General features: G+C 72.9%; 40 protein-coding genes (2 of these 40 cut by a window edge). 19 read left to right on the top strand and 21 right to left on the bottom strand.

The genetic code is table 11. From position 1 onward, the window contains the following. The 4 genes in view from ACIGA3_RS05415 to ACIGA3_RS05400 are tightly spaced (at most 4 nt apart) and all read right to left on the bottom strand, a layout consistent with a single transcriptional unit that may run on beyond the window. A protein-coding gene (locus ACIGA3_RS05415) for an AAA family ATPase (protein ID WP_399710731.1) crosses the window boundary here: on the bottom strand, window positions 1-32 show its 5' end (the start). Its footprint begins 958 nt before the window's first position; the window shows 32 of its 990 coding nt (coding positions 1-32); the start codon lies at window positions 30-32; its stop codon lies beyond the left edge, outside the window. Continuing rightward, on the bottom strand, window positions 32-1,210 hold the full coding sequence (locus ACIGA3_RS05410) for a DUF4350 domain-containing protein (RefSeq protein WP_399710729.1): 1,179 nt from the start codon (window positions 1,208-1,210) through the stop codon (window positions 32-34). Before ACIGA3_RS05410 ends, ACIGA3_RS05415 begins: the two co-directional genes overlap by 1 nt. Next, on the bottom strand, window positions 1,207-1,947 hold the full coding sequence (locus ACIGA3_RS05405; protein ID WP_399710727.1) for a DUF4129 domain-containing protein: 741 nt from the start codon (window positions 1,945-1,947) through the stop codon (window positions 1,207-1,209). Before ACIGA3_RS05405 ends, ACIGA3_RS05410 begins: the two co-directional genes overlap by 4 nt. A 4-nt stretch (window positions 1,948-1,951) precedes the next feature. Beyond that, window positions 1,952-3,274, bottom strand: coding sequence for a hypothetical protein (locus ACIGA3_RS05400; RefSeq protein ID WP_399710725.1), 1,323 nt, complete (start codon window positions 3,272-3,274; stop codon window positions 1,952-1,954). A 140-nt stretch (window positions 3,275-3,414) separates the two neighbouring features. On the opposite strand from ACIGA3_RS05400, the gene mtnA reads away from it, so the two are divergent. The 7 genes from mtnA (at window position 3,415) to ACIGA3_RS05365 (ending at window position 12,345) form a co-directional block, all read left to right on the top strand. Next, window positions 3,415-4,560 (top strand): S-methyl-5-thioribose-1-phosphate isomerase, encoded by a 1,146-nt coding sequence (mtnA, locus tag ACIGA3_RS05395; protein WP_399710723.1) that lies wholly within the window; start codon window positions 3,415-3,417, stop codon window positions 4,558-4,560. Between the two features lie 151 nt (window positions 4,561-4,711). After that, entirely contained in the window at window positions 4,712-5,401 is a 690-nt protein-coding gene (mtrA, locus tag ACIGA3_RS05390; RefSeq protein ID WP_202449105.1) for a two-component system response regulator MtrA, read from the top strand. Between the two features lies 1 nt (window position 5,402). Further along, a complete protein-coding gene (gene mtrB, locus ACIGA3_RS05385) occupies window positions 5,403-7,484 on the top strand; it encodes an MtrAB system histidine kinase MtrB (protein ID WP_399710720.1) in 2,082 nt (693 codons plus the stop codon). Beyond that, on the top strand, window positions 7,474-9,372 hold the full coding sequence (locus ACIGA3_RS05380; RefSeq protein ID WP_399710718.1) for an LpqB family beta-propeller domain-containing protein: 1,899 nt from the start codon (window positions 7,474-7,476) through the stop codon (window positions 9,370-9,372). The genes mtrB and ACIGA3_RS05380 overlap by 11 nt, the downstream gene beginning before the upstream one ends. Window positions 9,373-9,512: 140 nt before the next feature. Next, window positions 9,513-10,376 (top strand): ComF family protein, encoded by an 864-nt coding sequence (locus tag ACIGA3_RS05375; RefSeq protein ID WP_399710717.1) that lies wholly within the window; start codon window positions 9,513-9,515, stop codon window positions 10,374-10,376. A gap of 326 nt (window positions 10,377-10,702) precedes the next feature. Beyond that, the gene (hpf, locus tag ACIGA3_RS05370) at window positions 10,703-11,395 is read left to right on the top strand and encodes a ribosome hibernation-promoting factor, HPF/YfiA family (RefSeq protein ID WP_399710818.1); all 693 of its coding nucleotides are present in this window, start codon (window positions 10,703-10,705) and stop codon (window positions 11,393-11,395) included. 203 nt (window positions 11,396-11,598) lie between these two features. Beyond that, the gene (locus ACIGA3_RS05365) at window positions 11,599-12,345 is read left to right on the top strand and encodes a response regulator (RefSeq protein WP_399710715.1); all 747 of its coding nucleotides are present in this window, start codon (window positions 11,599-11,601) and stop codon (window positions 12,343-12,345) included. A 28-nt stretch (window positions 12,346-12,373) separates the two neighbouring features. Here ACIGA3_RS05365 and ACIGA3_RS05360 read toward each other — a convergent pair whose 3' ends face one another. Then, a complete protein-coding gene (locus ACIGA3_RS05360; RefSeq protein ID WP_399710713.1) occupies window positions 12,374-13,564 on the bottom strand; it encodes a winged helix-turn-helix domain-containing protein in 1,191 nt (396 codons plus the stop codon). After that, window positions 13,561-14,199, bottom strand: a complete 639-nt coding sequence (locus tag ACIGA3_RS05355; RefSeq protein ID WP_399710711.1) for a GNAT family N-acetyltransferase — start codon at window positions 14,197-14,199, stop codon at window positions 13,561-13,563. The genes ACIGA3_RS05360 and ACIGA3_RS05355 overlap by 4 nt, the downstream gene beginning before the upstream one ends. Before the next feature lie 253 nt (window positions 14,200-14,452). Here ACIGA3_RS05355 and secA point away from each other — a divergent pair, with 253 nt between their 5' ends. Beyond that, entirely contained in the window at window positions 14,453-17,296 is a 2,844-nt protein-coding gene (gene secA, locus ACIGA3_RS05350) for a preprotein translocase subunit SecA (RefSeq protein ID WP_399710710.1), read from the top strand. A 116-nt stretch (window positions 17,297-17,412) separates the two neighbouring features. Here the strand turns inward: secA and ACIGA3_RS05345 are convergent, their stop codons facing one another. Continuing rightward, window positions 17,413-17,868: an Rv3235 family protein gene (locus ACIGA3_RS05345; RefSeq protein WP_399710708.1), complete on the bottom strand. Its 456-nt coding sequence runs from the start codon at window positions 17,866-17,868 to the stop codon at window positions 17,413-17,415. A 344-nt stretch (window positions 17,869-18,212) separates the two neighbouring features. On the opposite strand from ACIGA3_RS05345, the gene ACIGA3_RS05340 reads away from it, so the two are divergent. The 4 genes from ACIGA3_RS05340 to ACIGA3_RS05325 all read left to right on the top strand — a co-directional run bounded on the left by ACIGA3_RS05340 (window position 18,213) and on the right by ACIGA3_RS05325 (window position 26,424). Then, a complete protein-coding gene (locus tag ACIGA3_RS05340; protein ID WP_399710706.1) occupies window positions 18,213-18,707 on the top strand; it encodes a DUF6912 family protein in 495 nt (164 codons plus the stop codon). A 58-nt stretch (window positions 18,708-18,765) separates the two neighbouring features. Beyond that, window positions 18,766-19,434 carry an HAD family hydrolase gene (locus ACIGA3_RS05335; protein WP_399710705.1) on the top strand — a complete coding sequence of 223 codons (669 nt, stop codon included), beginning with the start codon at window positions 18,766-18,768 and terminating at the stop codon, window positions 19,432-19,434. A gap of 457 nt (window positions 19,435-19,891) precedes the next feature. Continuing rightward, window positions 19,892-24,832, top strand: a complete 4,941-nt coding sequence (locus tag ACIGA3_RS05330) for an NAD-glutamate dehydrogenase (RefSeq protein WP_399710703.1) — start codon at window positions 19,892-19,894, stop codon at window positions 24,830-24,832. Between the two features lie 194 nt (window positions 24,833-25,026). Continuing rightward, the gene (locus ACIGA3_RS05325; RefSeq protein ID WP_399710816.1) at window positions 25,027-26,424 is read left to right on the top strand and encodes a hypothetical protein; all 1,398 of its coding nucleotides are present in this window, start codon (window positions 25,027-25,029) and stop codon (window positions 26,422-26,424) included. Window positions 26,425-26,431: 7 nt separating this feature from the next. On the opposite strand, the gene ACIGA3_RS05320 is transcribed toward ACIGA3_RS05325, so the two are convergent. From ACIGA3_RS05320 to ACIGA3_RS05305, 4 genes are all read right to left on the bottom strand, one after another. Next, on the bottom strand, window positions 26,432-28,096 hold the full coding sequence (locus ACIGA3_RS05320) for a glycosyltransferase family 2 protein (RefSeq protein WP_399710701.1): 1,665 nt from the start codon (window positions 28,094-28,096) through the stop codon (window positions 26,432-26,434). Then, the gene (locus tag ACIGA3_RS05315) at window positions 28,093-30,291 is read right to left on the bottom strand and encodes a CDP-glycerol glycerophosphotransferase family protein (protein WP_399710700.1); all 2,199 of its coding nucleotides are present in this window, start codon (window positions 30,289-30,291) and stop codon (window positions 28,093-28,095) included. Before ACIGA3_RS05315 ends, ACIGA3_RS05320 begins: the two co-directional genes overlap by 4 nt. A 104-nt stretch (window positions 30,292-30,395) precedes the next feature. Then, window positions 30,396-31,229 (bottom strand): ABC transporter ATP-binding protein, encoded by an 834-nt coding sequence (locus ACIGA3_RS05310; protein ID WP_399710698.1) that lies wholly within the window; start codon window positions 31,227-31,229, stop codon window positions 30,396-30,398. Further along, window positions 31,222-32,130 (bottom strand): ABC transporter permease, encoded by a 909-nt coding sequence (locus tag ACIGA3_RS05305; RefSeq protein ID WP_399710697.1) that lies wholly within the window; start codon window positions 32,128-32,130, stop codon window positions 31,222-31,224. The genes ACIGA3_RS05310 and ACIGA3_RS05305 overlap by 8 nt, the downstream gene beginning before the upstream one ends. Window positions 32,131-32,308: 178 nt before the next feature. Here ACIGA3_RS05305 and ACIGA3_RS05300 point away from each other — a divergent pair, with 178 nt between their 5' ends. After that, complete coding sequence (locus ACIGA3_RS05300; protein WP_399710695.1) at window positions 32,309-32,932, top strand: TetR/AcrR family transcriptional regulator; 624 nt, start codon at window positions 32,309-32,311, stop codon at window positions 32,930-32,932. A gap of 4 nt (window positions 32,933-32,936) precedes the next feature. Here the strand turns inward: ACIGA3_RS05300 and ACIGA3_RS05295 are convergent, their stop codons facing one another. Together ACIGA3_RS05295 and ACIGA3_RS05290 are read right to left on the bottom strand one after the other, a co-directional pair. Further along, window positions 32,937-34,529 (bottom strand): glycosyltransferase, encoded by a 1,593-nt coding sequence (locus ACIGA3_RS05295; protein WP_399710693.1) that lies wholly within the window; start codon window positions 34,527-34,529, stop codon window positions 32,937-32,939. 25 nt (window positions 34,530-34,554) lie between these two features. Continuing rightward, window positions 34,555-35,820, bottom strand: a complete 1,266-nt coding sequence (locus ACIGA3_RS05290; RefSeq protein WP_399710691.1) for a glycosyltransferase 87 family protein — start codon at window positions 35,818-35,820, stop codon at window positions 34,555-34,557. Between the two features lie 91 nt (window positions 35,821-35,911). Between ACIGA3_RS05290 and ACIGA3_RS05285 the strand changes: the two genes are divergently transcribed. Beyond that, window positions 35,912-37,543, top strand: a complete 1,632-nt coding sequence (locus ACIGA3_RS05285; RefSeq protein ID WP_399710689.1) for a hypothetical protein — start codon at window positions 35,912-35,914, stop codon at window positions 37,541-37,543. Here ACIGA3_RS05285 and ACIGA3_RS05280 read toward each other — a convergent pair. Next, on the bottom strand, window positions 37,485-38,000 hold the full coding sequence (locus tag ACIGA3_RS05280; RefSeq protein WP_399710687.1) for a MarR family winged helix-turn-helix transcriptional regulator: 516 nt from the start codon (window positions 37,998-38,000) through the stop codon (window positions 37,485-37,487). The genes ACIGA3_RS05285 and ACIGA3_RS05280 overlap by 59 nt on opposite strands. Before the next feature lie 128 nt (window positions 38,001-38,128). Here ACIGA3_RS05280 and ACIGA3_RS05275 point away from each other — a divergent pair, with 128 nt between their 5' ends. After that, complete coding sequence (locus ACIGA3_RS05275; RefSeq protein WP_135793587.1) at window positions 38,129-38,542, top strand: organic hydroperoxide resistance protein; 414 nt, start codon at window positions 38,129-38,131, stop codon at window positions 38,540-38,542. Window positions 38,543-38,552: 10 nt separating this feature from the next. Here ACIGA3_RS05275 and ACIGA3_RS05270 read toward each other — a convergent pair whose 3' ends face one another. The 7 genes from ACIGA3_RS05270 to ACIGA3_RS05240 all read right to left on the bottom strand — a co-directional run bounded on the left by ACIGA3_RS05270 (window position 38,553) and on the right by ACIGA3_RS05240 (window position 52,474). Further along, complete coding sequence (locus ACIGA3_RS05270) at window positions 38,553-40,769, bottom strand: CDP-glycerol glycerophosphotransferase family protein (protein ID WP_399710686.1); 2,217 nt, start codon at window positions 40,767-40,769, stop codon at window positions 38,553-38,555. Between the two features lie 6 nt (window positions 40,770-40,775). Continuing rightward, on the bottom strand, window positions 40,776-42,977 hold the full coding sequence (locus tag ACIGA3_RS05265) for a CDP-glycerol glycerophosphotransferase family protein (RefSeq protein WP_399710684.1): 2,202 nt from the start codon (window positions 42,975-42,977) through the stop codon (window positions 40,776-40,778). A gap of 125 nt (window positions 42,978-43,102) precedes the next feature. Further along, window positions 43,103-45,307, bottom strand: a complete 2,205-nt coding sequence (locus ACIGA3_RS05260; RefSeq protein WP_399710682.1) for a CDP-glycerol glycerophosphotransferase family protein — start codon at window positions 45,305-45,307, stop codon at window positions 43,103-43,105. Window positions 45,308-45,447: 140 nt separating this feature from the next. Beyond that, window positions 45,448-46,365 carry a carbohydrate ABC transporter permease gene (locus ACIGA3_RS05255; protein ID WP_399710681.1) on the bottom strand — a complete coding sequence of 306 codons (918 nt, stop codon included), beginning with the start codon at window positions 46,363-46,365 and terminating at the stop codon, window positions 45,448-45,450. Continuing rightward, complete coding sequence (locus tag ACIGA3_RS05250; protein WP_399710679.1) at window positions 46,362-47,705, bottom strand: carbohydrate ABC transporter permease; 1,344 nt, start codon at window positions 47,703-47,705, stop codon at window positions 46,362-46,364. Before ACIGA3_RS05250 ends, ACIGA3_RS05255 begins: the two co-directional genes overlap by 4 nt. Window positions 47,706-47,712: 7 nt before the next feature. Beyond that, complete coding sequence (locus ACIGA3_RS05245) at window positions 47,713-49,089, bottom strand: ABC transporter substrate-binding protein (RefSeq protein WP_399710677.1); 1,377 nt, start codon at window positions 49,087-49,089, stop codon at window positions 47,713-47,715. A gap of 199 nt (window positions 49,090-49,288) precedes the next feature. Next, complete coding sequence (locus tag ACIGA3_RS05240; RefSeq protein WP_399710675.1) at window positions 49,289-52,474, bottom strand: FHA domain-containing protein; 3,186 nt, start codon at window positions 52,472-52,474, stop codon at window positions 49,289-49,291. Between the two features lie 362 nt (window positions 52,475-52,836). On the opposite strand from ACIGA3_RS05240, the gene ACIGA3_RS05235 reads away from it, so the two are divergent. The 4 genes from ACIGA3_RS05235 to ACIGA3_RS05220 form a co-directional block, all read left to right on the top strand. Next, window positions 52,837-54,531: a serine/threonine-protein kinase gene (locus ACIGA3_RS05235; protein WP_399710673.1), complete on the top strand. Its 1,695-nt coding sequence runs from the start codon at window positions 52,837-52,839 to the stop codon at window positions 54,529-54,531. A gap of 131 nt (window positions 54,532-54,662) precedes the next feature. Continuing rightward, the gene (locus ACIGA3_RS05230) at window positions 54,663-55,877 is read left to right on the top strand and encodes a serine/threonine-protein kinase (RefSeq protein ID WP_399710671.1); all 1,215 of its coding nucleotides are present in this window, start codon (window positions 54,663-54,665) and stop codon (window positions 55,875-55,877) included. Window positions 55,878-56,187: 310 nt separating this feature from the next. Continuing rightward, window positions 56,188-57,294 (top strand): peptide chain release factor 2, encoded by a 1,107-nt coding sequence (gene prfB / locus ACIGA3_RS05225; RefSeq protein WP_399710669.1) that lies wholly within the window; start codon window positions 56,188-56,190, stop codon window positions 57,292-57,294. A 345-nt stretch (window positions 57,295-57,639) separates the two neighbouring features. After that, on the top strand, window positions 57,640-57,671 hold the start of the coding sequence (locus tag ACIGA3_RS05220; protein WP_399710668.1) for a hypothetical protein. It continues 763 nt past the right edge of the window; the window shows 32 of its 795 coding nt (coding positions 1-32); it begins with the start codon at window positions 57,640-57,642; its stop codon lies off the right edge, out of view.

Genomic DNA, 57,671 nt, shown 5'->3' with positions numbered 1-57,671 from the left:
GTATTCCCGGCGCTGTCAGTGGTCGGGGCCATCATGAACGGCGTACCTCTCTTTCGAGGGCGTCGAGTCGGTCGGTGAGTGCGATGAGGGCCGCGTCGTCGCGGGGCGGGGCTCCGAAGAGGAGGGAGTGCAGGGCCTGTTCGCCGCTGTCGGGGAGACGGGCGGACAGGGCGGGGAGCAGGGCTTCCGGGGTGTGTGCCTGGGCGGCGGGAATGCCGACGAGCGGGGCCAGGCGGGTGCGGGTCGTGGAGCGCAGGCCGGTGGAGGCGCGGTCGCGGGCGTCGACCTTGCGGTAGAGGCGGGCGCGGCCCTCGGTCGTCTCGGAGGCGCGGATGGCGACGGGCAGCCTCTCCGGCACGAGTGGGCCGAACCGGCGGCCGCGCCAGAAGGCGGCGGCGAGCGCTGCGGCGAACAGTTGGAGGGTGGCCCAGAGCCAGCCCGAGGGGAGCAGATCAAAGAGGCTTTTACGGCCGCCGTTTTCGGTGGCGGATGAGTCGGCGAGCGAGGGGAGGTACCAGACCAGATGAGGCCGGGAGCCGAGGAGTTGCAGGGCGAGCGAGGCGTTGCCCTGCTTGTCGAGACGGCTGTTGAGGAGGATGTCGGGCGCGCCCAGCACGACGGTGTCGCCCCCGCCCGAGGCCGCCGGGACGCGGAGCAGGGTGGCGCGCCGCTCGCTGGGGTAGCAGGACTCGGCATCGCGGACGGTGGTGCTGTAGCGGATGCCGCCGGTCTCGGCGCTGCCCGCCCGCCGGGCCTCGGGGAGCGCGCAGTCGGGATCGAGCGCGGCGTCGACGCTGTTGACCGGGCTCGCGCTGACACCGGGGGCGAGGCGTCCGACGGACCAGCTGCTCGGGGCGACGAGCACGGTGCGGCCGCCGGAGGACGCCGCGGCCGTGGCGATCCGGGTCTGCTGGCGATGGGTCAGCAGGTCCGGTACGGCCACCAGGAGAGTGGTGTCCGGGCCGGTGGCCGCGCGCGCGGCGTCGAGTGTGGTGACCACGCGGGTGGTGACCCCGCGGTCGGCGAGGAGTTCGGCGACGGCGCGGCTGCCGCTGGGATCGGCGGAACGTGGGTCCAGGTCGCCGTGCTTGGTCTGGGAGCGGACGACAGCGATGGCGACGGCGCCGATCAGCAGCAGGACGACGGCGAGGGCGATGCCCCGCGTGCGGGTCCACAGCTGACGGGCGGTGAGCGCGGACGACGTCGTCATCCGGTCTTCCCGTCACGGGCGGCGTCGGCGGCGCTGTTCACCGGGGTGGGGCGGGCGCGTTCGAGGTCGCTGTCGAGTTGGGCGATGCCTTGGTACGTCTGCTGGTCGGCGGTGCGGCCGCCGTATGTGACGTCGTCGAAGTGGCGGGCGGCGGCGCGCAGCCCGTCCGCGTGTCCGGGGAGGGTGCGGCCCGCCTCGGCGGCGGCTTCGTCGGCGGTGCGGCCGGGGCGGACGTCGAGCAGGGCCCGCTCCTCCAGTGCGCGGACGATGGCCCGCATGCGTTCCTGGACCGCCTGGTTCCAGTGGCCCTGGGCGGCGTGCGCCTCGGCGGCGGACCGGTGTTCGGAGGCGGTGCGCGGACGCTCGTCGAACAACGGGGCGGCCGAGACGGGGCTGCGGCGTGGGGAGCCCAGCCGCCACCACAGGGCGGCCAGCACGGCGATGACGCACAGGACCACGACGAGGAGACCGAGCGAGCCGCCCGGTGCCGCCGAGGCGGCCTTGGCGAGGAGTCTGCCGAGCCACTCCCAGAACGTGTTGAGGGCGCGTTGGAGCAGGCTGGGGTCGTTCTCGTGGTACATCCGCTTGGCCAGTTCGCGGCGGGCCGCCTCGCGCGCGGGATCACGCGGGACGGTCACGGGCGGCTCGTCGCCGGAGCTGCCCAGCGCGAAGGCCCTGAGGCGGGCGGCGCCGGGCAACCCCGACGCCGCCGTGAGAACTCCCCCCGTCATGCTCACCGCATCAGCTCCCCGGCGCCGTGCCGGGGGCGTGGCCCTGGACGCCGGCGGCACGGGCCAGTTCGAGGTCGAGGGCCTCGCGGCGGATGCGCTGGTCGATGTAGAGGAGCACGGTGACACCGGCCTTGACCGGCAGGGTGAGCGTGCCGCCGATCACCGAGCCGATGCCGGTGATGAGCAGGAACGACCAGCCGGTCGGCTGGCCGCCGGTGCCGATCAGGGAGGTCATGTTCTCGCCGTTCACGGCGAACGCGATGATGGTGAAGGGGATCACCGTCATCCAGGAGACCAGGTTGGCGATGATCCCGGCGAGGAACTGCGCGCCGAGCACACGCCACCAGGAGCCCTGGACCAGCTTGGCCGAGCGGCTCATCGACTTCCAGATGCCCTGCCGCTCCAGCATCAGCGCGGGCGAGGCGAGGGAGAAGCGGATCGTCAGCCAGATCACGACGACGACGGCCGCCAGGATGCCCAGGATGATCAGGGCGACGGCAGGTCCGTCGAAGCCCGCGACGGCCCCCAGGACGAGACCCGGCAGCAGGCCGGCGGCAAGGACGACGCAGGTGATGAGGGCCAGCAGCATGAGGAGGCCGAGCAGCTTGAGGAGCTGGCCGCGGGATTCGCGCCACGCCTCGCCGATGCTCACCGGCCTGCCGAGGACGGCGCGGCTGGTCACGGTCGTCAGCAGCGCGGTGGCCACGATGGTGCCGACCACGGAGACCAGGCCGACGAGCAGCGCACCGGCGGTGACCGAGCCGACGGAGCGCAGCGCCTCGCTCGGGGACACATTGGGATCGCTGAGCGTGCCGGCCGTGTCCTTCAGGATGACGCCCTGGAGGAGGAGCGCGCACAGCTCGATGACGACCGACACCGTCAGCGAGATACCGAGGACGGTGCGCCAGTAGGCGCGCATGGTGGAGATGGCGCCGTCGAGTATCTCGCCGATGCCGAGCGGGCGCAGCGGGATCACGCCGGGCTTGGCGGCGGGCGGGGGACCGCCCCAGCCGTTGCCCCAGGCCGCGGGGCCGCCGGGAGCACCGGGTCCGCCCCAGCCCGCGCCCGGTGGTGGGGGCGGAGGCGCCTGGCCCGGGGCGGGCGCGCCGGTGGGCGCCGACCACTGTCCGGGAGGTGGCTGACCCTCGGCCCACTTCGCGTCGGGGCTCTGCGGAGCGTCGCCCGGCTGTGCGGCCGGCTCGGCGGGAGCGGCCGGCTCGGCGGGAGCGGGCGGGTCGGTGGGTGTGGGCTCGGCGGCGCCGGCCGCGCCGGTCTTCCGTTCCTCGGACGACGGGTCGGGTCCGGGCGAAGCCCAGCCCGGCGAGTCACTCATCGAAGCTCCTTCACGGTGCCCGTCCGCGGTCGCGGCGGCAGGTTGGCAGCCATCGTGCCATGGCCGGGTCACGGTGTGACCTGGTGCGGTGGGCGCCGTACTCCATCAATTCTCCGCCGGATACGGGGCAGACTCACCGCATGGCTGATCAGCAGGCGCAACCTGGCGAGGACAAGCGGCCGACCGGGATACCGGTGATCCGATGGGAGGAACCGCCCGAAGGACCCGTACTCATCCTTCTCGACCAGACGAGGCTTCCGTCCGAGGAGGTCGAACTGGTGTGCACGGACGCGTCGGCGCTGGTGGAGGCGATCCGTTCGCTCGCCGTGCGCGGGGCGCCGGTGCTCGGCGTCGCGGGCGCGTACGGAGTCGCCCTGGCCGCCGCGCGGGGCTTCGATGTGGACGAGGCCGCCGACGCGCTGGAGAGCGCCCGGCCCACCGCGGTAAACCTGGCCGTCGGTGTCCGCCGGGCCCTGGCCGCGTACCGGGAGGCGCTGGCCGCGACCGGCGACCCCACGGCGGCGGCGACGACCGCGCTCGCGGCGGCGCGGGCCCTGCACCAGGAGGACGCGGAGGCGAGCGCGCGGATGGCCGCGCACGGACTGGCGCTGCTGGACGAGCTGATGCCGGGCGGCGGCCACCGGGTCCTGACCCACTGCAACACCGGTTCGCTGGTGTCGGGCGGGGAGGGGACCGCGTTCGCGGTGGCGCTGGCCGCGCACCGGGTGGGGCGGCTGCGGCGGCTCTGGGTGGACGAGACGCGCCCGCTGTTGCAGGGGGCGCGGCTGACGGCGTACGAGGCGGCGCGCAGCGGGATGGCGTACACGCTGCTCACCGACAGCGCGGCCGGTTCGCTGTTCGCGGCCGGAGAGGTGGACGCGGTGCTGATCGGCGCGGACCGGATCGCGGCCGACGGCTCGGTGGCGAACAAGGTGGGTAGCTATCCGCTGGCGGTGCTGGCGCGCTACCACCATGTGCCGTTCATCGTGGTGGCGCCGGTGACCACGGTGGACCTGGAGACCCCGGACGGCGCGTCGATCGAGGTCGAGCAGCGTCCGGGCTTCGAGGTGACCGAGATCGTCACGCCCCAGGCGTCGGCGGTGGGCGGAGGCGGCGGGGTACCGCTGGCTCCGCTGGGCACGCAGGCGTACAACCCGGCGTTCGACGTGACACCGCCCGAACTGGTGACGGCGATCATCACCGAGGAGGGCACCGTCTCCCCGGTGACCCCCGGGGCCCTGGCGGCTCTGTGCGCGAGGGCCCGGACCGCGTCGGTCACCGGCTGACACCCGTACGGCTGCCGGGGCCGCCGCGCCCGATCGGCCCCGGCAGCCGTCCCGCTGTGGACCCGGGGCAGACAGTGACCGCTCGGTACGACTATCGTCACAGGCCAGTGACGTGCCTCACCTGCGGCTCTGTCGTCGTTATGAGAATGGGATGATGTCGTTTATGAAGGGACGAGTCCTTGTCGTCGACGACGACACCGCACTGGCCGAGATGCTCGGCATCGTGCTGCGTGGTGAAGGTTTTGAGCCGTCTTTCGTAGCCGACGGGGACAAGGCGCTGGCCGCTTTCCGGGAGGCCAAGCCCGATCTGGTGCTGCTGGACCTGATGCTGCCCGGCCGGGACGGCATCGAGGTGTGCCGCCTGATCAGGGCGGAGTCCGGTGTGCCCATCGTGATGCTCACCGCCAAGAGCGACACCGTGGATGTCGTGGTGGGCCTGGAGTCGGGCGCGGACGACTACATCGTGAAGCCGTTCAAGCCGAAGGAGCTGGTGGCCCGTATCCGGGCGCGGCTGCGGAGGTCGGAGGAGCCGGCGCCGGAGCAGCTCACCATCGGTGACCTGGTGATCGACGTGGCCGGGCACTCCGTGAAGCGGAACGGGCAGTCGATCGCGCTGACCCCGCTGGAGTTCGATCTGCTCGTCGCGCTCGCGCGCAAGCCGTGGCAGGTGTTCACCCGTGAGGTGCTGCTGGAGCAGGTCTGGGGCTACCGGCACGCTGCCGACACCCGGCTGGTCAATGTGCATGTGCAGCGCCTGCGTTCCAAGGTCGAGAAGGACCCGGAGCGGCCGGAGATCGTGGTGACCGTCCGAGGTGTCGGCTACAAGGCCGGACCGAGCTGACGTGTCCGGGGACAGCGCCGCTTCGGCTCCCGGCCGGCCCGGCGCCGGTCCGGGACGCGCGTCCGGCCGCGGTGCGGGCAGTCCGCGCCGGGGCCGCCTCTTCACCGCCGCCCTGCTGAGTGGCGGCGTCCAGGGCAGCCCGGTGGTCCGGCTGTTCATCCGCTGGGTGCGCCGTCCGCTGCTGCCCGTCATGCGGCTGTGGCGGCGCAACATCCAGCTGCGGGTCGTCGCCACGACCCTGCTGATGTCGCTGGGCGTCGTCCTGCTGCTGGGCTTCGTCGTCATCGGCCAGGTGCGCAACGGCCTGCTGGACGCGAAGGTGAAGGCGTCGCAGAGCCAGGCCACCGGCGGTTTCGCCGTGGCCCGGCAGAGCGCCGACGAGACCGCGGCCGCCACCCACGGCACGACGGGCGTCAACGGTTCCGACGGCCAGCAGTCCCAGAACGTCATCCAGTGGATGAGCGACCTCGTGGAGTCGCTCTCCAGCGGCGGCTCGGGCGCCTTCGACGTGGTCACGCTGCCCGTCGGCGACGACAGCGGCGGGGGCCGCAGCCCGCGCGGTTCCGGGTACGTCAGCCCGGCCGACAGCGTGCCCGCGAGCCTGCGCGACCGGGTCAACAGCAGCACCAGCACCGCCGCCGCCCAGAGCTACACCCGCATCGTCTACAGCAACCGCAAGGAATCCCAGCCCGCGCTGGTCATCGGCAAGCAGGTCAACGACCCCAACGGCCACCCCTACGAGCTGTACTACCTCTTCCCGCTCACGCAGGAGGAGAAGTCGCTGAGCCTGGTCAAGGGCACCCTGGCGACCGCCGGCCTCTTTGTCGTCGTACTTCTCGGGGCCATCGCCTGGCTCGTGGTGCGGCAGGTCGTCACGCCGGTGCGGATGGCGGCCGGGATCGCCGAGCGGCTGTCCGCCGGGCGGCTCCAGGAGCGGATGAAGGTCACCGGAGAGGACGACATCGCGCGCCTGGGCGAAGCCTTCAACAAGATGGCGCAGAACCTTCAGCTGAAGATCCAGCAGCTGGAGGACCTGTCGCGGATGCAGCGGCGGTTCGTCTCCGACGTCTCGCACGAGCTGCGTACCCCGCTGACCACCGTACGGATGGCCGCGGACGTCATCCACGACGCCCGCGTGGACTTCGACCCGATGACCGCGCGGTCCGCGGAACTGCTCGCGGACCAGCTGGACCGGTTCGAGTCGCTGCTCGCGGACCTGCTGGAGATCAGCCGGTTCGACGCGGGCGCGGCCGCGCTGGAGGCCGAGCCGATCGATCTGAGAGAGGTCGTACGGCGGGTCGTCGGCGGTGCCGAGCCGCTCGCCGAGCGCAAGGGCAGCCGTATCCGCGTGGTCGGCGACCTGCAGCCCGTCGTTGCCGAGGCGGACTTCCGGCGGGTGGAGCGTGTGCTGCGCAACCTCGTCGTCAACGCCGTCGAGCACGGCGACGGCAAGGACGTGGTGGTCAAGCTCGCCAGCGCTGGCGGCGCCGTCGCCGTCGCGGTGCGGGACTACGGAGTCGGGCTCAAGCCTGGCGAGGCCACCCGGGTCTTCAGCCGCTTCTGGCGGGCCGACCCGGCACGCGCGCGTACCACCGGCGGCACCGGACTGGGGCTGTCGATCGCGCTGGAGGACGCGCGGCTGCACGGCGGCTGGCTCCAGGCGTGGGGCGAGCCGGGCGGCGGTTCGCAGTTCCGGCTGACCCTGCCGCGTACCGCCGACGAGCCGCTGCGGGGCTCGCCGATACCGCTGGAGCCCAAGGACTCGCGTCGCAACCGGGGCCTGGACGACGGCGGGACACCGCGTGGGGGAGCGGAGAAACTGGCGACGGTCCCGATGCAGCCGAACGGTGGCAACGCGTCCCCGCTTCCGCCGCGTCAGGGCGCCGCCGCGCCGGCGGCCGACCCGACGGCGCTCCCCGGCAACGGGAACGGCGGCGCGCGTGTCGTGCCCCGGCCCGCGAACGGTGGATGGCGGCCCGACGACAGGACCGGCACTCAGGTGCCCGACCCGCATGCGGCGGGTCGCCCGGAACCGGCCGGGCAGGACTCGACCGAGGCAGGGGAGGCGTTCCGTGGTCGCTGACCGCGAGGGGGGCGCCCGGCGCACGCCGGGGCGCGCGGTGACATACGCGGTCTGTGGGGCCGTACTGCTGGGCGGCTGCGCCTCGATGCCCGACAGCGGGGATCTGCGCAATGTGGAGTCCATGCCGCGCCAGGACACGGGGGTACGGGTCTTCGCCGTGCCGCCCGCCGAGGACGCTTCCCCCAGCGAGATCATGCAGGGCTATCTGGAGGCGCTGACCAGCGACGATCCGCACTACGACACGGCGCGCAAGTACCTCACCGCCCAGGCGGCGCGCGCCTGGCGGCCGGAGGGATCGGCCACCGTGCTGGCCGACGGGCCCGGCATCATGGCCGAGACCCCGCCGACCGGCCGGGAGCCGAACACGGGACGCTCCTACGTCCTGGCGGGCAGCCGGGTGGCCACGGTGGACGCGCAGCAGGCGTACGCCCCGGCGCACGGCGACTTCCGGGCCAAGGTGCATCTGACGCAGGACGCCAAGAGCGGGCAGTGGCGGATCGACGCGCCACCCGAGGGCGTCGTGATGGGTAAGTCGGATTTTCAGCGCAACTACACGTCCGTCGACAAGTACTACTTCGCCACCCACACCAGGGCCGGTACGACGGGGGACCCCGTGGCGGTCGCCGACCCGGTGTTCGTGCGCAGCAAGGTCGACCCGATGACCCAGCTGGTGCGGTCGCTGCTGAGCGGGCCCACCAATTGGCTCGGACCGGTGGTCAGGTCCAGCTTCCCGACCGGTGCGGCACTGCGGAACGGCACGACCGGGCTGGCCCCGGACGACGAGAACCGGCTGACCGTGCCGCTGAACGCCAAGGCGGCCCGGGTCGGTCCGGCCCGGTGCACGGAGATGGCGACCCAGCTGCTGTTCACCCTGCGGAACCTGGCGCCGACCCTGGAGTCGGTCGACCTGCGCGGGCCCGGCGGGGACCAGCTGTGCGACCTCACCGAGAGCCGCGCGGACTCGGTCGCCTGGCACGCCTCGGCCCAGAGCCCGGACTACCTCTACTTCCTGGACGGCAAGCACCGTCTGATCCGGCTGCCCGCCGCGGGCGCGGGCACCGGCGGCACCCCGGTGCCGGGTGTGTTCGGCGAGGGCGCCAAGCAGTTCGGGTCGGTCGCCGTCTCGCGTGACGAGCGGACGGCGGCCGGAGTCGGTGCGGACGGCAAGTCGCTCTACGTGGCCCCGCTGGCCACCGACGCGCCGCTGGAGCAGCCCGTGCTGACCAGCCAGGGCCCCACCGAGGACACCCGGCTGACCCGGCCCGGCTGGGACGCCCGGGGCGACCTGTGGGTGGCCGACCTGAACCCGGCCCGGCCCCGGCTGTACGTCGTCCCGCAGGGCACCGGCAAGCCGGTGGCGGTGACGCTGCCGGAGCTGCCCGGCCCGATCCGGGACGTGCGGGTGGCCGCGGACGGGGCTCGGGTCGCGCTGGTCGTGGAGGTCAAGGGCGGCAAGCAGTCCCTGCTCATCGGCAGGATCGAGGGTGGCGACAGCGTGAGCGCCGACAGCGACGGGACCGGTGGGGCCGGTGGGGCCGGTGGGAACGACGGAAACGGCTCGGCCGAGGCCCCCGCCGTCGTCGCCCCGCGTCCGGCGGCGCCCGACATGGAGCTGGTCACCGCGATGTCCTGGGCCGGTGACAGCCGCCTCGTCGTGGTCGGCCGCGAGCAGGGTGGCGTGCACCAGATGCGCTACGTGCAGGTGGACGGCTCGGTGCTGGAGGGCCCGGCGCCGGCCGCGCTCTCCCGGGTGAAGGCGATCGCCTCGGCCGAGGACGACCGGGTGCCGCTGGTGGCCTACTCGGAGGACGGGATCGTCCGGCTGCCGTCCGGCGCGCAGTGGCAGAAGGTGGACAAGGACGGTACGGCGCCGGTCTATCCGGGGTAGTTGTCGCCCTGCTTGACCTGCGGTTTCCCGGCAGCGCTCACCCGTGCGGGTGAGCGCTGCCGGGCATGTGCCGGGGTTGTCCACAGGGGCGTTGTCCACAGGGGTGGCCGGGTCGCCCGGGCCTGGGCACAGTGGTGGACATGCGGGGATGGTGGCAGGACCTCACCGACCTTGCGCTGCCGACCGAGTGCGGCGGTTGCGGGTCACCACCGGCGGTGCTCTGCGCACGGTGCCGGACGTTGCTGGAGCGTGCGGAGCCGCGCCGGGTGCGGCCGGTGCCCGAGCCGCCGGGGCTTCCGGTGGTGCACGCCGCCGCTCCTTACGCACGGGAGGTACGGGCACTCCTCCTCGCGCACAAGGAACGGGGCGCGCTGGCGCTCACCGGGGCCCTGGGCGCGGCTCTGGCGGGAGCCGTGCGCGCCGGGTTCGGACCACAACCGGGCCGGGTCATGGCGGAGTCGGACGCCGGGCCGGTGATCCTCGTGCCCGTGCCCTCCGCCCGCTGGGCCGTGCGGCGGCGCGGGCACGACCCGGTGCGGCGGATGGCGCTCGTGGCGGCCGGGCGGCTGCGGCGTACCGGCACCCCGGCGCGGGTGGCCGCCGTGCTGCGGCAGCGGCGGCCGGTGGTGGACCAGGCGGGGCTGGACGCGCGGCGGCGCCGGGAGAACCTGGCGGGCGCGCTGGAGGTGCGGGCGGGCGGCGCACGCCTGCTCGCCGGCGGCCGGGTCGTGCTCGTCGACGACCTGATCACCACCGGCGCGAGCCTGGCCGAGGCGGCGCGCGCCCTGCGCGCGACGGCCGGAACCCGGTGCGAGGAGGACATGGCTGTGTATCGCGCCGCAACTCGGGAAGGTAGGGAGGAACGATGGATCGGGCCGCGATCACGGACGAGATCACAGAGAGGAAAGTCGGTGCATGGGGCACCGGAAAAGGAGCCGGTGAACATCGCCGGAGAAGCCGTCCGGGCAGCGGTGATCGCCGCACCCCGTGATTCCTTCGAATAAACAGGGAACCGACCAAGAACGTGCGTCGTTGCAGGTAGCGAGGGGAGTAATTCACCTGAACGGAGGTACGCCTCAGTAGAGGGTGACGACATCCGTCCGGGCGAGATATGTTCGGTTGTGAGGAAAGGCCCAGGCCACACCTCTCATATCCGATTGCCGCGCTGTGGGTTTTGCACAATCACCCGCGCGTGACGGGATGGAGATCTCGCCCATGGGGGAGGAGGAGGTGGGAGTCACCGAGTCCGAGGTTCCGGGACTCACCGGGACCTGGTGCGAAAGGGAGACGCTCCGCCGCAGGCGTGAGCGATCCGGGAACGGAGTTCTGCGTGGACATCGTCGTCAAGGGCCGCAAGACCGAAGTACCTGAGCGGTTCCGCAAGCACGTGGCCGAGAAGCTGAAGCTGGAGAAGATCCAGAAGCTCGACGGCAAGGTGATCAGCCTCGACGTCGAGGTGTCCAAGGAGCCCAACCCCCGACAGGCCGACCGCTGTGACCGAGTGGAGATCACCCTCCGCTCCCGCGGTCCGGTGATCCGGGCGGAGGCAGCGGCCAGCGACCCGTACGCGGCCCTCGACATGGCCGCGGAGAAGCTGGACGCCCGGCTGCGCAAGCAGCACGACAAGCGAGTCGTGCGCCGGGGCGCACGACGCACCCCGGCCGCGGAAGTACCCGACGTCGTCCCCGGTGTGGCGACGCTCTACCCCGATGGTGAGCCCGTCCCGACCGCCGAGTCCGACGGAGTGCCCACCCGGAAGATCGGCTCGCTTGAGGTCAAGGGCGACGGCCCGCTGGTCGTCCGCGAGAAGACCCACGTCGCCTCCCCGATGAGCCTTGACCAGGCCCTCTACGAGATGGAACTGGTCGGCCACGACTTCTACTTGTTCGTCGACTCCGAGACCAAGGAGCCGAGCGTCGTCTACCGGCGACACGCCTACGACTACGGCGTCATCCATCTGAACACGGACCCGATGGTGGCTCAGGCGCAGCCGCCCGCGGCGGGTGACACGCTGGGCGGCTGACCTGCCCGGCGGGAGCGGAGACGGTGCCCCTGGGACGCGCGTGCGCCCCCAGGGGCACCGGTGTGCGACCACTTCGCCCCCTGTGCGTCACCGTTCGGGCGCCGGAGCATGAAATCATGACCGCACCGGCCCAACCGGTGGGCCGCTGCCTTGGGTTGGCGATGGCACGGAATCACGGGCCACGGCCTTCAGGGGGAGGAACGATGGCGGACACCTTCGGACCGATGCGTGACGCGGGCGCCGACGACGGCGTCATCGGCGCGGACCCGGACCTGGACTCTCCACGCGACGAGCCGATCCGGGTGCTGGTGGTGGACGACCACGCGCTCTTCCGCCGCGGCCTGGAGATCGTGCTCGCCGCCGAGGAGGACATCCAGGTAGTCGGCGAGGCGGGCGACGGCGCCGAGGCGGTGGACAAGGCGGCCGATCTGCTGCCCGACATCGTGCTGATGGACGTCCGGATGCCCAGACGGGGCGGGATCGAGGCGTGCACCTCCATCAAGGAGGTCGCCCCCAGCGCGAAGATCATCATGCTGACGATCAGCGACGAGGAGGCCGACCTCTACGACGCCATCAAGGCGGGCGCGACCGGTTACCTCCTCAAGGAGATCTCCACGGACGAGGTGGCCACCGCCATCCGCGCCGTCGCGGACGGGCAGTCGCAGATCAGCCCCTCCATGGCGTCCAAGCTCCTCACCGAGTTCAAGTCGATGATCCAGCGCACCGACGAGCGGCGGCTCGTGCCCGCGCCCCGGCTGACCGACCGGGAGCTGGAGGTGCTCAAGCTCGTCGCCACGGGGATGAACAACCGGGACATCGCCAAGGAGTTGTTCATCTCCGAGAACACCGTGAAGAACCACGTCCGCAACATCCTGGAGAAGCTGCAACTGCACTCCCGGATGGAGGCGGTCGTCTACGCGATGCGCGAGAAGATCCTGGAGATCCGCTAGCGGCATCCCAACGCCCGCCCCGCCGCGGCTAGGAGAGGGCGCGGGCGAGTTCCAGCGCCAGCGGAGCGCGGAGTTCGGGGGAGTCCACACGCTCCACGCGCACGTCCGTGCAGCCGACCCATGACGCCGCCTCCACCAGGGCCTGCGCCACGCCCGGCACCGCCTTCGGGCCGTCCAGCGTGACCTGCCTGGCCACCAGGGTGCGGCCCTCGCGCGCGGGGTCGACCCGGCCGATCAGCCGCCCGCCGGACAGCACCGGCATGGCGAAGTAGCCGTACACCCGCTTCGGCTTGGGGACGTACGCCTCCAGGCGGTGGGTGAAGCCGAAGATCCGCTCCGTGCGCGCGCGTTCCCAGATCAGTGAATCGAACGGGGAGAGCAGCGTGGTGCGGTGCCGTCCGCGCGCGGGCGCCGCCAGCGCGGCCGGGTCCGCCCACGCGGGCCTGCCCCAGCCCTCTACCTCGACCGGCACCAGACCCGAGTCGGCGATCACCGCGTCGACCTGCTCGCCCCGGAGGCGGTGGTAGTCGGCGATGTCCGCGCGAGTGCCCACGCCCAGGGCCTCACCGGCCAGCCGGACCAGCCGGCGCAGGCACTCGGCGTCGTCCAGGTCGTCGTGCAGCAGCTCCTTCGGGATGGCGCGCTCGGCGAGGTCGTACACCCGCTTCCAGCTCCGGCGCTCGACGCAGACCACCTCGCCGTACATCAGCGCGCGCTCCACGGCGACCTTGGTGCCGGACCAGTCCCACCAGTCGCTGGTCCGCTTCGCGCCGCCCAACTCCGTCGCGGTGAGCGGGCCTTCGGTGCGCAGCTGCTTGATCACCTGGTCGTAGGCGCCCTCGGGCAGCTGGTGGTTCCAGTGCGGGCGGTCGCGGTAGGCGCGGCGGCGGAACGCGAAGTGCGGCCACTCCTCGACGGGGAGGATGCACGCGGCGTGCGACCAGTACTCGAAGGCGTGGGGCGCGCCGGAGGACGGGGTGTGCCAGTAGGCCGACTCCACGTCCTTGCGGCCGACCGCGCCCAGGCGCGCGTACGGGATCAGCTCATGGGACCGGGCCAGTACGGAGATGGTGTCGAGCTGGACCGCGCCGAGTGCCCGGAGCACCCCGCGCGCCCCGGAGCGGCGGTCGGGCGCGCCGAGGAAGCCCTGGGCCCGCAGGGCGAGGCGGCGGGCGTCGTCCGCGGTGAGGGTGAGAGCGGGGCGCGGCAGGGTCGTCATGACGGGGACGATAGAGGGTGCCACTGACAGTCCCCGCCGGCCTGCGCTTTCGCCTCCGACGGCCGGGCCGGGGCGGGCAGATACGGCGCCGACGACGGCAGCCCGAGGTCCGAGGGGAGCAGTGACCCCACCCAGGAGTCGCGTCGTACACCCCTGCTGCCCACGCCCGCGCGCAGGACGCCCTCGACGGTGAAGCCGACCCGTTCGGCCACCGCGCGGGAGGCGTCGTTGCCGACCTCGGCGCGCCACTCCAGCCGGTCCACCGAGAGCGCCGTGAAGGCCCAGCGGGCGACGGCCGAGGCGGCCTCGGTGATGTACCCCCGGCCGCGGTGCTCCCTGGCGGCCCAGTAGCCGATCTCGCCGTGGCCGGGCCCGTGCGTCACGACGCTGAGCATGCCCGCCAGTTCTCCCGAGGGCGGGAACGCGGCGAGGGTGTACATCGAGTCGTCCGCCCAGCCGTCCGGGGCGGTGCGGCCGATGAACGTCTCGGCGTGCTCGCGCAGGTAGGGCGACGGGAAGGAGGAGATCCAGCGCTGGATGGCGGGGTCCTGGGCCGCCGCGAGCACCGCCTCGGTGTCGTCCGGGCGGACGGGGCGCAGCAGGAGGCGTTCGGTGGTCAGGGCGACGGGGTCCATCCGGCGAGTCTGCTCAGGGAGGGACTTGTCGCGCCAGCGCTTTCGCCCTGTGTGAGCGGCGTATCACCATTCGCGCGATTCATCGGTCCGGCGCGGCACCATCCGTGGTTCCCGGACGTTGTCCGGGGTGGAAGGAGCACTGCGCCGCCGGGCCTCCCGACGGGGCGGGGTCCTCGCATACGATGGCCGTTGCTCCATCAAGTCACATGGAAACCGACCGTCCCAGGCCCGACCGGCAAGGAGACCACCCCCCGTGTCCGTCCTCTCGAAGATCATGCGTGCAGGCGAAGGCAAGATCCTGCGCAAGCTGCACCGCATCGCGGACCAGGTCAACTCCATCGAAGAGGACTTCGCCGACCTCTCCGACGCCGAGCTGCGGGCCCTCACCGAGGAGTACAAGCAGCGGTACGCGGACGGCGAGACCCTGGACGACCTGCTCCCCGAGGCGTTCGCCACGGTCCGCGAGGCCGCCAAGCGCGTCCTCGGCCAGCGTCACTACGACGTGCAGATCATGGGCGGCGCCGCGCTCCACCTCGGTTACGTGGCCGAGATGAAGACCGGTGAGGGCAAGACCCTCGTCGGCACCCTGCCCGCGTATCTGAACGCCCTCTCCGGTGACGGCGTCCACCTGATCACGGTCAACGACTACCTGGCCGAGCGCGACTCCGAGATGATGGGCCGCGTCCACAAGTTCCTCGGCCTGGAAGTCGGCTGCATCCTGGCCAACATGACGCCGGCCGAGCGCCGCGAGCAGTACGCGTGCGACATCACCTACGGCACGAACAACGAGTTCGGCTTCGACTACCTCCGCGACAACATGGCGTGGTCGCAGGACGAGCTGGTGCAGCGCGGCCACAACTTCGCCATCGTCGACGAGGTGGACTCCATCCTCGTCGACGAGGCCCGTACGCCGCTGATCATCTCCGGCCCCGCCGACCAGGCCACCAAGTGGTACGGCGACTTCTCCAAGCTGGTCACGCGCCTCAAGCGCGGCGAGGCGGGCAACCCCCTCAAGGGCATCGAGGAAACCGGTGACTACGAGGTCGACGAGAAGAAGCGCACCGTCGCCATCCACGAGACCGGTGTCTCCAAGGTCGAGGACTGGCTGGGCATCGAGAACCTCTACGAGTCGGTGAACACCCCGCTGGTCGGCTACCTGAACAACGCCATCAAGGCCAAGGAGTTGTTCAAGAAGGACAAGGACTACGTCGTCATGGACGGCGAAGTCATGATCGTCGATGAGCACACCGGCCGTATCCTCGCCGGCCGCCGTTACAACGAGGGCATGCACCAGGCGATCGAGGCGAAGGAAGGGGTGGACATCAAGGACGAGAACCAGACGCTCGCCACGATCACCCTCCAGAACTTCTTCCGCCTCTACAAGCGTCACGACCACAACGGCAAGGAAGTGCCCGGTCTCTCCGGCATGACCGGTACGGCGATGACCGAGGCCGCCGAGTTCCACCAGATCTACAAGCTCGGCGTCGTCCCGATCCCGACCAACCGGCCGATGGTCCGCAAGGACCAGTCGGACCTGATCTACCGCACCGAGGTGGCCAAGTTCGAGGCGGTCGTCGACGACATCGCCGAGAAGCACGAGAAGGGCCAGCCGATCCTGGTCGGCACCACCTCGGTGGAGAAGTCGGAGTACCTCTCCCAGCAGCTCAGCAAGCGCGGTATCCAGCACGAGGTGCTGAACGCCAAGCACCACGAGCGTGAGGCGTCGATCGTCGCGCAGGCGGGCCGCAAGGGCGCCGTGACGGTGGCCACCAACATGGCCGGCCGCGGTACGGACATCAAGCTCGGCGGCAACCCCGAGGACCTCGCCGAGGCGGAGCTGCGTCAGCACGGCCTCGACCCCGAGGAGCACATCGAGGAGTGGGCGGCCGCGCTGCCCGCCGCGCTGGGCAGGGCCGAGCAGGCGGTGAAGGCAGAGAAGGAGGAGGTCGAGATCAGCGGCGGCCTCTACGTCCTGGGCACCGAGCGGCACGAGTCGCGCCGTATCGACAACCAGCTGCGCGGCCGCTCCGGCCGTCAGGGCGACCCCGGCGAGTCCCGGTTCTACCTCTCGCTCGGTGACGACCTGATGCGCCTGTTCAAGGCGCAGATGGTCGAGCGCGTGATGGCGATGGCCAACGTCCCCGACGACGTGCCGATCGAGAACAAGATGGTCACCCGCGCGATCGCGTCCGCGCAGTCGCAGGTCGAGACCCAGAACTTCGAGACGCGCAAGAACGTCCTGAAGTACGACGAGGTGCTCAACCGGCAGCGCGAGGTCATCTACGGCGAGCGCCGCCGCGTCCTGGAGGGCGAGGACCTGCAGGAGCAGATCCAGCACTTCATGAACGACACGATCGACGAGTACATCGCCGCCGAGACCGCCGACGGCTTCCCCGAGGACTGGGACCTGGACCGCCTGTGGGGCGCCTTCCGGCAGCTCTACCCGGTGAAGGTCACCATCGAGGAGCTGGAGGACGCCGCGGGCGACCGGGCCGGTCTGACCGCGGAGTTCATCTCCGAGTCCATCAAGGACGACATCTACGACCAGTACGCGGCGCGCGAGGCGCAGCTCGGCTCCGAGATCATGCGTGAGCTGGAGCGCCGGGTCGTGCTGTCGGTGCTGGACCGCAAGTGGCGCGAGCACCTCTACGAGATGGACTACCTCCAGGAGGGCATCGGCCTGCGCGCGATGGCGCAGAAGGACCCGCTGGTGGAGTACCAGCGCGAGGGCTTCGACATGTTCACCGCCATGATGGAGGGCATCAAGGAGGAGTCCGTCGGCTATCTGTTCAACCTGGAGGTCCAGGTCGAGCAGCAGGTCGAGGAGGTCCCGGTCGAGGCCCGTCCGGCCGGCGAGGGCGCGCAGGACATCGTGCCCGCGCAGGTTCCCGCCGGGGCGCGTCCGGAGATCCGGGCCAAGGGCCTGGATGTGCCGCAGCGCCGGGAGCTCCACTTCTCCGCGCCCACCGTCGACGGCGAGGGCGGCATCGTCGAGCGCGACCTCGAGGACGAGGAGCCGGCCCGCTACGAGTCCGACGGCCTGACCCGCGCGGAGCGCCGCCGCCAGGCCAAGGGCGGACGACGCCGTAAGAAGTAGCGCCCGCACGGCGTGAGCAGTGGCTCGGGGCCGGACCTCCCTCGCGGGGGGCCGGCCCCGAGCCGTGTCCGGGGTGCTCAGACCCCCGCCGGCCCGAGGCGCCCCCCAGGCGCCCTTCAGAGCCCCGTGGGGCGGCGGGTCGGTGGAGTGGCCAGCTCGACCGCCGTGCAGCGCCAGCGGAGGTCGTGGGCCTGTTCCAGGCGGAAGGCCAGGGCGCGCAGGTGCTCGCCGGCGGCGATGCGGGCGAAGACCTCCAGGGCGCCGTCGCGGGGTACGAACCAGCCCAGGTCCCGGACGGTCGGGCGGCTGCCCCGGGTGCGCAGGGGGGTGCGTTCGGCGAGGCGTACGAGGTCGTCGTAGGCGGGGCCCGCGGTGTGGCGGAGCATCCAGTGGACCGGGCGCTGGCCGCTCAGTACGGCCAGCAGGCGGTCCGCGAACAGGTCCGTGGGCCGGGGGTGCGCCGTGGCGGTGCGGCCCCTGACCGGGGTGCGGGTCGGTGCGGTGCCCGGACGGCGGGTGTCGTGGCGGGTCGGTGGGCGGTGATGAGGCCGGGACTGCGGCGTGCGGCTCATGACCTTGTTCATGGAAGTCCCCGTTCGGCCGGCCCGGCGGATACCGGGCGGTAACTCAAGTCGGTGGGGACCTTGTACGGGGGCGGGGGCCGGCCCGGCAAGGACGTCCGGCCGGTGTCGCGGGCCACGCGGGCTTCACTTATCCGGGTGACGGCGGGCCCCGGAAACCTTGTGGCCGCGTGAGCGGCAGGGTGAGTCCGGTGCGCCGGGTGGACGCCGTACGGGGGTCGGGCGGGGACTCGAAAGGGGACGGCCGCACGTATTCTGGAGGCCCTCCGGGAGGTCCCTCGCAGGTCTCCCCAGGGGGCCACACCGGTGTCCCTGACCAGGAAAGAGCGGCCCGCATGCGCGTCTACGTACCCCTGACCCTCCCCGGTCTCGCCGAGGCCCATGAGACGGGCGTGCTGGCAGCGGAGCCGTTCGCCGCCTACGCCGTGACGCCCGCGCTGCGCGAGTGGTGCGGCACCGACGACCTCGAGGAGCTGGAGTACGCGGCGCTCGGCGAGGCCGCGCACGCCTCGCTGCGGCTGCTGGCCGGCGACTCCGGCGCGGCCCCGCGCCGGATCGTCGTCGCGGTCGACGTCGCGGACGGCGCCGTCACCCCGGACGCGGACGGCCTCGGCGAGGTGACCGTCGCCGCGTCGGCGCGGCTCGCCAAGGCCGCGGCGGTGCACGCCGACGCCGACGACGCCGAGGCGGACGTGACGGCTGCGGCGCGGGCGATCGAGGCCGCCGACGGCGGGGACGACGCGGCCGGTGCCACCGTGGACGGCGCCGAGGACCACGAGCTGCTGTGGTTCGCCACGCAGGAGATCCCCGCCCTGCTCGCACCCCGCTGACCTGCGCCGTTCTCCTCGCCCACGGTGATTGTCAGTGGGGGCGGGTACGGTTTTCGGCATGGGGAAGCAGCGAAGCGCGCACATCGTCTGGGACTGGAACGGCACCCTGTTCCACGACAACGACGCGATCATCGGGGCGACCAACGCGGCCTTCGCCGAGCTGGGCCTGGAGCCGATCACGCTCGAGCGCTACCGCGCGCTGTACTGCGTCCCGGTGCCGAGGTTCTACGAGCGCCTGATCGGCCGGCTGCCCAGTGACCTCGAGTGGGAGGTCATGGACGGTGCCTTCCACCGGCACTACACCGAGCACCGCACCCGCTGCGGGCTCACCGAGGGCGCGGCCGAGCTGCTGGCCGACTGGGGAACGGCCGGGCACAGCCAGTCACTGCTGAGCATGTACGGGCACGAGGACCTGGTGCCGCTGGTGCGCGGCTTCGGCATCGAATCGCACTTCCTGCGCGTCGACGGGCGCACCGGCCCCTCGGGCGGCAGCAAGGCCGAGCACATGGTCCGCCACCTGGAGGCGCTGAACACCCTGGTCGACCCCGAGCGGACCGTGGTCATCGGCGACGCGGCCGACGACGCGCTGGCCGCCCACCACGTCGGCGCGCGCGCCGTGCTCTACACGGGCGGCTCGCACGGCCCCGACAGCCTGCGCGGCACCGGCGCCCCGGTGGTGGACAGCCTGGCCGAGGCGGTCGCCGAGGCGCGCCGAATAGCGGCGTAGCCGCAGTACGGCACCGAGCCCCCCGGCGCCGCTGTGCAGAACGTCAAACTTCACCCCCCGGTTTTGTACACATACGGCTCATGACGGGGCCCCCGTCGGGAGCGATAGCCTTGTGGCGTGATCAGCGCGATAGCTCGCGGGGACGAGACTGTCCCTGCCCTGCGCCCGGACCGCACGGACGACCTCCGTGACCGGGCGGCAGTCGCTGGTCCTCTCGGGCGGGACGGGGGCGCCGCAGCCCCCCGGACACCGGGGACGGCCTCCGGCACGACGGTGCGGAGTGCAGCGTCGCCTCCGACAAGTCTGTCGACAATGGCCGAAATCCCTCCGCCCATCTCACCTCGCGGCATAGCGTCGGAACGGACCGGACACCTCGGGCCGTGGCGTCATGCCGGAGGGGAAGAGACCGTACTTCCTTCTACGTCACGCAACGGCGCGCGACAGGAGCCAGAGGACAATGCAGACCAAGCTGGACGAAGCCAAGGCCGAGCTGCTCGATCGGGCCGCCCGGGTAGCTGAGAACAGCCCGGCCGGGGGGCATCTACCGACCGGGACCACGAGCGAGGGCACCCCCGGCACCCCGGACAGCGAAGCCCTGCTCGCGTTCCTCCAGCGCTACTACCTGCACACCGCACCGGAAGACCTCGCCGACCGCGACCCGGTCGACGTCTTCGGTGCCGCGGTCTCCCACTACCGCCTCGCCGAGACGCGCCCCCAGGGCACGGCCAACGTGCGGGTGCACACCCCCTCCGTGGAGGAGAACGGGTGGACGTGCAGCCACACCGTGGTGGAGGTCGTCACCGACGACATGCCCTTCCTGGTCGACTCGGTGACCAATGAGCTGACCCGCCAGGGACGCGGCATCCACGTCGTGATCCACCCGCAGGTCGTCGTCCGCCGGGACCTGACCGGCAAGCTGATCGAGGTCCTGCCCACCGGTCCGCACGGCGAGCTCCCGCACGACGCGCACGTCGAGTCCTGGATCCATGTCGAGATCGACCGCGAGACCGACCGCGCCGACCTCAAGCAGATCTCCGCCGACCTGCTGCGCGTCCTGTCCGACGCGCGCGAGGCCGTCGAGGACTGGGAGAAGATGCGCGAGGCGGCCGTCCGGATCGCGGACGGCCTGCGGGACGAGCCCCGGCCGGCCGACCTGCCCGCCGCCGAGGTGGACGAGGCCCGCGAGCTGCTGCGCTGGCTCTCCGCCGACCACTTCACCTTCCTCGGCTACCGCGAGTACGAGCTGCGCGGTGACGACTCCCTGAGCGCCAAGGCCGGCACCGGCCTCGGCATACTGCGCTCCGACCCGCACCACTCCGAGGACGACGAGCACCCGGTCAGCCCCTCCTTCGAGCGGCTCCCGGCCGACGCCCGCGCCAAGGCCCGCGAGCACAAGCTGCTGGTGCTGACCAAGGCCAACAGCCGGTCCACCGTGCACCGGCCGTCGTACCTGGACTACATCGGCGTCAAGAAGTTCGACGCGGACGGCAATGTCGTCGGCGAGCGCCGCTTCCTCGGGCTGTTCTCCTCCGCCGCCTACACCGAGTCGGTGCGCCGGGTCCCGGTGATCCGCCGCAAGGTCGCCGAGGTGCTGGAGCGCGCCGGGTTCTCGCCCAACAGCCACGACGGCCGCGACCTGCTCCAGATCCTGGAGACCTACCCGCGCGACGAGCTGTTCCAGACGCCGCCCGCCGAGCTCCAGTCGATCGCCACCAGCGTCCTCTACCTCCAGGAGCGCCGCCGGCTCCGGCTCTACCTGCGCCAGGACGAATACGGCCGCTACTACTCGGCCCTCGTCTACCTGCCGCGCGACCGGTACACCACCGGGGTCCGGCTGCGGATCATCGACATCCTCAAGGAGGAACTGGGCGGCATCAGCGTCGACTTCACCGCCTGGAACACCGAGTCGATCCTGTCCCGGCTGCACTTCGTCGTCCGCGTCCAGCCCGGCACCGAGCTGCCCCAGCTGTCCGACGCCGACAAGGAGCGCATCGAGGCCCGTCTGGTCGAGGCCACCCGCTCCTGGTCCGACGGCTTCGCCGAGGCGCTCAACGCCGAGTGCGGCGAGGAGCGCGCCGCCGAGCTGCTGCGCCGCTACAACAACGCCTTCACCGAGGGCTACAAGGCCGACCACTCCCCGCGCTCCGCCGTCTCCGACCTGGTCCACCTGGAGCGGCTCAGCAACGACAAGGGCAACGACTTCTCGCTCAGCCTGTACGAGCCGGTGGGCGCCGCCCCCGGCGAGCGCCGCTTCAAGATCTACCGCAAGGGCGACGCGGTCTCCCTCTCCGCCGTGCTGCCGGTCCTCAACCGGCTCGGCGTCGAGGTCGTCGACGAGCGCCCCTACGAGCTGCGCCGCACCGACCGCAGCGCCGCCTGGATCTACGACTTCGGCCTGCGTCTGCCCCAGACGGCCGGCGGCGACCACCTCGGCGAGGACGGCCGGGAGCGGTTCCAGGAGGCGTTCGCCGCGACCTGGACCGGCCAGGCGGAGAACGACGGCTTCAACGCCCTCGTGCTGAGCGCCGGTCTGACCTGGCGCCAGGCGACGGTACTGCGCGCCTACGCCAAGTACCTGCGCCAGGCGGGCTCCACCTTCAGCCAGGACTACATGGAGGACACCCTCCGCAACAACGTCCACACCACCCGGCTGCTGGTCTCCCTGTTCGAGGCCCGGATGTCCCCGGACCGGCAGAAGGCCGGCCTGGAGATCACCGACGCCCTGCTGGAGGAGCTGGACGCCGCGCTGGACCAGGTGGCGAGCCTGGACGAGGACCGCATCCTGCGCTCCTTCCTGACCGTCATCAAGGCCACCCTGCGCACCAACTTCTTCCAGGAGGCCCGCGAGGGCGGCCCGCACGCGTACGTGTCGATGAAGTTCGACCCGCAGGCCATCCCGGACCTGCCCGCGCCGCGCCCGGCGTACGAGATCTGGGTGTACTCGCCGCGGGTCGAGGGCGTGCACCTGCGCTTCGGCAAGGTCGCGCGCGGGGGCTTGCGTTGGTCGGACCGGCGCGAGGACTTCCGTACCGAGATCCTCGGCCTGGTCAAGGCGCAGATGGTGAAGAACACCGTCATCGTGCCGGTCGGCGCCAAGGGCGGCTTCGTCGCCAAGCAGCTGCCCGACCCGAGCGTGGACCGCGACGCGTGGCTCGCCGAGGGCATCGAGAGCTACAAGACGTTCATCTCGGCGCTGCTCGACATCACCGACAACATGATCGCGGGCGAGGTCGTCCCGCCGCAGGACGTGGTGCGGCACGACGGCGACGACACCTACCTGGTGGTCGCGGCCGACAAGGGCACGGCGACGTTCTCCGACATCGCCAACGAGGTCGCCCAGTCCTACGACTTCTGGCTCGGGGACGCCTTCGCCTCCGGCGGCAGCGCGGGCTACGACCACAAGGGCATGGGCATCACCGCGCGCGGCGCCTGGGAGTCCGTGAAGCGGCACTTCCGCGAGCTGGACCTGGACACCCAGTCCGAGGACTTCACGGTCGTCGGCATCGGTGACATGTCCGGTGACGTGTTCGGCAACGGCATGCTGCTCTCCGAGCACATCCGTCTGGTCGCCGCCTTCGACCACCGGCACATCTTCATCGACCCGGTCCCGGACGCGGCCACCTCCTACGCCGAGCGCCGCCGCCTGTTCGAGCTGCCCCGCTCCAGCTGGGCCGACTACGACACCTCGCTGCTGTCGGCGGGCGGCGGGATCTTCCCGCGCAGCGCCAAGTCGATCCCGCTCAACAGCCACATCCGCGAGGCGCTGGGCATCGAGGAGAAGATCTCCAAGATGACCCCGGCCGACCTGATGAAGACGATCCTGAAGGCGCCGGTCGACCTGCTGTGGAACGGCGGCATCGGCACCTACGTCAAGTCCTCGGCGGAGAGCGACGCGGACGTCGGTGACAAGGCCAACGACGCCATCCGCGTCGACGGCGCCGACCTGCGCGTCAAGGTCGTCGGCGAGGGCGGCAACCTGGGCCTGACCCAGCTCGGCCGGATCGAGTTCGCGCTCCAGGGCGGCCGGATCAACACCGACGCCATCGACAACAGCGCCGGTGTGGACACCTCCGACCACGAGGTGAACATCAAGATCCTGCTGAACAGCCTGGTCACCGATGGCGACATGACCGTCAAGCAGCGCAACAAGCTGCTGGCGGAGATGACCGACGAGGTCGGCGCGCTCGTCCTGCGCAACAACTACGCGCAGAACACCGCGCTGGCCAACGCGCTCGCCCAGTCCAAGGACATGCTGCACGCGCAGGCCCGGTTCATCCGGCACCTGGTCCGCGAGGGCCACCTCAACCGGGCGCTGGAGTTCCTGCCCACCGACCGCCAGATCCGTGAGCGGCTCGGCCAGGGCCAGGGCCTCACCAGCCCGGAGACCGCGGTGCTGCTGGCGTACACGAAGATCACGGTCGCCGAGGAGCTGCTGCACACCTCGCTGCCGGACGACCCCTACCTGCGCGGTCTGCTGCACGCCTACTTCCCGAGCGCGCTGCGCGAGCGGTTCGCGGAGGTCGTCGACAGCCACCCGCTGCGCCGTGAGATCACCACGACCGTGCTGGTCAACGACACGGTGAACACGGGCGGTACCACGTATCTGCACCGGCTGCGCGAGGAGACCGGCGCCTCGCTGGAGGAGATCGTCCGCGCCCAGACCGCGGCCCGCGCGATCTTCTGCTCCTCCCCGGTGTGGGACGCGGTGGAGGCGCTGGACAACAAGGCCGACGCGGCCGTCCAGACCCGTATCCGGCTGCACTCGCGGCGGCTGGTCGAGCGCGGCACCCGCTGGCTGCTGAACAACCGGCCGCAGCCGCTCCAGCTCGCCGAGACCGTGGAGTTCTACGCGGACCGGGTCGAGCAGGTCTGGCAGCAGATGCCGAAGCTGCTGCGCGGCGCGGACCTGGAGTGGTACCAGCACGTCTACGACGAGCTGACCGACGCCGGTGTCCCGGCCGAACTCGCCACCCGCGTGGCCGGGTTCTCCTCCGCCTTCCCGGCGCTGGACATCGTCTCGGTGGCCGACCGCATGGGCAAGGAGCCGCTGGACGTGGCCGAGGTGTACTACGACCTCGGTGACCGGCTGCACATCACCCAGCTGATGGACCGCATCATCGAGCTGCCCCGCGCGGACCGCTGGCAGTCGATGGCCCGCGCCTCCATCCGCGAGGACCTGTACGCGGCCCACGCCGCCCTCACCGCGGACGTGCTCGCGGCGGGCAACGGCACCTCCACGCCGGAGCAGCGGTTCAAGGCGTGGGAGGAGAAGAACGCGCCCATCCTGAGCCGGGCGCGCGCCACGCTGGAGGAGATCCGGAGCTCGGACGCGTTCGACCTCGCGAACCTGTCGGTGGCGATGCGCACGATGCGGACGCTGCTGCGCACGCACGCGTGATCCCGAGCGGCACCGCCTGAGCCGAGGGCGCCCCGGACCGGAGAACCCGGTCGGGGCGCCCTCGCCGCTTTCCGGGTGATCTGTCCGTTTCGGATAGGGTCTGGCCCGTGACAGCGAACCTCACCGGGTCCCGCGCGGGGCGCGGCCGGCCGTCACTGGTGGCCGCCGCCCTCGCCGCGCTCGTCCTGCTGCTGATGCTGCTGGCCGTCGTCCGGCTGCCCTGGGCCGGTGACCTCGGCATGCACGCGGCGACCGTGCAGCGGCTGCGGCACAGCCTGCTCGACCCCGGCAACCCGCTGGTCGACGCGGACACGCCGAGCCCGTACTACTCGCCGTGGATGCTGGTGCTGGGCTGCGTGGCCCGGCTCACCGGGCTGTCGGTGTTCACGGTGCTGCGGATCGGCGCGCTGGTCGGGCTGGGGCTGCTGTTCAGCGGGGTGTGGCGGTATGTGCGCACGCTCAGCGCGCACCGGGCGGCGCCCGCGCTGGCGATCCTGTGCCTGGTCTTCCTGTGGGGTCCGGACCTGCTCAACTGGAGCGGCTTCCTCGGCCTGAACTCCCTCGCGCTGACGGTGGCGTACCCCAGCGTGTTCGCGCTCGGGCTGTCCTTCCACTTCTGGGCGTGGCTCACGACCGCGCTGCGCACGGAAGGAAGCTGGGCCCGGTGGCTCGGCCTCGGGGCGCTGTGGGCGCTGATCCTGCTGTGCCACCAGTTCACCGGTGTGGTGGCCACCCTCGGCGCGCTCGCCACGGTGCTCGCCGCCCGCCCCGGCCGCCGGGTCCTCCTCGGAGCGGCCGCCGCGCTCGTCTTGGGCGTCGTCCTGCTGGGGCTGTGGCCGTACTACGACTTCTTCGCGCTGTTCTCCGCCGGTACCGGGCTTGAGGCGATCCACCGCTCGCTCTACTCCGACCTGCTCGGCCGGTTCGGGCTGGCGCTGCTCGGCGTGGTCGCGCTGGCGCTGCGCTGGCGGCGCGACCACCGCGACCCGCTGGTGCTGTTCTTCGCCCTGGGCGCGCTGCTGTTCGCGGCCGGCGGCCTCACCGGGCACTACTCCTGGGGCCGCGCCCTGCCCGCCGCGCTGATCCCGGCCCAGCTCGCGGCCGCGCTGGAGACCGTGTCGGCCGGACGGCGGGCGGTCCGGCTCGGCTGGGCCTGTGTGCTGGCGGCCGCCCTGGCCGTAGGCGCCTGGGGCCAGGCGGGCATGCTCGGCTACGTCCTCCCGCGCGACGCGCTGCCCGCCCCGCTCGCCGCCAAGTACCGCCCGCCGTGGGCCGGTTACCACTGGATCACGCCCTGGGTCGGCTACGGGGACGTGGTGATGGCCCGTACGGTGCCCTCCCGGCAGATCCCGGCGTACGGGCCGTACACCGTGGCGCCCGGCTACCCGGACGTGTTCCTGCCGGACCAGGGCGGCCGGGACGCGGCGGTGGAGCGGTACTTCGCGGCGGACACCTCCTCCGACGCCCGGCGGGCCATAGCGCGCCGGTACGGGGTGCGCTGGGTGATCGGCCCGGCCGCCGACGCCGAGCCGTGGCTGCGCCCGGTGACGTCCGGTCCGGCCGGACAGGTGCTCTACGAGGTGCGCGGCTGAGCGGGGTTCACTTCAGCGCGCTCGTCACCAGCCGGAACGCGTTGCGCAGCCGGGGCCGGTCCACCTTGCGCACCACCGGCCGCAGTACCCGGGCCGTGATCCCCACCGGCTGCCAGCGGATCTGGAGCCGGCCGGGGTTGCGGCCCTCGGGCTCGACCGTGAGCCGGTGCGAGACGGCGCCCGAGGGGTGGTCCACCCGTGCGGTCAGGGCCGGGAAGAACAGCGGGGCCAGCAGCAGCCCGGAGTGGGCGAGACCCTGCTGCTGGAGCCGGACCTGCGGATGCCGTACCCCGTCGAAGCCCTGGAGGGGGAGCCTGGCCCGGGTCAGGTCCAGGTGGACGCGGCCCTCGAAGACGCCGGGCCGTACCGGGTCCAGCCGGAACGGCACCGTGAGCCGCCGGCGGCCCGGGGAGAGCAGCAGCGCGGCCCGCTGCGGGCCCACCGGGAGCCGCAGTCCCGGGTCGTAGGTGCGCACCGTCAGGGTCAGCGCGGCGCCCGGGCCGGCCCGCAGATCGGTGATCTCGTGCCGGAAGTAGGCGGTGGAGAAGGGGCGGGTCTCCAGCTCCAGGTCGGCCAGGTCCAGTTCGCGGCGCCCCCGCTCGGTGGCGGGCACCGTGTCGCCCCAGTAGGCCGCGCCGGAGCCGTCGGCGGTGACCTCGCGGGGCGCCACCGGGTGGCCCAGGCCGCGGGCGGCGAGCCGGAGCCCGTCGAGGTCGCCCTCGCGCAGCAGCTCCAGCACCACCCGCTCCGGGCGGGGCAGCCGGGCGTAGGCGCCCTCGGCGAGGGTGTCGAGGTAGGGGTTCATGATCTCGGCGAACTCGGCCAGCCAGGTGTCGTCCCGGTAGGGCAGGTCGCCCGCGTACATCCGGAAGTCGTGCTTGAGGAACTTGAAGTCCTTGTCCTCCCGCAGCTCCGCCTGCCCGCTCTCCACCAGGAAGGCGTCGATGAGGCGCTGCACGTGCACCCGGTCGGCGACGTTGGAGATCTTGTGCCGCTGGTTGGAGATGGAGGCGCTGGACGCGGCCGCGTACGGCTCGATGTACCAGGTGTAGACCGGGTCCGGGATGATCGTGAACGCCCGCGCGAGACCGTACGCCTGTGCCGAGAAGAGCTGGTCCTCGTAGTGGATGCCCTCGGGGAAGCGCAGGTGGTGGCGGTCGAGGAAGGCGCGGGCGTACATCTTGCTGGTCGACAGGTGCTCGAAGAGCAGCCGGGGGTCGGCCGCGACGCCCTGAAGCGTGCGGCGCTCGCGGACCAGGTGCGGCATCCAGGTGGTGCGGCGGCCGTTGTCCACCCGGACCCGGCGCACCGCGCCCATGGTGAAGTCGACCTCGCGCTCGCGGTGCGCGGCCAGCAGCAGTTCCACGGCGCGCGGCGGGAGTTCGTCGTCGCTGTCGAGGAACATCAGGTACGGGGCGCGGGCGATGTCGATGGCCCGGTTGCGCGGGGCGCTGCACCCGCCGCTGTTCTCCGGCAGCCGCAGGCAGCGCACCCGGCTGTCCTCGGCGGCCAGCCGCCGGGCCACCTCGGGGGTGTCGTCGGTGGAGTGGTCGTCGCTGATGACGATCTCGATGTTCTCGTGGGTCTGCGCGCGCACGGAGGCGACCGCGCGGGGCAGCCGGGCCGCGTCGTTGTAGACGATGACGGTGACCGTGACGTCGGGGGTCGTCATCCTTGGAGCTCCTCGGGCGTCGGGGCGGGGATACGTTCCTCCAGCGGAAGCACGGGCGGCAGCGCCTCCTCGGGTTCGCCGAGGAACACCCGCCGCACGACCCGTTCGGCGGCCCGGCCGTCGTCGAACTCGCAGAAGCGGCGCCGGAACGCGGTCCGCGCCTTCGTCGCGGTCTCGTCCCGCCAGGCGCCCGAGGTGAGGATCTCGGTCAGCTCCTCCTGGGTGCGGGCGACCCGCCCGGGGGCCTCGGCCATCAGGTCGAAGTAGACGCCGCGCGTGGTGCGGTAGGTCTCCCAGTCGTCGGCGTGCACGACGATCGGGCGGTCCAGGTTGGCGTAGTCGAACATGATCGACGAGTAGTCCGTGACCAGCACGTCGGCGGCCAGGCAGAGTTCCTCGACCGGGTCGTAGGCGGAGACGTCGATGAGGCGGCCGGAGCGGCGCAGGCCGGTCAGCGGGGAGGCGGCGCCACCGCCGTAGAAGTAGTGGGCGCGCACCAGCAGCACCGTGTCCTCGCCCAGCCGGTCGGCGAGGGTGGCGAGGTCCAGACGCGGGGTGAACCCGGCCTCGTAGTCGCGGTGGGTCGGGGCGTAGAGGACGGCGGTGCGGCCGGGGGCGATGCCGAGGCGCTCGCGGGCGGCGCGGACGTCGGCGGCCGTGGCGGTGTAGAAGACGTCGTTGCGCGGATAGCCGTGGTCCAGGGAGGTGTAGCGGGCCGGGTAGGCGCGCTCCCACATACGGGTGGTGTGGCTGTTGGCGCTGACGCTGTAGTCCCACTTGTCGATCCGGGACAGCAGCGCGGCGAAGTCCAGCCCCTGTGCGGCGGCCGGGTGCTCCCGCTGGTCCAGGCCCATGCGCTTGAGCGGGGTGCCGTGGTGGGTCTGGAGGTGGACGGCGCCGGGGCGCTTGACCACCGCGTTGGGGAAGTTGACGTTGTTGACCAGGTACTTGGCGGTGGCCAGCGTCTCCCAGTAGCGGCGGGTACCGGGGATCACGTGGTCGGTGCCGTGCGGCAGCAGGGCCGCGTTCTCCCTGTTCACCACCCACACCGGGTGGATGTGCGGGGCGAGTTCGGCGAGCTTGGCGGCGATGGCGGCCGGATTGCAGGCGACGCCCCGGTCCCAGTAGGCCGCGAACACGGCCAGGTCCGGGTCGAGCGGGCGGGTGAGCGCCCTGCGGTACTGCTGCTCGCGCAGCCGCACCCCGAGCCGGCGCTTACGGGCGCGGACCGCCTTCCGGGCCGAGCGCCGGGTGCGGTTGGCGGTCTGCAGCGCCCGGTACCGGGTGTACGCGCCCTCCTCCAGCAGGGCGTGCCGTACGCCCTCCAGGCCCGCCGGGCGCTGATGGCCCTCGGGGCGCCAGCGGACGGCGGCGGCGGAGGCGCGGCGGAAGAACTCGCGGGCCACCGGCTCGGGCAGGTCCTCGCGGGCGAAGACCCGCACCAGGTCGCGCACCATCAGCCCGTACAGCACGGTACGCACCGCGCGGCGGCCCTCGGTGAGCGCGAGCAGCCGCTCGTAGCGGTCGATGAGGGCGTAGCGGTCCTCCGGGGTGCGCGGGGGCAGGCTCTCCGGGCGCAGTCTGCGGTCGTCGTACGCCGTCTGGTCGAGGCAGGCCACGCGGTCGGCGCGCAGCAGGGCGGCCTGGGCGGTGAAGTTCTCGTCGTCGCCGGCGAACTCCTCCTCGTGCGCCCGCCAGAACGCGGCGCGCAGCGCGCGGGTGCCGAGCAGCGGGGTGAGGCGGAGCAGGTTCGGGGAGTCGTCCAGGGTGACGTCGGCGCGGCCCGCCCCGGCGAGCAGGCGGCCGTCGCGGGAGGGGACGGCGGTGGTGCGCCAGGTGGTGGTGACGTGGTCCAGCAGGACGACGTCGGCGCGCTCGTCCAGTTCGGCGGTGCGCTCGGCGAGTAGCCGGGGGGCTCCTGCGGGCAGGCCGTCCTTGGCGTGCACGAAGTGCAGCCAGCGGCCGGAGGCCCGCGCGGCCCCCGCAGAGCGGGCCGCCGCGTCCCCGGTGCCCTCGGGCAGCGGCACGGTGACCGTCTCCGGGGCGTGGCCCTCGGCCGTCTCCCGTGCCCAGTCACCGACCGCCGCGACGATCACCTCGGTGTCCGGGAGCGGATGGGCGTCCAGGGAGTCGAGCAGTTCGGTCAGATGCCCCTGGGTGTTGGGTCCGTAGACGATGACGCTGAGTTGGGGCATCTGAAGGGGCTCCTTCGGCTCGTCGTCCCGGCGGTCACCTTTCATAACATACTGTCATTACACGACTGAAAGGGATATCCACGCGTGAAGTGGAAGCCCCTTGCCTACTTCTTCTTCGCCTTGTCGCCCGTGAACGCCTCGTACTCCTTCAGCACGTCCTCGGTGGCGCCGTCCATGCGCAGCTCGCCGCGCTCCAGCCACAGCACCCGCTCGCAGGTGTCGCGGATGGAGTTGTTGTTGTGGCTGACCAGGAAGACGGTGCCCGCGTGCTTGCGCAGCTCGCGGATGCGGGCCTCGGAGCGCTTCTGGAAGGAGCGGTCGCCGGTCGCCAGCGCCTCGTCGATCAGCAGCACGTCGTGGTCCTTGGCGGCGGCGATGGAGAAGCGGAGCCGGGCCGCCATGCCCGAGGAGTACGTGCGCATCGGCAGGGTGATGAAGTCGCCCTTCTCGTTGATGCCGGAGAAGTCGACGATGTCCTGGTAGCGCTCCTTGACCTGCTCGCGGGACATCCCCATGGCGAGACCGCCGAGGTGGACGTTGCGCTCGCCGGTCAGGTCGCTCATCAGGGCCGCGTTCACGCCCAGCAGGGAGGGCTGGCCGTCGGTGTAGATGTGGCCGTTCTCCACCGGGAGCAGTCCGGCCACCGCCTTGAGCAGGGTGGACTTGCCGGAGCCGTTGGTGCCGATCAGGCCGATGGCCTCGCCGCGGTGGGCGACGAAGGACACCTTCTTCACGGCGTGCACCCGGCGCACCCCGGCCGCCTTCTCCGCCTTGCCGCGGCGCATGATGCGGTTGAGGGCGGCGGTGGCCGAGCCCCGGCCCGCGCCGGTGCCGTTGACCCGGTAGACGATGTCGACGCGGTCGGCGACGACGGTGGGGACCTGCTCGGCGCCGGTGTCGCGCGGGGTCCGAACGGGGGAGATGGTCTGCTCAGCCACGGCCGTAGGTCTCCTCAGCCTTCCAGAAGTAGATGAAGCCGCCGATCCCGGTGGCGACGGCCCAGCCGGCCGCCGCGAGCCACACGTGCGGGGGCAGCTTGTCGGCGCCGAAGCTGTCGATCAGCGCGAACCGCATGAGGTCGATGTACAGCGCGGCCGGGTTGTACTCCAGCAGGACCGAGAGCACCCGCGGCTGGTCCTTGGTGTGCTGGTCGATGCTCCACATCACGCCGGACACGTACATCCACGTGCGCAGCAGGAACGGCATCAGCTGGGCGATGTCCGGGGTCTTGGCGCCCATCCGGGCCAGCACCATCGACAGGCCCGCGTTGAACACGAACTGGAGGAACAGCGCGGGCAGCGCCAGCAGCCAGGACGCGGAGACCGGCACGCCCACGCAGAGGATGATGCCGACCAGCGCGAGCATCGAGAACAGCAGCTGCTGCAGCTGCTGGAGGCAGAACGAGATGGGCAGCGCGGCGCGCGGGAAGTGCAGTGCCCGCACCAGTCCGAGGTTGCCGGAGATGGCCCGGGTGCCCGCCATGATCGAGCTCTGCGTGAACGTCCACACGAACACGCCCGTCACCAGGAACGGGACGAAGTCGGTGACACCGCGCTTGGTGCCCAGCAGCACGCCGAAGATGAAGTAGTAGACCGCCGCGTTCAGCAGCGGGGTCATCACCTGCCAGAGCTGGCCGAGCTTCGCCTGGCTGTACTGGGCGGTCAGCTTGGCGGTGGCGAAGGCGGTGATGAAGTGCCGCCGGTCCCACAGCTGCCGGACGTACGCCGGTACGGAGGGGCGGGCGCCGCTGACGGTCAGGCCGTGCCGGGCGGCCAGCGCCGCGAGGTCGCCGTCGGCCGGGGCCTTCATCGGGGGCGGTGCGTCGAGGACCTGGCTCACATCCGCTGCTTTCGGTCGGAGGGTGGGGGAAGCGCGGTCCGGCCGATGCCCGCCGTTTCCGCACGCTTCCCCGTGCGTTCACTCACGTCGGGACGGGACCGTATCGTCGCAACGGGAGAGTAGGCCCATCCGGCGACGGAACGCAACCGTTGCGTCGTCCCGCCCTATGCTGGTGCGCATGACGACCAACGCCGACGAACCCCCGGCGCGCCCGCGTCGGGCCCCGGCCGGGGCCGCCGTGCTCCGGGAGGACGTGACCGAGGCCATCCGCGCGGCCGTCTTCGAGGAACTGGCCGCCGTGGGGTACGCGCGGATGTCCATCGAAGGCATCGCGCGGCGGGCCGGCGTCGGCAAGACGGCGGTGTACCGGCGGTGGCGCTCCAAGCTGAACCTGGTGCTGGACGTCGTCTCCGCGATGGCGGTCCTCGGCCTGCCGGTCCCGGACACCGGCTCCCTGGAGGGCGACCTCCGGCTGCTGTACGAGGTGATGTCGCGCGCCCTGCGCCACCCGGTCGCCTCGCAGATCATCCCCGACCTCCAGGCGGAGGCCGCCCGCAACCCGGAGATGGCCGAGACCCTCCAGAAGGCCGTGCGCGACGGGCAGGACGGGGTCGCGTCCAGGATCGTGGCGGCGGCGCAAGAGCGGGGCGAGGTGAGCGCGGACCTCGACCTGGACCTCGCCCTCGACCTGATCTCCGGTCCCCTCTACTGGCGCGCGGTGATCATCCGCAGCCCGAAGCTCCCCAAGGGCTACCTGGCGAACCTGGCGAAGGCCACGGCGGCCGCCCTGAAGGCGCTGTAAAGCCTCAGCTCAGCAGCCGGCGCAGTCGCCCCCGCGCCACCCGGGCCGCCCCCGCCGGTCCCGTTGCCACGCGCAGGGACAGGGCGCCGGAGTGGGTGGCGTAGGGGTGGGCCAGCAGAACGAGGTGGCGGGAGCTGGGGAGGGCCCGTCTGCGCAGGTGGGGGCTGTCCGTGCGGGCGTGGGCCGTGATGTCCCGCCGGGCGCCGTCCTTGAAGTGGACGGTGAGGAACAGGTCCCAGACACCCGGGCCCAGCGCGTTCAGGTCGACGGCCGCCTCGGCGGTCCAGGTGCCGGGGGACGCGGGGACCAGGGGCACGGTGATGCGCCGGACCGGGCGGCCGGTCCCGCGGTCGTGCCACTGGGCCGTCACCGCCAGCGGGCCGGCCTCGGCGAGGCGGCCGTACAGCTCGTGCAGGCGCAGCCGGAGCCGGGAGACGCGGGCGTGGGGGAGCAGTTCGGCGTCCATGGCGCAGGGCAGCGCCTCGGTGGGGCAGGTCAGCAGCGGGGTCAGGGCCACGCCGGGATGCGCGTCCGACCAGACGGGGGTGCCCTCGGGAGTGCGGGCGTAGGGGGGCAGCAGGCGGGCCGGGCGGGCGGCCAGCTCGCGCAGCCGGGGCAGGTCGCGCGGCTCGGGCGACTCCAGCACGAACCGGCCCAGCAGCGTGCCGGGCGCGGCGGGGTCCCGCTCCCAGTCCCCGGCGTCGTACCCGGCGAGGTACTCACGGGTGTGCGCCCACCAGGCGCGCCGGTACTCCGCGTCCCGCAGGCCCAGCTCGCGCAGGTACATACGCAGTTCATGGTCGAGGAACTTCGCCCTGGCCGCCCGCGCCAGCTCCGCCTCACCGGCGCCGAGCAGGATCTCGTACGCCTGCGCGCACGCCCGGGTGCGGGAGTGCCAGTTGTCGACGCGCTCCCGGTCCAGCGAGAGCGACAGCTGCTCGGCGGCCCGGCGCACGTGCCACAGGTAGACGCGGTCCGGGACGAGCGCGAGGCGCGGGGCGGCGGCCAGGACGCGGGCGGTGAAGACGAAGTCCTCGTAGAGGAAGCGGCCTTCAGGGAAGCGGATGCCATGAGCCCGGAGAAAGTCGGTGCGGTACAGCTTGTTGACGCACAGGGTGTCGTGGACGAGGTGCGTGCGGTCGGCGGGGTGCTCGATCAGCGCCTCTCGCGCGTACAGGGACGGCTGCCAGGGGTGTTCGCGGCCCGAGGGCAGCTCCCGGCGCACGCACAGCCCGGCCGCCACCTCGGCGCCCGTCTCCGTCGCCGCCCGCAGCAGCGCGTCCACCGCGCCGGGCGGCAGCAGGTCGTCGCTGTCCAGGAACATGACGTACGGCAGGGTCACCGCGTCGATGCCGGTGTTGCGCGGGGTGCCGCAGCCGCCGCTGTTGACGGCGTGGCGGATCACCCGCAGCCGGGGCTCGGTGGCCGCGAGCCGGTCAAGGAGGGCGGCGCTGCCGTCCGTGGAGCAGTCGTCCACGGCGATCACCTCGCCCACGACGGGGCCCTGGTCCAGCGCCGAGCGCACGGCGTCGGTCACATGGGCGGCGTCGTCGTAGCCGATGACGACGACGGAGACCTGGGGCGGGACTTCAGGCATGGGGTCCATGGTCGGTGGCGGGCCGTCAGGAACGGGTCAAGGCGTGGTCCTGGACCCGGCCGGCGTCCGGGAGGGCGCGGGTCGCGGGCACCCTGGCCGGGGACCGGGTGGACCGCCACAGCCGGACGAAGGACAGCACGGCGGCGGCCAGCAGCAGCCCGTTGCGGGCCAGGGTGAGCAGGCAGCCCGGCCAGGTCCCGGCGATGACCTCGCCGTAGGCCATCGGGAAGATCACGGTGCTCAGCCCGGTCGAGACGAGGATCAGCACGGCCACCGGGCGCTGGCCGGTGTGCCGCGAGGTCAGGCAGACGGCGGCCAGCCCCAGCAGCCAGATCAGGTACTGCGGGCTGATGACCCGGCTGGTGACGGTGAACAGCAGCACCGCGGTGAGCGCCGCGTCGTACGGCGTCGCCGGGGAGAAGTGCCGGGCCCGCAGCCGCCACACCACCAGCAGCGCGAACGCGACCGCCGTCAGCGCGAGCGAGGCGGTGGCGACCGTGTGCACCTGCGGGCCGACCAGCTCCATGGAGCCGTACTGGTAGCGGACCCGCCCCGGCCAGCCCGCGTGCCGGGCCAGGTTGAGCGCCGTGCCGCCGAGCGACTCGATCTGCACACCCCGGCCGCCCTGTTCCCGCAGGAAGCCGAACGGGTTGGCGAACAGCAGCGCCAGCACCGTCAGGGACGCGCATCCGGCCGCCGTCGCCCACGACCACGCCGAGCGTGTCGCCCGTCCGCGTGACACGCCGAGCAGCACCAGCGCGGGCCACACCTTCACCACCGCGCCCAGCGCCCCGAACACCCCAGCCGCGCGCGGTGACCGGCCGAGCGCCAGCAGGGCGGCGACCCCGAGCGCGGTGACCTGGACGTCGTAGCGGGCCAGCGGCAGATGCAGCAGCAGCGGCAGGCCGCCCACCCACAGCGCGGCCCCGCGCAGACTGCGCCCGGTGCGCCGCCCGGCGAAGGCCAGCGCGACCGCGACGGCCGCGTCCGCCACCAGCGTCAGCAGCACGAACGCTTCGAAGTACGACAGCCCCGGCAGCAGCCCCGGCGCCAGCAGCACCAGCCCCGCGCCCGGCGGGTACTGCCACAGCGTGTCGTGCGCCGGGAACGTGCCGTGCGAGAGGACGCCGTACCAGTGGAAGTACAGCCGCCACACCTCGCGCGACACCGAGCCGCCGCCCAGCACGTGCGCCGAGCCGAAGGCGAGGAGCCCCAGCATCAGCGCGCGGGTGGCCAGCCAGCCGGCGACGAGGGCGAGGACCGGACCGGAGGTGACACGGAGACGGTTCATCGCGTGGGAGCCTAATCCGCGCGGATGGTGTATCCATGCTGATACGCCGTCAATGATCGGAAAAGACTGGCTAATCGCGAAAGATCGGGCCGTGGTGAACGTCGGGCCTCTGGTGGAAGCGCAGTCGCCCGGGGCGGCTGGAACAACGGCGGTCGTGCCGGGCGGCGCGGGCGCGGAGCGGACCGGGCGGGTGCCCTGGCGCGTGAGGTGGGGCGCGCCCGTGTGCCTGCCCGCGCTGGTGATGCTCGCGCTCGGGCTGTGGGGGGTGGACCGGGGCGGAATATGGCGCGACGAGGCCGTCACCTTCCAGGTCGCCCGCCGCTCGGTGCCGCAGATCTGGCAGCTCCTGCACGGCGTCGACGCGGTGCACGGCCTGTACTACCTGCTGATGCACGCCGTCCTCGCGGTTCACCCGGACGAGGTAGTGCTCCGGCTGCCCTCGGTGTGCGCGGCGGCCGTCACCGCGGCCCTCGTCGGCGAGCTGGGCGTCCGCCTCGCCGGTCCGCGGGTCGGCCTGTGGGCCGGACTGCTGTACGCCGTCTCACCGATGGCCGGCCACTACGCCCAGGAGGGCCGCTCGTACGCGCTCGTCGCCGCGGGCGCCACCGGCGCGACCCTGCTCTTCGTACGAGGCGTGCGCACCGGCGCCTGGCGGGCCTACGGCGCCGTCCTCGCGGTCACGTGCTGGCTGCACGAGTTCGCCGTGCTGCTGCTCCTCGCCCACGCGGCCAGCCTCGCGCTCGCCCGTGTCGGCGCGCGAGTCTGGCGGGGCTGGGGGAGCGCGGCCGGGGTCGTGGCGCTCGCGCTGCTGCCGATGATCCTGGTCTCGCACGCCCAGTCCGCCCAGCTGGCCTGGCTGCGCCCGCCGACCTGGGCCACCGCACAGGGCCTGCTGCGCTGGTTCCTCGGACCGGGCGACGGCGTGTACTGGACCTGCCTCGCGCTCGCGGTACTGGGCCTGGCCGGACTGGCGGCGCCACCGGGGCGGCTGACCTGCGCGCGGGTGGGCCTGCCGCTCGCCGTGGTGCCGCCCGCCGCCCTGATGCTGGCCTCCCAGCTCTCCCCGCTCTACGTCGACCGCTACGTCCTCTACGCCCTCTCCGGCGCCCCCCTGCTGGTCGCCGCCGGGGCCGACACGGTGGCGCGGGCCGGTGCCCGGCTGCGGCTGCGGGTGCCCCGGCCGCCGGTGCTCGCCCTGACCGGGGCCGCGCTCGCCGCGCTGGCGCTCTGCCTCCAGCTCCCGCTGATGAGCGACGACCGCGATCCGGCCCACCGCCCGGACGACCTGGCCGCCGTGGCACGGGTCGCGGCGCGCGAGGTGCGGCCCGGCGAGCCGGTGCTGTTCCTGCCGGCCCAGGCCCGCAACGCCGCCCTCACCTACCCGAGCGCCTTCGCCGGCGTACGCGATGTGGCCCTCGTCGAGCCGGGCCCCGAGGCCGGGACGCTGTACGGGCGGGAGGCCGACGCGGCGGGACTGCGGCGGCGGCTGGCCGGGCTGAACCGGGTGTGGGTGGTGGCCGACCGGGATCTGCTGGCCGGCCGCTGGAGCCCGAGCGGCCCCGCCGAGCGGGCCAAGATGACCGTACTGGCCCAGGAGTTCATGCCCGCCGAGGAGTCGGCCGACGGATACGCGGGCGTACGGCTCTACGTCCGCCGGGTCGCCCTCAGTGCTCTTCCGGGCCTTGTTCCAGTTCCCGGACCGCCGCGTCCAGCGCCCCGGTGAGCCGGTCGAGGCGCTCGCGCAGCTCGCCGATCTCGGCCGGGTCCGCGCCGGTCGCGGCCGCGATGCGCCGGGGCACCTCCAGCGCCCGTTCGCGCAAGCTCACGCCCTCGCCGGTGAGCGTCACCCGTACCGAACGCTCGTCGCTCGCGCTGCGCTCCCGGCGCACCAGACCGGCGCTCTCCAGCCGCTTGAGCAGGGGGGACAGCGTGCCGGAGTCGAGCCGCAGATGCTCGCCGAGCTGCTTCACCGGCATGCCGCCGCGCTCCCAGAGCACCAGCATCACCAAGTACTGCGGATAGGTGAGCCCGAGGTCCTTGAGCAGCACGCGGTAGACGCCGTTGAAGGCGCGGGAGGCGGCGTTCAGGGAGAAGCAGATCTGCCGGTCCAGGCGGAGCCAGTCCGGTTCGGCGGCGAGGTCGGTGGCGGGATCGGCCGACGGGGTGGGCGAGGCGCTCATGACACCCAGGATAGCCAGACGGCCGCGATTTGGTTGTGCGCAATTTAGTTGTGTGCTCTACTCGGGATCGAGGGCGGCGGTCCTCCCCGGTCCGCCGCCACCGACTTCCCGAGAGGACCGGTCTCCCCATGGACGCGCTCTACACCGCCGTCGCCACCGCCACCCACGGCCGCGAGGGCCGCGCCGTCTCCTCCGACGGCCGCATCGACCTTCCCCTCGCCATGCCCGTGGAGCTGGGCGGCGACGGCCAGGGCAGCAACCCCGAGCAGCTCTTCGCCGCCGGCTACGCCGCCTGCTTCGGCAGCGCCCTCGGTCTGGTCGGCCGCCAGGCCAAGGTGGACGTCTCCGACGCCGCCGTCACCGCCGAGGTCGGCATCGGCAAGGAGGGCGAGGGCTTCGGCCTCAAGGTGACGCTGCGCGTCGAGCTGCCCGACACCGTGGACGAGGAGACCGGCCGCAAGCTGGTCGAGACCGCCCACCAGGTCTGCCCGTACTCCAACGCCACCCGCGGCAACGTCGAGGTCACCCTCGTCGTCGAGTGACCCCGCCGCCTCACGAGGACCGGGTGAGCTGATCGGCTCCCACGGACGGGCCGGGGATGCGCGCCGTACCGGTGGCGGGCATCGCCTCGCCGAGCAGCAGGGTGCGCACCACCCGCTCGGCGGCCCGGCCGTCCTCGAACTCGCAGAACCGCGCCCGGAAGTCGGCCCGCAGCGCCGCCGACTCCCCGTCCCGCCACGCCCCGGACCCGAACAGCCACGTCAACTCGCGCTGTGAGTAGGTGACATGGCCCGGCGGGCGGGCGGTGATGTCCAGATAGGCGCCCCGGCTCGCCCGGAACGTGTCCCAGTCGTCGGCGTGGACGACGATGGGCCGGTCCAGGACGGCGTAGTCGAACATGATCGACGAATAGTCCGTGACCAGCGCGTCCGAGGCCAGCATCACCTCCGCCGCGTCCGGCTCGTCCGTCGCGTCGACCACCACCCCGCGCCGGGCCAGCTCCGCCAGCCCCGACCCGCGCGCCGGGCCGGTCGCCAGCGACGGATGCAGCCGCACCACCAGCGTGTGCCCCTCGCCCAGGTCGGCCGCGAACGCCGCCAGGTCGATTCGGTCCACATGGCCGCCCCGGACGTAGTCACGCCGGGTCGGGGCGTAGAGCACCACCGTGTGGTCCTCGGGGATGCCGTGCCTGCGGCGGAACTCCCGGCCCCGCGAGGCGCCCGCGCCCACCAGCACGTCGTTGCGCGGGCTGCCGGTGCGCGCCGAGGTGAAGTGGCAGGGGAAGGCCCGCTCCCACACCAGCTCCGCGTGCCGGTTGCCGACCAGGCCGTAGTCCCAGCGGTCCGCCCGGCGCAGCATCCGGGGCACGTCGAAACCGAGCCGGGCGCCGGGCTTGTCCAGCAGATCGGCGCCCAGGTACTTCAGCGGGGTGCCCTGGTGGGTCTGGATGTGCGTGGCGCCGGGCCGCTTGACCAGCGCGCCGGGCCAGTTGACGTCGTTGACGAAGTACGAGGCCCGCGCCGTCACCTCCAGATAGCGCCGCGAGCCCAGCAGGACATGGTCGGTGTCCGGCGGCAGGGTCGCCGCCGTCTCCTCGTCCCGCACCACCCACACCCCGCGCAGGTGCGGCGCGATCACCCCGGCCGCCCGGTACACCGCCGCCGGGTCGCCGAGCATCCCCCGGTGCGAGGACGCCGAGTACACCACCAGGTCCGGGTCGAGCGGGCGGCGCGACTGCACCGCCGACCAGCCGCGCCGGGCCCGCGCCCCCGCCGCCGTACGCACCCGCGCCGCGCGCCGCCCGGCCTCGCGGCGCGCCTGCGCCGCCCGGCGCCGCAGCAGATACGCCCCGTACCCGCCCTCCAGCAGGGCCGTCTCGCCCTCCGCGCGGGTGCCCTCCGGCTTGTGCGCGCGGAACATCTCGGCCGTACGGCGGAAGAACTCCGCCTTGTCACCCGGCGGCAGCCGGTCCGGCTTGGCCAGGATGTCCAGACAGTGTTCGCCCATCTTGCGGTGCAGATACGGCCGCCACCGCCACAGCTCCGGGCGCCCCTCGACGAACGCGAAGACCCGCTCGTACTGGTCGTGCACGTCGAAGTGCTTACGGCTGGTGGTGGAGAGGATGTTGCCCTGCCTGCGCTGGCGGTAGTGCAGACAGATCCGGTCCAGGGTGGCGATCCGCCCGGCGCTCAGCATCACCGGGAACGTCCACGGGGTGTCCTCGTAGTAGCCCGGCGGGAACGCGAAGCCGCCTGCCGTCACGAAGTCGCGGCGGTAGACCTTGTTCCACACCACCATCAGCAGATCGAGGATCTCCGGGCGTTCGGCCGCGGTGAAGGTGCCGTCCTCGGCCGCGAGGACCTGGGCCAGGACGTTGCGGCGGGTGCCGCCCCACCAGTAGGTGCGGGCGTAGTCGAAGACCAGTACGTCCGGGTCGTCGGTCTCCGCCAGCCGGCCGGCGACGGCGGCGAGGGCGCCCGGTGTCAGGGTGTCGTCGCTGTCGAGGAAGAGCAGATAGTCGCCGGTGGCGTGCGGCGTCCCGGCGTTGCGGGCACGGCCGAGCCCCACGTTCTCCGGCAGATGCAGCACCTTCACACGCGGGTCGCGCTCGGCGTACTCGTCCAGGATCGCGCCGCAGCCGTCCGGTGAGCGGTCGTCCACGGCGATCACCTCCAGGTCGCCGAAGGACTGCCCGAGCACCGAGTCCAGGCACTCGCGCAGGAAGCCCTGCACCTTGAAGCAGGGGACGATGACACTGAAGCGGGGCACGGCGGATCAGCTCCTCACGAGGGACGCGGCGGCGGGGGCGGGCACACGCTCCGCGAGCGGCACCACCGGCGGCAGCGCCTCCGGCGGCTCACCGAGCAGCACCCGCCGGACGACGCGCTCGGCCGCGCGCCCGTCGTCGAACTCGCAGAACCGCTCCCGGAACGCGGCCCGGCGCGCGGCGGACTCCTCACCCCGGTACTCGCCCTCGCGGAAGATCCGCGCCAGCTCCTCGGGGGTACGGGCCACCGGGCCCGGCGCCTCGGCCATCAGGTCGAAGTAGACGCCCCGTGTCTCGCGGTAGACCTCCCAGTCGTCCGCGAACACCACGATCGGCCGGTCCAGGTTGGCGTAGTCGAACATGATCGACGAGTAGTCCGTGACCAGCGCGTCCGCCGCCAGGCACACGTCCTCCGCCGAGCGGTGCGCGGTGACGTCGATGATCCGGTCCGAACTCCGGGCCGTGCCCTGGTCGTAGAAGTAGTGGGCGCGCAGCAGCACCACCACGTCCTCCCCGGCCGCCTCGCAGAACTTCGCCAGATCCAGGCCCGGTTCGAAGCCGTTGGCGTGGTCGCGGTGGGTGGGCGCGTACAGCACCGCCGTGCTGCCCTCCGGGATGCCCAGCTCGCGGCGGACGCGGGCCACGTCCTCGGCGGTCGCCGTGCAGTACACGTCGTTGCGCGGATAGCCGTACTCCAACTGCTCGTAGGAGCCGGGGAAGGCGCGCTCCCACATCTGGGTGGAGTGCCGGTTGGAGGAGAGGTTGAAGTCCCAGCGGTCCACCCGGCCCAGCAGCTTGGTGAAGCTGCCCGACCGCGCGGCCACCACCGGGTACGTCGACTGGTCCACACCCATCTTCTTCAGCGGGGTGCCGTGCTGGGTCTGGAGATGCGTGCTGCCGGGCCGCTTGACGACGCCCTCGGCGAAGTTGGCGTTGTTCACCAGGTACTTGGCGCGGGCCAGCACCTCCCAGTACCGGCGTGAGCCGATCACCGCGTGCTCCACGCCCGCCGGCACCGTGTGCGCCTGGTCGGCCTCCACCAGGAACACCGACCTGACGTGCGGGGCGAGTTCGCGGGCCTTGGCGTGGATCGCGGCCGGGTTGCAGGCATAGCCCCGGCCCCAATAGGCGCAGTACACCGCGAGGTTGGGGTCGAGCGGACGGCGCAGCGCGCGGGCATAGCGCAGCCGGGTGCGCAGCATGCGCGGCTTCGGCAGCCGGCGCAGCGCCCCGGCGGCCACCCGGTTGACCCCGCGCAGGGCGCGGAACGGGGTGTACGCGCCCGCCGCCAGCAGCCGGTGCTGCACACCGAGACTCCCGCCGGGCGCCCGGTACCCGGCCGGGCGGTGCCTGCGGTACAGCCGCCCGGCGCGGCGGAAGAACGCCCGGTGGCCCTCGGTGAGCCGCTCGGGGCGGGACGCGGTCTTCAGTACCTGGGTGAACAGCTGCCCGAACAGCGCCCTGGCCCGCTCGGCCGGCAGCGCGCACTCGGCGGCCCGGCGCAGCACCCGGTCCACCTGGTCCAGCAGGTCGCGCTGGTGCGGTCCCGGCGCGTTGAGCCTGCTGCCCTGGCGGCGGGCCCGGTGCCGTACGACCGCCCGGCGCAGCACGGCGATCCGCCCGGCGGCGACCGTGACCAGGCCGCCCCAGCCGAGGTCGGTGAAGTGACCTTCGGGAAAGGTGAGTTCGTGCTCGGTGAGGAAGGCGCGCCGATAACACGCGCTCCAGGCCGGGAGCTGGACACCGGTGAGCCAGGGGGCCGCGCCGGGCGCGAAGGCGCCGCTCGGGGCCTTCGCCAGCACAGGGGCGGCGGGGTTGGCGGGCTCGCCCTCCCACCAGGGGACGCGCTCGTACTCGGCGTGCAGCACGTCGACGCCCGCGGTCTCGGTCAGCCGCTGGTCCAGCGCGGCCAGCGCGCCGGGCAGCAGCAGGTCGTCGCCGTCCAGGAACAGCACGTACCCGCCGCGCGCGGCCCGCAGCCCGGTGTTGCGCGCCCCGTCCAGTCCGGCCGACGGCGGTGAGTTCACCGGGAGCACCCGCCGGTCGCGCTCGGCGTACGCGGCGGCCACGGCGGCGGCCGGGGCGTCGGGGGAGTCGCAGACCGGGATCAGCTCCAGGTCGCCGAAGGACTGGGCGAGGACCGAGTCCAGGGCCTGCGACAGCCGGCCCGAGACCCCGTGGGAGGGAACGATGATGCTGAAGCGGGGCATGCTTTTCTTTCTGTCGTCTTGCGGACGCGTCCCGGCCGCCCGGCGGGACGCCGGGTGGACGGCCGGGTCGGCGTGGGCCGCGTCGTGCCGAGGGGCATGGAAACTCCCGGAAGGTCCAACGGTGTTCAGCGGCCCTCGGTGACGGGGAGCGGGCCGGAAGGTTGCGGCACGGACGCGAGCGGCGCCCGCACCAGGGCCTCGGCCGCCGACCGCGCCGGTCTGCGCGCGCCGGGCGGCACGGCCTCGGGCAGCCCCGCCGACTGGCCCAGCACCACATGGCGGACGACGCGCTCGGCGGCGTTGCCGTCGTCGTACGGGCAGAAGCGGTCGCGGAACGCGGCCCGCAGCCGGGCGGAGCGGACGCTTCGCCAGTGGCCGGAGGCGAACACGTCGACGACCTCGTCCTCGGTGCGGGCGAGCGGGCCGGGCGGGCAGGCCGGCAGGTCGACGTAGGCGCCCCGGACCGTGCGGAAGATGTCCCAGTCCCCGGTGTGCACCACCACCGGGCGGTCCAGCCCCGCGTAGTCGAACAGCAGCGGGGAGAAGTCGGTGAGCAGCGCGTCCGAGGCCAGGCACAGGGACGGCAGGTCCGGATGCGCGGAGACGTCGACGAGCCGGGCCCCCGCCGCCGTCGGCCCGGCGAGGGGAGCGCGGGTCAGGACGGTGAACCGGGGTCCGAGCAGGCCGACCAGCCGCTCCGGGTCCAGCGGCGGGGTCTGGGTGCGGCGGTGGTCGCGGCGCGCGGGCACGTACAGCACGGCGACCGCCCCCTCCGGCACACCCAGCGACGCGCGCAGCCGGGCCACGTCGGCCGAAGTGGCCCGCTGGAAGGTGTCGTTGCGCGGGCTGCCGTACTCCAGCGTGGTGTAGCCGCCGGGGTGGACCCGCTCCCAGGTCAGGGTGGAGTGCCGGTTGCCGGAGAGTACGTAGTCCCACTGGTCGACCTCGCGCAGCTGCCCGGCGAAGTCGGTGTCGCGGGCGGCCGCCGGGCGCTCCTGGAGGTCGAGGCCGGTGTGGCCGAGCGGGGTGCCGTGCCGGGTCTGCACGAAGACCTGGCCGGGGCGCTTGACCAGCCCGGGCCCGAAACCGGCGTTGTGCACCAGGTACTTGGAGCGGGCCAGCGCCGTGAAGTGGGCGGCCGTGCCGGGGCGGCCGAGCCAGGCGGTGCGGATGTGCGGGGCGTGCGCGTGGAACGCGGCCTCCAGCGCGCTCGGGTCGCAGCCGTGGTCCGGGCCCGGCAGGGCGGCGAACAGCGCGCGGTCGGCCCGCAGCGGCAGGCGGCGCTGCACCCGGTAGTGCAGGCGCAGCAGGGCCGCCCGCAGCTTCTGTGTCCAGCGTCCGGCCGACCCCCGTGCGTGGCGCCTGAGCGCGGCCGCGAGGCGCAGGGTGCGGAAGGTGCGGTGCAGGCCGTGCCGGACCAGGGCGCGGCGGAGGCCGGGCGGCGCCGGGGTGCCGGGGGCGCGGTGGCGGCGGCAGTGGGTGCGGGCCCGGCGCAGGAACGCGGCGTGGCTGCCGCGCGGCAGCCGGTCCCGGCGGGTGGCGATCGTGGTCAGGTGGTCGAGCATGCGGGCGTACAACTCCGGCCGCCAGCACTCCAGTTCCGGCCTCCCGGCGAGGTGGGCGAACACCCGGTCGTACTGGTCGAACACGTCGAAGTGGCGGGGGCTGGTGGTGCGCAGGATGCTGCCCCGGCGGCGCTGGCGGTAGTGCACACAGACCCGGTCCAGCGTGGCGATCGACCCGGCCGCCATCAGTACCGGGAAGGTCCACGGGGTGTCCTCGTAGTAGCCCGGCGGGAAGGTGAAGCCCTCGCGGGTGACGAACTCCCTGCGGTACGCCTTGTTCCACGCCACCATCAGCACCCGCAGCAGCCCCGGCCGGGCGGCCAGGGTGAAGGGGGCCGGGCCGTGCTCGGTGAGCCGGTCCGCGAGCCGGTTGCGCAGGGTGGTGCCGTCCCAGTGGGTGCGGGCGTAGTCGAAGACCAGGACGTCCGGCTCGCCCGTGCGCGCGATACGGTCCGCGACGGCGCGCAGGGTGTGCGGGGTGAGGGTGTCGTCGCCGTCGAGGAAGAGCAGGTAGTCGCCGCCCGCCTCGGCCAGCCCCGCGTTGCGGGCCGGGCCCAGGCCGGCGTTCTCCGCGAGGTGCACGGCCTTCACCCGGGGGTCGCGGGCCGCGTACTCGTCGATGATCGCGCCGCAGCCGTCCGGCGAGCGGTCGTCCACCGCGATCAGTTCGAAGTCCGGGTACGACTGCGAGAGCACCGAGTCCAGGCACTCGGCGAGGTACGCCTGCACCTCGTACGCGGGGACGATGACGCTGAACCTGGGCAAGGCACATCCATGGGTCGGTCGGCACGGGCCTTCTGCCCGGCAACGGCCGTCCGGGTGACTTGGTTACGGCTCCTACGGCATACGGGGGACGCCCGAGGGAGACCGCATGACTCCCTCGGGCAACACCTGTGCGGAAACCGCTACTTGACCGCTCCCGCCATGACCCCGGACACGAACTGCCGCTGGAAGGCGAAGAACACCGCCAGCGGGATCACCATGGACAGGAAAGCGCCGGGCGCGAGCACGTCGATGTTGTTGCCGAACTGCCGTACCTGCGTCTGGAGGGCCACCGTGACCGGCTGGGAGCCGGACTTGGTGAACACCAGCGCCACCAGCATGTCGTTCCACACCCACAGGAACTGGAAGATGCCCAGGCTGGCGATGGCGGGCGCGCCGAGCGGCATCACCACCCTTGCGAACAGCCTCAGTTCGCCCGCACCGTCCAGCCGGGCCGCCTCCAGCAGCTCGCGCGGGATCTCCGCGAAGAAGTTCCGCAGCAGGAACACCGCGAACGGCAGCCCGAACCCGATGTGGAACAGCACCACCCCGAGGATCGAGCCGAACAGCCCCACCTCGCCGAAGAGTTCCGCGATCGGGATCAGCGCCACCTGCACCGGCACCACCAGCAGCGCGACCACACCGAGGAACCACCAGTCGCGCCCGGGGAACTCCATCCACGCGAACGCGTAGGCCGCCAGGGAGCCGATCACGACCACGCCCAACGTCGCCGGGACCGTGATCAGCACGGTGTTGACCAGCGAGTGGGTGATGTCGCCGTTCTCCAGCAGCTTGCCGTAACTCTCGAAGGTGAGCCTGGACGGCTCGGTGAACACCGTCCACCAGCCGCTGGCGTTCATGTCCTCCGGCGAGCGCAGCGAGGAGATCAGCAGCCCGATCGTCGGCACCAGCCAGAACAGGCCCACCACGACGAGGACGAAGCGGACCAGACCGCCGCCCAGTCCCTCCACCAGCCGGGCGCCCAGCGAGCGCCGGCCCCGCACCGCGCCCTCGGCGGGCAGTTCGCGCACCCGTCCCGCGCTCTCGGTGTGCGTGCTCATCGCCTGCCCTCCCGCCGCAGCCTGCGGATGTTGAACAACATCACCGGGATCACCAGCAGCAGCAGGAACACCGCGATGGCGCTGGCCACACCGGGCCGCCCCTCGGAGAAGCCCTTGCGGTACAGCTCCAGCGCCAGCACGTTCGCGTCGTCCTGGGACGAGCCCGGCGCGATGATGTAGACGAGGTCGAACACCTTCAGCACGTTGATCATCAGCGTGACGGTGACGACCGCGAGCACCGGCGCCAGCAGCGGCACGGTCACCTTGCGGAACACCTGCCACTCGCTGGCCCCGTCCACCCGCGCCGCTTCCAGCAGTTCCCTCGGCACCCCGGCGAGCCCCGCCGCGATCAGCACCATGGCGAAGCCCGCCCACATCCAGACGTAGCTGCCGATGATCGCCGGGGTGACCAGGGCCGGGCCGAGCCAGTCGACGCCGTTGTACGCCTCCTTGAAGTTGTCGGCAGGAAGCCGCAGTCGAGCCCCGTCGGCGGAGGCGGGCAGGGTGAAGGTGCCGTCACCGGCCGCCGTGGCCGAGGCCACCACCTTGCCGTCCTTCACGGCCTCGATCCGCATCCCGGCGTACCCGACCTCGGCCGGGTCGGGCGCGCCCAGCCGGCCGACGCCCTTGCCGCGGGTGAAGTCCTGCCAGACCGTGCCGGTGACCTTCCCCGGCTCCGGCCGGGCGGCCGCCGCCCGCTTCGCGTCGTCCGGCAGCTTGTCCGGAGCCACGCCGACCATGGGCAGCGCGACCGGGCTGCCGGCCTTCACCGGGTCCCTGGTGACGAAGGCGCCGCCCTGCCCGACCAGCGGCGACTCGCGGCCGGGGTGCGCCTTCGGGAACGCCGACGACTGGGCGAAGGAGTCGTGCACGCCGACCCACACCGCGTTGGCGACCCCCTTGTCCGGGTCCTGGTCGTACACCAGCCGGAAGATGATCCCGGCGGCCAGCATCGAGATCGCCATCGGCATGAAGACGACCAGCTTGAACGCCGTTCCCCAGCGCACCCGTTCGGTCAGGACCGCGAAGACCAGACCCAGCGCGGTGGAGACGGTGGGCGCGAACACCACCCAGATCACGTTGTTCTTCAGCGCGGTGCGGATGCCGTCGTCGGTGAACAGCGCCTGGTAGTTGTCGAATCCGGCGAAGTGGTCGCCCGAGGAGTCGTAGAGACTGCGGACGACCGAGTACCCGATCGGGTAGAGCACGAGCGCGCCGAGCAGCACCAGGGCCGGCAGCAGGAAGAGCGCCGCCACCACCTTGCGGGTCCCGGTCACGCTCCTGCGGCTCTTCGGCGCGGCCGGGCCCGGAGGGGCCCCGGCCGCCGCTGCCGATGCCATGACCGGATCAGCCCCCGTTCCCGTACGCGGCCGCCGCGTCCTTCTCCAGCCTCGCCTGGGTGCCCGCGACGTCCTTCGGGTTCTTCAGGAAGTCCTGGAGGTCCTTCCACTCGCCCTTGCCGGGCGTGCCGCCGAACGCCTGCGGCGCCTGGTCGGACATGTCGAAGCGGAAGTCGTCGCCGGACGCGACCAGCGCCTTGGCGATGGTGCGCTGGGTGTCGTTCGGGTACGCCGAGAGCGGCACGTTCTTGTTCGGCGAGAGATAGCCGCCGAGCTTGGCCTGCACCGTCGCCGCGTCCGGGGAGGCCAGGAAGGTGGCCAGCGCCTGGGCCGCCTTGGAGTCCTTCAGGATCACCGCCGCGTCACCGCCGGAGACCACCGGCGCGGTCGAGCCGACCGCCGGGAACGGGAACACCTTGGCGTCCGCGCCCACCTTCGCCTTGGTCTCGCCGATGTTGACCTGCGCGAAGTCGCCCTCGTAGACCATCGCTGCCTTCGGCTGGTCGCCGCCGGTGAAGGTCTGGGTGACCGAGGCCGGGAACTCGGTCTGGAGCGCGCCGTCCGCGCCGCCCGCCACATAGTCCTTCTTGCCCCAGATCTGGGCGAGCGTGGTGAGGGCCTGCTTCACCGAGGGGTCGGTCCACTTGATCTCGTGCTTGGCGAGCTGGTCGTACTTCTCCGGGCCGGCCTGCGAGAGATAGACGTTCTCGAACCAGTCGGTCAGGGTCCAGCCGTCCGCGCCGCCCACCGAGAAGGGGGTGACCCCGGAGTCGTACACCGCCTGCGCGGTGGTCAGCAGCTCCGGCCAGGTCCCCGGCTCCTTGGCGCCCGCGTTCTCGAAGACGGCCGAGTTGTACCAGATCAGCGACTTGTTGGCGGCCTTGTAGTAGACGCCGTACGGCTTGCCGTCGACCTTGCCGATGTCCTGCCAGCCCGCCGAGTAGTTCTTCTGGAGCTCCTTCACCGCGTCCGGGCCGAGCGGCTTGGCCCACTTCTTCTCGACCGCCTGCCTGATCGCGCCCGGCTGCGGCAGCAGCGCCACGTCCGGCGGCTGCCCGCCCGCGATCTTCGAGCCGAGGAAGTTGATGATCGGGTCCTGCGCGGGCACGAACGTCACCTTCGCGCCCGTGCGCTTCTCGAACTCCGCGAGGACCTTCTTGAAGTTCTTCTGCTCGGTGCCGGTCCAGACGGCCGCGACCTCCAGCTGCGCGCCGTCCAGCTTCGGCAGGGTCACGGTGGAGCCGGTGGCACCGCCGCCGCCCTCCTCGCCGTCCTTCTTCCCGCCCCCGCCGGAGCAGGCGGTGAGCGCGAGGCCCCCCGCCAGCAGCGCGGCCAGGGCGGCAGAGGCCCGGTGCCTGCGGATCGTGTCGCTCGTGCTGCGCATCACTACCCCGTTCGTCGTTCTCCGTTGAACGTCGGAACACTTCCCGTGCGGACGCCGGAACACCGTCCGTCGCGCTCCGTAGTACGCCGGGCCACGGCGGGGCGGCAAGAGCGCCTGCGCCGTCCGGCCGCCCATCGTGACCGGCTCGTGATCGGGGAGGTATGCGCGCGGGGGGCCGGAAAGTTCCGGCCCCGGACCGTCAGAGCAGCGAGGGCACCTGGCCGGCCGACACCTGCCGGGCCGCCCGCTCCACCGCGCTCGCCAGCAGGGCCAGGTCGGTGGGGCCGTTGCCCAGCTCGCGCACCGGGCGCCGGGCCGGGGGGTCGCCCATCCGCTGCCAGTCCAGCGGCAGCACCGTCGGCCGCTGGGTCGCGGTGCGCGGGATGCGGCCCGTCACCCGGCCGCCCTGCACCCCGGTGACCCGGCCGTCCGGGTACGCCAGCACGCCACGCCCCGGCGCCGGTTCGCCCTCCGCGCCCCGCTCGGCCGGACTCGTACCGCGTCCGCCGGACGGCGCGTCCAGCGTCACCCGCAGCGTGGCCCGCCGCGCGGGCTCCGTCTCCGCCGTACGCCCGCCCGCGCCGGACGCGGCCACCAGGTGCACGCCGAGCCGCTCACCCTCGCGGGCCACCGCCTCCAGCGCCCGTACGACCGACCCGGCGGCGGGCCGGCCCGGCGAACCCAGCGCGGGGGAGACCAGCGCGTCCAGGTCGTCGACGACCACCACGAGCCGGGGCAGCGGGGGCGCCGCCTCGGTGTGCCGACGGGCGGCACCGGGCCGCAGCCGCAGCGTGGAGCTGGGCGGCGCCTCCAGGTCGCCGTTGCCCGCGCCGCGTCCGCCGGTGCCGCGCTGGGCGACCATCCGGCCGGACACCTCGTGCGCGGTGTGCCAGTGCGCGAAGTCGGTCAGCCCGACCAGCTCCGCCCGCCGCTTCAGCTCCGCGCTCAGCGACTGCGCGAACTCCCGCATGCGCACGGGGTCGTTGGCGATCAGGTGGGTGGTCACATGCGGTATGTCGGTACAGGACCGCAGCCCCTCGCCGACCCCGGCCGCCGTGCCGACGCCGTCCCTGCCGTCGATCAGCACCATGCCGAGCCGGTCCGGGCGCTCGGCGGCGGCCAGCGAGGCCACCACCGCCCGCAGCAGCTCCGTACGGCCGCTGCCGGGCGGCCCCTCGACCAGCAGATGCGGGCCGTCGGCCACCAGGTCGGCGGTCACCGGGCCGCGCGGACCGGCACCCAGCACCGCGCGGGCCCGGCCGCCCAGCGACTCGGCGTCGTCGGCCGCGTCCGCCCAGCGGGCCATCAGCGAGGCCGGGGTGGCACGGGCCAGCCCGAGTTCGTCCAGCAGCCGGGCCGACAGCGGCAGCGGCACGGCCACGCGCGCGTGCCGGGCGTCGGCCGGGGCGTCCGGGCGCAGCGGGGCCAGCGCCCGGGCGAACCGCTCCGCCCAGGCCGCCGACACCGCGTCCACGGCGGCGAGGGTGCCCGGCCCCACCGGACCGGTGGGCGCCACCCGCATCAGCCGCAGCGCGGTGGCCACGTCCCCGCTGAGCAGCGCCACCGCCCCGCACTCCCGGAAGGTGGGCGTCACCGCGCAGGCCGCCTCGTAGGTCTCCATCAGCGGGGAGGCGGGGGAGGCTGGCGCGGTCTCGGCCAGGCACACCACATGCACCCCGGCGCGCGACCCGCTCACCGCAAGCCGCGCCACGTCCTCCCGCAGCGCCGAGCCGCCGGGATCGCCGTCCACCACGACCACCGTGTACGGCCCCGGATGCCCGTCCGGGCCGGGCCGGAAGGCGGCCGGGTCCGTGCTGCTCTCGACGCGGCGCAGCAGTTCCCCGGTGCGGGCCGCCGCCTGCTCGCGGTCGTAGGCCAGCAGCAGCCGGCAGTCCTGGCCGTGGCCCGGCCGGACGTGCGGCAGCCAGCCCAGCCACGACCACTCGGCCGTGCGCTCCTCCACCGAGCGGGAGCGGTCCGCGCTGATCAGCACGATCTCCAGCAGGTCGGGGGAGTGCAGCGCGGCGAGCTGGGCCAGCACCGCGCGGGCCAGCCCCGCGAGCCGGGGGCGCGGACCGGCCAGGCCCAGGGAGCCCGCCTCGCGCAGCGCGGCCGTCACCGGCACGGCGGGGAGCGCCGAGCCGTCCGGCGCGGTCCGGTCGGCGGTGCCGAGCCGCACCGCCAGCGCCTCGTGGTGTCCCGGCCCCCGCTCCCACAGCCGGGGGCCCGGACCGAGCGCCGTCAGCAGCAGCGCGGCAGGGTCCGGCCAGGTCTCCGGGCGCCGGAACGCCTCGGGCACGGCCGAGGGGACCGTCTCGGCGTACGGGGCCTCCTCGGCCTGGACGTCCTCGCCCCGACCGCCGGTCAGCTTGCGCGCCCAGGCGCCGATGCCGCCCCGGCGCCGGGCGGCGGGGAGGTCGGTGCCCCGGACGGGGGTGCCCTTACGGGTGGGGGAGTCCAGTTCGTCGGGGTGGGCGCGGTCGGCCGGGTGGCCGGGGTGGGTGTCGTGCTCCTCGTACCGGCCGGTGAGGTGGTTGGGGGCCCGGCTCTCGATGCGGGGCGCCCCGCCCTGCTCGGGTACGGCCGCCCGCTCCATGCGCTCCGCGCCGACCCGGTCGGCCGTGCCGTACGCGTGCCCGGTCGGGCCGTCCGGCGCGGCCGCGTCCGGGGCGGTGCCCGGGGTTTCCCAGGGGCAGGCTTCGGGGTCGTCCCCGAGGGGCACCCGGACACAGCCCTCCCCGTCCGGCACCGTGCGCACCCGGGCTCCGGGGCCCCCTGACGGGGTCACCCTGAGCGCCGATTCACCCAGGCGCAGCAGACCGCCCGACGGAAAGCGCAGCGGGCGGTCGGTGACGCGGACGCCGTCCAGCGTGGTGCCGTTGGTGGAGTCCAGGTCGGTCACCGAGACCCGGCCCTCGGCGGTGACGTTGACCGCGCAGTGCAGCCGGGACACGTCCGGGTCGTCCAGGGGTACGTCGGCGTCGGCGGAGCGGCCCACCGTTATCCGGCCGCCGTGCAGCAGATGGACCCCGCCCGCGTCCGGGCCCGCGACCACATGGAGCTGGGTCGGGGCGTCGTCCAGCTCGGGATGCGGCTCCGGGGCCGCCGGGGCGCCGAGCGACAGCACCGCGCCGTCGACCAGCGGGGGTTCGCCGAGGGTGTGGCGGCGCGGGTCCAGGCGGTCCGTGCCCGCGTACAGCACCACCGGGGCGCCGCCGCCGTCCCGGCCGGCCCCGCTCTCCCCGGTGACCGCCGAGGCCAGCGCGGGCGCCACCGACGCCAGCTCGGTGCCCGTGGGCGCCGTGACCAGCACGTCGCGCGTCGCGGCGCCACCCCGCCTCGGGGACGCGCCCTGCGGATCTACGACGGTCAGCCGGATCTGCATCGCCGTCAGCGGTCCCTTCTGCCCGGCCGCGGAGGTCCCCCACTCCGCACGGGCACGTAGGCCAGTACTGCAGGCATCCTCGCACCTGTCGCGGCTCTCCCGCCCGCGTCCCGGTACGAAGTGATCTTGATTGGTCAGCTCTGCCCCCAAAAGTGCCTGACCAGTAATGCGGCGGCGATCACTTGAGATCGGTCACGCACCTCAATGGGCAACCGGCGGACCGAGGTGAGCGTCTTTCCTCCGAACATGGACCGGAAGCCGCACGTAGTACACAAGGGGCGGCTCCGGGACAGGCCACTACAGTGGTCGGAACGCCGGAACACCGGTGGCAATCAGCGAGCAAGCAGCAGGGAGCGCGTGACGTGCGGCCAGTCGGCAGCAAGTACCTGCTCGAGGAGCCGCTCGGACGCGGCGCCACGGGCACCGTCTGGCGCGCCCGCCAGAGGGAGACGGCGGGCGCCGAGGCGGCCGTGGCCGGGCAGCCCGGCGAGACCGTCGCCATCAAGGTCCTGAAAGAGGAGCTGGCGAGCGACCCGGACATCGTGATGCGCTTCCTGCGCGAGCGCTCCGTACTGCTCCGGCTCACCCACCCCAACATCGTCCGGGTCCGCGACCTGGTCGTCGAGGGCGATCTGCTGGCGCTCGTCATGGACCTCGTCGAGGGCCCCGACCTGCACCGCTACCTGCGCGAGAACGGCACCTTCTCGCCCGTCGCCGCCTCCCTGCTCACCGCTCAGGTCGCCGACGCGCTCGCCGCCAGCCACGCCGACGGCGTCGTCCACCGCGACCTGAAGCCCGCCAACGTGCTGCTGCGCCAGTACGACGGCCGGATGCACCCGATGCTGACCGACTTCGGCATCGCCCGGCTGGCCGACTCACCCGGCCTGACCCGTACCCACGAGTTCGTCGGCACCCCCGCCTACGTCGCCCCGGAGTCCGCCGAGGGCCGCCCGCAGACCTCCGCCGTCGACGTCTACGGCGCCGGCATCCTGCTGTACGAGCTGGTCACCGGCCGTCCGCCGTTCTCCGGCGCCACCGCGCTCGAGGTCCTGCACCAGCACCTGAGCGCCGAGCCGCGCCGCCCCTCCACGATCCCCGACCCGCTGTGGACGGTCATAGAGCGCTGCCTGCGCAAGAACCCCGGGGAACGGCCCAGCGCCGAGAACCTCGCCCGCGCCCTGCGCGTCGTGGCGGAGGGCGTCGGAGTGCACGCGAACCCGGCCCAGATCGCCGCGGCCGAGGGCGTCGGCGCCTTCCTCGCCCCCGACCCGGCCCCGGCCCCCGTACCGGGCGTGCCCGGTGCCTCCGACGCCACCCAGGTACTGCCCCCGAACGCCGCCCAGGGGGCCTACGACCCCAACGCGGCCACCAGCTTCCTGCCGCACACCGCCGGCCCGCACGGCGCCGCCGACCCGACCACCGTGCTCCCGAGCACCGGCGCCGGCGACCCCACCACCGTCATGCCACCGATGCCGCAGGGCCGGCCGGGCCAGTACGACCCGCAGGACCCCTACGGGCAGAACCAGCAGGGACAGCAGCAGCCCGACCAGCCGCACCCCTGGCAGACCCAGCTCCGCGCCGCCCGCGACCGCAACGACCAGACCCAGGTCCAGTACCTCGACCCGGACGAGGACCCGCTGCGCCGCCGCCCCCAGCGGCAGGCCGCCCGTCCTCAGCACCAGCCCCAGCAGCCGCGTCAGCAGCAGCCGCAGCAGCGCCCGCAGCCCCGGCGCTCGACCCCGCAGCCGCAGCAGTACTCCCCGCCGCCGCAGCCCGAGCGCTACGCCCCGCCGGAGCCGCAGCGACCCGCGCGCGAGCCCCGCCCGCCCCGGCAGCGCGGCGCCAACCCGATGAAGATCCCCGGCCTGGGCTGCCTCAAGGGCTGCCTGTTCACGATTGTCATCCTGGTGGTGGCTAGCTGGCTGATCTGGGAGCTGACCCCGCTGCACACCTGGGTCGGCCAGGGCAAGGGCTACTGGGACCAGCTCAGCGACTGGGCCGGCTCGGTCGGCGACTGGTTCAAGAACCTGGACAGCTCGACGGGCGGCGGCAACTGAAGACCCGCCCCCAGGACCGGTTCTGGGGACTTGTCGACACCCAGCGGGTGATTTCCGGCTCCGCGGTGAAGGCGCGCCCTACGGCCGCGTAGTTTTGTCGACCGGGGCAACACGCGTCTGTAGGAGCAGTCTTGGCACGGAAGATCGGCAGCCGGTACACCGCCAACCAGATCCTGGGGCGGGGCAGCGCCGGGACAGTGTGGCTGGGCGAGGGACCGGACGGACCCGTCGCCATCAAGCTGCTGCGCGAGGACCTCGCCTCCGACCAGGAGCTGGTCGGCCGCTTCGTCCAGGAGCGCACCGCGCTGCTCGGTCTCGAACACCCGCACATCGTCACCGTCCGGGACCTGGTGGTCGACGGCAACGACCTCGCCCTGGTCATGGACATCGTCCGGGGCACCGACCTGCGCACCCGCCTGGAGCGCGAGCGCCGCCTCGCGCCCGAGGCCGCGGTGGCCATCGTCGCCGACGTCGCGGACGGCCTCGCCGCCGCGCACGCCGCGGGCGTCGTCCACCGGGACGTCAAGCCCGAGAACATCCTCCTCGACATGCGCGGCCCGCTCGGCCCCGGCGGCGCCCACCCGGCGCTGCTCACCGACTTCGGCGTGGCCAAGCTCATCGACTCGCCCCGCCGCACCCGTGCCACGAAGATCATCGGCACCCCCGACTACCTCGCCCCCGAGATCGTCGAGGGCCTGCCCCCGCGCGCCGCCGTCGACATCTACGCCCTGGCCACGGTCCTCTACGAGCTGCTCGCCGGCTTCACCCCCTTCGGCGGCGGCCACCCTGGCGCGGTCCTGCGCAGACACGTCACCGAGACCGTCGTCCCGCTGCCCGGCATCCCCGAGGAGCTGTGGCAGCTCATCGTCCAGTGCCTCGCCAAGGGCCCCGCCTCCCGCCTGCGCGCCTCCGAACTCGCCACCCGCCTGCGCGAACAGCTGCCGACCCTCACGGGCATCCCCCCGCTGGAAGTGGACGAGCCCGACCCCGAGGCCGCCCCGGAGGGTCCCCCGGCACCGCTGCCCCCCGACCAACCGGTCCGCCGCCGGGGCGCGGTCTCCCTGGTCCCCGGCGCCAAACCCGACTCCAACCGCGACACCCACACCTCCATGCGGGTCCCCGCCCCCGACGAACTCGCCGGCGGCGCCCACGGCACAGCCCGAGCCCCCCGCACCCCCGGCGCCCCCCGCCCCGGTTCCGCCCGCCACCGAGCCGCCGCCCGTCGCCGCAAACTCACCCTGACGATCGCGGGCACGCTGCTGGCCGCGGCGGTCGGCTACGGAGTCTGGTCCACCTCCACCGACGACACCCCACCCCAGGACACCCAGACGACGTCGACCCCCTGACCGCCCGGGGCTCCGCCCCGGACCCCGCTTCCGCCGGTTTCCCACCCACCCGTCTCGGCAGGCAGAGAGGCGAGGCGCCGGCGAGGCACTGAAGGAGGCGCGGCCGAGTCGGCGGCCAGGGAGTGCTGGGGGCCATGCGGCCCAGGTCAGCCATATTCAGCCCGTCCGGCGTCTGAGGACGAGGCCCGCAGGGGCCGATGGCGGGGGGCCGGGGGCGCAGCCCCTGGTACGCCCGTCACAACACCCCGCACCCCGGTGGTACCGACCGCCGCCGACCGACCGCACCCGGCGGAGCCGTTACGCTGGGGGCGTGGCAGTCGTCGATGTATCCGAAGAGCTGAAGTCCCTCTCCTCGACCATGGAGTCGATCGAGGCCGTCCTGGACCTCGACAAGCTGAGGGCAGACATCGCCGTGCTCGAGGAGCAGGCGGCCGCGCCGTCCCTCTGGGACAACCCGGACGAGGCGCAGAAGATCACCAGCAAGCTCTCCCACCTCCAGGCCGAGGTCAGGAAGGCGGAGTCGCTGCGCGGCCGGATCGACGATCTCGCCGTCCTCTTCGAGATGGCCGAGGAGGAGGACGACCCGGACACCCTCGCCGAGGCCGAGTCCGAGCTGGTCTCGGTGAAGAAGGCGCTGGACGAGATGGAGGTCCGTACCCTCCTGTCCGGCGAGTACGACTCCCGCGAGGCGCTGGTCAACATCCGCGCCGAGGCGGGCGGCGTCGACGCCGCCGACTTCGCCGAGCAGCTCCAGCGCATGTACCTGCGCTGGGCCGAGCGCCACGGCTACAAGACGGAGATCTACGAGACGTCGTACGCCGAAGAGGCCGGCATCAAGTCGACCACCTTCGCCGTCCAGATCCCGTACGCGTACGGCACGCTCTCGGTCGAGCAGGGCACGCACCGCCTGGTGCGCATCTCGCCCTTCGACAACCAGGGCCGACGCCAGACGTCCTTCGCGGGTGTCGAGGTGCTCCCGGTCGTGGAGCAGACCGACCATGTCGAGATCGACGAGTCGGACCTGCGCATCGACGTCTACCGCTCCTCGGGCCCCGGCGGCCAGGGCGTGAACACGACGGACTCCGCGGTCCGCCTCACCCACCTCCCCACCGGCATCGTGGTCTCCTGCCAGAACGAGCGCTCCCAGATCCAGAACAAGGCCACGGCCATGAACGTGCTGCAGGCCAAGCTGCTGGAGCGGCAGCGCCAGGAGGAGCGGGCCAGGATGGACGCCCTCAAGGGCGACGGCGGCAGCTCCTGGGGCAACCAGATGCGTTCGTACGTCCTGCACCCGTACCAGATGGTCAAGGACCTGCGCACCGACTTCGAGGTCGGCAACCCGCAGTCCGTGCTCGACGGCGAGATCGACGGCTTCCTGGAGGCCGGAATTCGCTGGCGCAAGCAGCAGGACAAGTAAGTTTGTCGACATGACAACCTTCGACAACTGCCGTCCATTGGGCGGCAGTTGTCGTATGTCTGGGTTTTAGGTCACAGTCAGAGCAGCCAACTCCCGCCAAACGCGCCCCCATAGGACATTGCGCCCGCAACGGCCTTGACGTTGCTTAAAAAAATGGGAAAGGTGCAACGCGGCATGCGTATGTCTGGGGCGCATGTGAACCGGGGGAACGGGAGACGGTCCGGAATTCGACGCTTGTGTCGACTCCGCACGTCAGCTGCCCCCGTCGAGCACGGCAAGCCCCACTGCGCCGCCTCATCGACAACAGCTACTGGGGGTAGCAGACATATGACGAAGAAGACGCGTGTGCGCGTCGCACGCATAGCCGCCGGCGCGGT

The sequence above is a fragment of the Streptomyces sp. NPDC085596 genome (assembly GCF_044541565.1).
Lineage (GTDB): Bacteria > Actinomycetota > Actinomycetes > Streptomycetales > Streptomycetaceae > Streptomyces.
Note: the sequence above shows the minus strand (reverse complement) of the source record. Positions and strands in the feature narration are given on the sequence as shown.

What these genes read in the sequence shown, in the direction of transcription:
- ACIGA3_RS05320 (WP_399710701.1), bottom strand. Translation starts at nt 28,096, where the DNA reads ATGACGACCCCCGACGTCACGGTCACCGTCATCGTCTACAACGACGCG.
- ACIGA3_RS05340 (WP_399710706.1), top strand. Translation starts at nt 18,213, where the DNA reads ATGCGCGTCTACGTACCCCTGACCCTCCCCGGTCTCGCCGAGGCCCAT.
- mtnA (WP_399710723.1), top strand. Translation starts at nt 3,415, where the DNA reads ATGGCTGATCAGCAGGCGCAACCTGGCGAGGACAAGCGGCCGACCGGG.
- ACIGA3_RS05375 (WP_399710717.1), top strand. Translation starts at nt 9,513, where the DNA reads ATGCGGGGATGGTGGCAGGACCTCACCGACCTTGCGCTGCCGACCGAG.
- ACIGA3_RS05365 (WP_399710715.1), top strand. Translation starts at nt 11,599, where the DNA reads ATGGCGGACACCTTCGGACCGATGCGTGACGCGGGCGCCGACGACGGC.
- ACIGA3_RS05240 (WP_399710675.1), bottom strand. Translation starts at nt 52,474, where the DNA reads ATGCAGATCCGGCTGACCGTCGTAGATCCGCAGGGCGCGTCCCCGAGG.
- ACIGA3_RS05400 (WP_399710725.1), bottom strand. Translation starts at nt 3,274, where the DNA reads ATGAGTGACTCGCCGGGCTGGGCTTCGCCCGGACCCGACCCGTCGTCC.
- ACIGA3_RS05290 (WP_399710691.1), bottom strand. Translation starts at nt 35,820, where the DNA reads ATGAACCGTCTCCGTGTCACCTCCGGTCCGGTCCTCGCCCTCGTCGCC.
- ACIGA3_RS05300 (WP_399710695.1), top strand. Translation starts at nt 32,309, where the DNA reads ATGACGACCAACGCCGACGAACCCCCGGCGCGCCCGCGTCGGGCCCCG.
- ACIGA3_RS05295 (WP_399710693.1), bottom strand. Translation starts at nt 34,529, where the DNA reads ATGCCTGAAGTCCCGCCCCAGGTCTCCGTCGTCGTCATCGGCTACGAC.
- ACIGA3_RS05410 (WP_399710729.1), bottom strand. Translation starts at nt 1,210, where the DNA reads ATGACGACGTCGTCCGCGCTCACCGCCCGTCAGCTGTGGACCCGCACG.
- ACIGA3_RS05255 (WP_399710681.1), bottom strand. Translation starts at nt 46,365, where the DNA reads ATGAGCACGCACACCGAGAGCGCGGGACGGGTGCGCGAACTGCCCGCC.
- mtrA (WP_202449105.1), top strand. Translation starts at nt 4,712, where the DNA reads ATGATGTCGTTTATGAAGGGACGAGTCCTTGTCGTCGACGACGACACC.
- ACIGA3_RS05335 (WP_399710705.1), top strand. Translation starts at nt 18,766, where the DNA reads ATGGGGAAGCAGCGAAGCGCGCACATCGTCTGGGACTGGAACGGCACC.
- ACIGA3_RS05315 (WP_399710700.1), bottom strand. Translation starts at nt 30,291, where the DNA reads ATGCCCCAACTCAGCGTCATCGTCTACGGACCCAACACCCAGGGGCAT.
- ACIGA3_RS05245 (WP_399710677.1), bottom strand. Translation starts at nt 49,089, where the DNA reads ATGCGCAGCACGAGCGACACGATCCGCAGGCACCGGGCCTCTGCCGCC.
- ACIGA3_RS05355 (WP_399710711.1), bottom strand. Translation starts at nt 14,199, where the DNA reads ATGGACCCCGTCGCCCTGACCACCGAACGCCTCCTGCTGCGCCCCGTC.
- ACIGA3_RS05265 (WP_399710684.1), bottom strand. Translation starts at nt 42,977, where the DNA reads ATGCCCCGCTTCAGCATCATCGTTCCCTCCCACGGGGTCTCGGGCCGG.
- ACIGA3_RS05325 (WP_399710816.1), top strand. Translation starts at nt 25,027, where the DNA reads ATGCTGCTGGCCGTCGTCCGGCTGCCCTGGGCCGGTGACCTCGGCATG.
- ACIGA3_RS05345 (WP_399710708.1), bottom strand. Translation starts at nt 17,868, where the DNA reads ATGAGCCGCACGCCGCAGTCCCGGCCTCATCACCGCCCACCGACCCGC.
- ACIGA3_RS05280 (WP_399710687.1), bottom strand. Translation starts at nt 38,000, where the DNA reads ATGAGCGCCTCGCCCACCCCGTCGGCCGATCCCGCCACCGACCTCGCC.
- ACIGA3_RS05250 (WP_399710679.1), bottom strand. Translation starts at nt 47,705, where the DNA reads ATGGCATCGGCAGCGGCGGCCGGGGCCCCTCCGGGCCCGGCCGCGCCG.
- ACIGA3_RS05275 (WP_135793587.1), top strand. Translation starts at nt 38,129, where the DNA reads ATGGACGCGCTCTACACCGCCGTCGCCACCGCCACCCACGGCCGCGAG.
- ACIGA3_RS05330 (WP_399710703.1), top strand. Translation starts at nt 19,892, where the DNA reads ATGCAGACCAAGCTGGACGAAGCCAAGGCCGAGCTGCTCGATCGGGCC.
- ACIGA3_RS05360 (WP_399710713.1), bottom strand. Translation starts at nt 13,564, where the DNA reads ATGACGACCCTGCCGCGCCCCGCTCTCACCCTCACCGCGGACGACGCC.